This is a genomic window from uncultured Campylobacter sp., assembly GCF_905373215.1.
Classification (GTDB): domain Bacteria; phylum Campylobacterota; class Campylobacteria; order Campylobacterales; family Campylobacteraceae; genus Campylobacter_B.
On record NZ_CAJPRT010000010.1, the window covers coordinates 1 to 57,671 of the forward strand.

Consider the following 57,671-nt stretch of genomic DNA (forward strand, 5'->3'; position numbering starts at 1 on the left):
ATTGGTTGCACTACCGCTAGCTTTTGCACCTTTTACGTCACCGGTAACTTTGCCGTCGTTTAGAGTTATGGTGTTGCTATCTGCATTACCATTTGCCGCTTCACCGCCGTAAGCGTTTCCATTAATAACGGTATCGTTTGTAGTTACGGTATTATCGTGAACGTTTCCGTTTAGGGAGTAGCCTGCGCTAATGTTTCCGTTTACCACCGCACCTTTTGAGCTATCTTCAAAGCTTAGCTCATTGTGGTGAACCTCTTGGGTTCCGCTATCGCCGTAACCTGCATTTACGTTACCAAAATTTGTTCCGCCCTTAACTATGGTTTTATTGTTATAGACGGTATTTGGAGTTACGCTATCTTTGACATCTGCTCTACCGGAGCTTATATTCTTACCGTTTAGATCTCCTGCGCTTTGAGATACGTTTACGGTGTTATTTTTATTACCGAATAGCTTATGAGCACCTGCTTGGGCAGCATTGTTAGCTTGGTTCTTGGTTAGCTCACCGCTATCGAAACCGTTATCTATCCAAGCATCTGTAATGGTGCCCTTTCTATATACAAGCTCTTTGTCGGCGTTTTGTTTACGGAAGGTTTCACCGTCATATTGGTAGTGGTCTTTATCTGTAATGGTATAGACCTGATCTTTTTGGGTGCTTCTATCTTGGAAGTTTATAGTACCGTTATCCTTGCTGATTAACTTATAGTCTTTGTTATCATCAAGGTTATTGGTATTTACATTAACATTTGTCTGGCTAAGATCGGTAATAGTACTTCCGGTAAGCTTAAGTGCAGGATCGTTTCCGTTGTAGTTGTTAGGGAGATTAAAGTCGATCTTCTTAAAGCCTGCGATGTTTTCAGCTTCTATACTACCAGGAGTCATAGAGCCGTCATCTTTACCTATCTTTAAAGTATCGTCGTCATCGCCGGTAATGGTTCCTATATTATTACCCTCTACTAGAGTAACGGTTGCTTTTATAGGTTTAGCAGGATCGGTATTTACCGTATTTATTTTAAGTCCGTTAAAGTTTTTATTCTCGCCTGCTTTACCTACGTTGATTATAGTACCTGCGCTAAGATCCGGATCATATTTTAAGACCTCTTCGCTATCGAAGTTTTTATCGGATGAGATATTGCGTTTGGTATCCTTTACCCCTTGGATAAATATGGAGTGCTTATCCGTGCTCTTTAACATACCCTTTAAAGAGATCTCATAGGTAGAAGCATCGGTGATATTAAATACGTTTGTCTGCTGCTTGGCTTTCTCTTTGAAATTTGAGTAATCGCCTCCGTTTTTAATTAGATAATACTCCTTACCCTCCTCTATATTAAGTGAGCCGTAGCTATCGCTACTTGGATCGTAATCTATTCCGTTTAGTTGGAACTTAGCGTTATTGATATCGGTATTGCCGGTAGCGGTTAAATTTAAAGCTGCAGTTGCAGCGCTACCGTTAGCGTTTGAAATTCCATCGAAGTTTAATACGTTAAGATTTGCTATATCGCCTGCGGTTTTTTGAGTAGAGGCGTTATATACGTTTAGAGCATTATTGGTGCCGCTTGTATTAGATAGACCGTATATCGTTCCTCCTACGCTTCCGCTATGGAAATTTACGCTGTTGCCGCTACCGCTAGTGGCATCTGCAGCGTAGACGTTACCGTCAACTCTAGCGGTACCTTTTAAATTTACAGTGTTATTGGTTGCACTACCGCTAGCTTTTGCACCTTTTACGTCACCGGTAACTTTGCCGCTATCGACATTTACGGTGTTATTGGTTGCGCTGCCGGCTGTCGCCTCTGCGCCCAGTGCGTTGCCCGCTACCAGTGCGCCTCCCTCTACCGTCACGGTGTTTTGTGAGGTGCCGGTGCGACCGTGTCCGCCCCAAACATTCTTTTTAGCTTCGCCGCCGTTTAATTTTACAGTATTTTTATCGGCAGCTTTTTGTGAGCTTAATCCGCCGTAGACTTCATCATTCGCGGTAGTATTTGTTAAATTTACGATATTTTCTTCTGAATTATTGCTTATGCTATATCCGCCGTAAATTTCTTTCGTTACGGCGCTATCGCTTAAGTGTACTTCATTTAATTTAGCAGCTCCGCTTGAAGACTGACCGCCGATAACGGAATTTATTTTTGAGTTATTTTGCGCCGTTACGATATTTTTTGCGGCATCTCCGCTATTAGCTTGGCCGCCACTTACGATGCCGTCCACCTTAGCGCTGTCTAAGGTTATTTTATTATCGTGGGCACTACCGCCGCTCGTATTAACGCCGCCACCGTTGACTTGATTTTTAGCGTGAGTGCGAGTTAAATTTACGGTATTGTTAAATGAGTTTACGCCTCTTCCGCCAAAAATCGTGCCGCCTACTTCGCCGTCTTCTATATCTACGATATTTCTTGAAGCATCGTTAGTAGTGGATATGCCACCGTAAATTTCACCGGTTACGACGTTATTCCCTCTAAGTTTGACGTGGTTATCTTCCGCTTTGCCACCTGCAGCGTTACCGCCGTAAATATTCTCGCCGACTTTGGAGCTAGTCAAAAACACCCTACTGCCGGTTACGGCGCCGTTAGAGCTTTCTCCGCCGGTAACGCTCTTTTTAAAAGTCGTACCGGTAGAGGTTACTTTATTATTTGAAGCGCCTGTTTTGCTCTTGCCGCCTATGGCTTGTTGACCGATCTCGCCGCCGGTCAGATCTAAATAACTATTAGTAACCGTTCCGCCGCGGCTCTCTCCGCCGATCAGTCTTCCGCCTATTTTTGCATTGCCATTAATTTTTGCGTAGTTATTCGCGACATCTTTATTGTTGCTTCTTCCGCCGATCGCATCGCCGGTTATTTGACCGCCGGTTAACTCCAAATAGCTATTATTAACCTTACCGTCGTAGCTAAGCCCACCAAATACTCCGTCATCGCCAGCAACATTTGCACCCACGACTTTACCACCGTTCATATCTACATGAGCCCCATCTATATCGCCGTAATATGTAAAAGCACCATAAATTGCCTTATCTACTTTACCGCCGCTAATGGTAACATAATCGCCTTTGCTATTAGATTTAAGATCATGGGCGTCGTTTCTATAATAACTTCCGTATACGTAGTTAGTTACATGACCACCCTCGATAGTAGAGTGATTTTTTTCGGTTTTGCTAACCATATACGCGCCGTTGATATTTCCGACTGTACCTTTTATCAGCTTGCCATGATTATTTTTAGCTGTTGCTTTACCACCAGGACCGCTAATACCACCACCCGTACCATTAGCGACTAAAACATCGGTAACTACAGCACCATCGTTATTGATAGTGACGATATTATTTTGTAAAGTGGCGGTGCTATTTTCTGCGGCTATTACTCCATTTACGTTTGTTAAATTTACAACACCGGTAATATTTACTTTATTGCCGTCTGCGCCGCCGTTTTGTACTCCAGCACCAGCAATCCTGCCAGCAATGGTAGGCGTACCGCTGATATTTACTTCATTATTATTTGCCTGGCTTGTACCGGTCGCTCTACCGCCCATTACCGCAGTGTATTCAAAATTTGGAAAGCCGCCGTAGAATACTTTAGTAGCACCGCTTATGTTTACGACATTATGGATAGCGTCTCCGCTAGCATTTGTTCTACCGAACCATGTGCCATTACCGCCGAGTACGACATTATTTACTTCTGCATTATTCAAGTTAACCGTGTTGTTTTTGGCACCTTTTCCTTCGCCGCCTACAAGTATCGCTACTGTAGCGCCGTTACTAACGTTGAGCGTATTATTTTCCGCCGAGCTAGTTTGTCTATATTTGAAGTCAGATCCTTCGGGAGTGCCATCGCCATTACCTCCACCATAGATCGTGCGATTCCAGGTAATTTCACCACCCGAGGTAACGCCTCTTATTGTTACGATATTATTATCGTTTTGTCCGTGAACATTTGCTTTACTTTCAAAGCCGCCCGAGTAATTTTCGCCTGATGATTTATATAATTGACTTGGGGTGCCGTCGCTTTTAGTTACCGTTATGACTCCGTTACCGGCTAAAGCTTGTGAAGGAGCAATGGCTAAGCATGCCGCCAAACTTAAACCGGAAATAATCGGTATCTTAATATCTTTCATAGTTGTAATCCTTCGTAAAAAATAAAAACTATCCATTATACTATAAAAATACCTATTTACAATAAATTTAATACAATTTCTAACAAAAAGTAGCTTAATGCGAAAAAATGGGTATTGCGATGCAACGTTTTCGATAATAAAGTAAAATTTCAGCTTATTTTTGTTATCGAAGCTTAAACGAAAAATTACGATTACAAAATGATGGAATTTTAAAATTCCGACCTTAAAATTTAGCCAGCGGGATTCCCAAGAAACGACGCTGCGAGAAAAGCGCTAGAATAAAAAGGCAGCAGTTTCTGATAATGAGAAGTAGGGTAGGACATAGATTTTATAAAATTTGGATTTGTAGAATTTAAAATGAAGTAATATACAAGAGGAATTAAAATTTGAAGTAATTCTAGGTTAGAAGCACATACTTCTGCGGTATGTTGTTAGCAAAGAGATTAAAATTTTAAAGCAGTTCCAGACGAGGCGATAAAAACGATAAAGTAGCGGCGCGGAGGGTTAAATTTTAAAAATTCTAAGTGAAAATAAAAGCAATGGAGGGGGCAAAATTCTAAGAATTTCAAGCGAAATCTAGGCTTTCGGCGGAGGTGCTTTAAAATAACAAAGGGCTTTCGGCGAAGGTGCTTTAAAATAGCAGAGGGCTTTCGGCAGCTTTTATGCTCGCCAAAAGCCCATTTTTATAGTTTATGCATCTTTTGCGCTCGAAAGCTAGAAATTTCGCTTGCTAGAAAGCTCAAAATCTCAAAAGCTTCTGTTTGCTTACTTTCAATGTTCCGCTAATGCTTTGAGCTGGGCTTGTCGCGGTTAAATTTTAACGCTTGCGCGTTTCTCGCCGCTAAAGCCTCGCGAATCGAGCTTAGCGGATCACAAGACCTTGCGGAATTCCGCGTCTGATAACCCAGACTAGGGTCTTTTTGCCCTTATAATCTTTGATATAACGATCAAAGTCGTCTGAGCTTTTGACATCGTTTTGACCGACTTGGATGATCACGTCGCCTACCTCAAAGCCGTAATCATCGGCTTTTGAACCATCTTTGACGCTTAAGACGAGGGCGCCCGAGACATCGTCGTCGAGGTTATATTTGCGGCGTAAGCTGTCATTTAACGTCCTTAGCTTTAGCCCCTCTATCGCGCTTTGTGAGTTTTCGCCGGCTGAGCCTAAGGTGGTGGAGTCGGATTTCATCGCGTCTAGCTTGATAGTCGTGCTCTTGCTTTTGCCGTCGCGTTCAAATTCTACATCCACTGAGCTTCCTGGAGCCATTGAGCCAATTAAATTTTTTAGCTCGTTGGCGTTTTTGATAGATTTGCCGTTTATTTTGGTAATCAAATCGCCGCGCTTGATACCTGCTTTATCGGCTGGCATATCCTTTTCTACGCTTGAGATTAGCGCGCCCTCCTTGCTTTCATAGAGCTCTTTTTGGTCTTTAGACATATCCGAGATCGTAACGCCTATAAAGCCACGCTCGATCTTGCCGTTTGTGATGAGCTTTTCAGCGATCTCTTTTACCATATTTGAAGGGATCGCAAAGCCTACGCCGTTATTTCCGCCGCCGCGACTTAAAATGGCGGAATTTATCCCCAAAAGCGCGCCGCGACTATCCACTAGCGCGCCGCCTGAGTTGCCCGGATTAATCGAAGCGTCGGTTTGGATGAAATTTTCATATTGATTTAACCCGATATTGTTTTTATTTAGCGCCGAGATTATGCCTTGAGTGATGGTGCCGCCCACGCCGAAAGGATTTCCGATAGCAAATACAATGTCGCCCTCCATAGCCTTGGACGAGTCGGCAAATTTAACCGCAGAGAGATTTTTTTCGTCGATTTTGATGATCGCAAGGTCGGTTTTGGGGTCGGTGCCGATTACCTTGGCCTTATACTCTTTATCACCCTCTAGTAGCGTAACTACGATTTCGTCGGCATTTTCTATTACGTGATTATTTGTGACAATATAGCCGTCTTCGGAGATGATGACACCAGAGCCTAGCGAGCTTCCCTCACGCTCCTGCTGCTGCGGAATGTCAAAATCGAAAAATTGCTTAAAAAACGGATCGTCAAACATCTGCGACATCGGGCTATTGCCTGCTTTGATCTTGGTTTTAGTTGCGATATTGACGACGGATTTTTTTACGTCCGCAAGCGAGCTGTGATACGAAAGCACCACGTCTTGATTAAAGCCCGGATTTACGCGCTCATAATTACTTGGAGCCTCTTTAATGTCGATACTAGCGCCCAAAAGCGCACCTGCTAAGGCTATCGATATGATGATCGATTTTTTCATTTTTGCTTCCTTTGTGATAATGAAATTTTGGCGGAATTATAAATTTTGTCCGCTAATATATTCTTAACGCAAAATTAAAATTTATAAATAGAATTTAGCAAACTTGATTGACACTCACTAAAGTTTTATGATATAATCTACATAAATTTTAAGATTTTAAGGATTAAAATGGCAAGCACAAGCAGTTTATACGAAACCTTAGGCGTGGATAAATCAGCAAGCGCCGAGGAGATTAAAAAAGCTTACCGCAGGCTGGCTCGCAAGTATCACCCGGATATCAATAAAGAACCAGGAGCTGAGGATAAATTTAAAGAGATCAACGCCGCGTATGAAATTTTAAGCGACGAGAAAAAGCGGGCGCAGTATGACCGCCACGGCGACGAGATGTTCGGCGGACAGAATTTCCACGATTTCGCGCAGGGCTCGGCGAACATGGGCGATCTAAACGACATCCTAAACAGCATTTTCGGTGGCTCCTTCGGCGCAAAAAGTGCAGGCTCGCGCGGTGGATTTAGTTTCAGCTCTTTCGGTGGCGGCGAAGGTTTTAGTGGCTTTAGCGGCAGTAGTTTCGGTGGCGGCTTTGGCGGCGCGCAGAGCCTAGATACGCACAGCTCGATTGAAATTCCTTTTGAAACCGCGATACAAGGCGGCGAGATGAGCGTGCGCGTGGGCGGCGAGACGGTTAAATTTAAAGTACCTGCGGGCATCAATGCGGGCGAAAAGCTACGCATCAGGGGAAAAGGACAAAAATCAGGCGCTCAAAGCGGCGATCTAATTTTAGAGATAAAAATCGCGCCAAGCGCCGAGTATAGCCGCGAAGGCGACGATCTTTTCAAAAAAATAGATATTCCTTTGAAAACAGCGCTGTTTGGCGGAAAGGTAGAAATTTCGACGCCGAGCAAAAGCGCAACGATAAAGGTCGCAAAAAATACCAAAAACGGGCAGAAATACCGCTTAAAAGGCTACGGCGTACAAAACCGCAAGAGTAAAATTTTAGGCGATCTATACGCGGTGGTAAATGTCGTCTTGCCAGACGTTGATTCGCTGGATGAGGACGTCAAAGCCGCGCTGCAAAAGCTATAAGGAGGCATCAAAATGCATGATTATGATGAGCCGGTTTATCTCATATCGATAGTTTCGAAGGTCCTAGATATCCATCCGCAGACACTGCGGCAATACGAGCGCGAAGGGCTCGTAAGCCCGGGGCGCACTGAGGGTAAGATGCGCCTGTACTCGGCGCATGATATGGACCGCATACGCATGATTTTAAACCTTACAAAGGAGCTTGGCGTCAATCTTGCGGGCGTGGATGTGATCTTTCGCCTGCAAGAAAGGATTGCCGAGTATGAGCGCGAGATCGAGGAGCTGCGGGCTAGAATTTTAGAGCTTGGCGGAGAGACAGATTAAAGTTTGCGAAATAAAAATTTTAAAGCTCAGCAAAAATCGGATCCTGGTGCTACAAGCTGAAATTTTAATGCTATCAAAAAGCAAGATCGCCTCTTAAGCGTAGGTTCAAGCGATAAATTTTGATTTTCAGAGAGGATTTGTGGGCGCGTTAAATTTAAGTTGCGCTAAGCAAACCCGGGCGAATTTGCTTGCGATTAAATTTAAAAACCACCTTGATATAATTTGGTTTTAAAATTTAAAATTCCAAGCCGTGTTAGATTTTAAAATTTTGCCGCGAGCCTCTAAATTTAGCGATAAAGTGCGACATAATTTCTCTATTTTTAAGCGGGATTTTAGTAAAATCACATTATAAAATTTACCCGTAAATTTATATGAAAAGATAAAATTTCATCGATTATCGCCTCCGGTAAATGGTCGCGGATAATGTAAAATTTGACAATAAATTTAGCGCTAAATTTTATGCATAATCTTACAAAAAAGGGAGTTAATGGAGCTTGTTATAGAGCTATTTCTTGCGATCACTGCGCTTGCGATAGTGCTAAATATCGTCTTTAAAATTTTTGAAATTCCCACCATCATCGGCTATATCGTTGCGGGCGTGTGCTTTTCGCAGATCTATAGTCTAAGCAGTGTCGAAAATGCCCATATGTCTGAGCTGGCAGAATTCGGAATTGTTTTTTTGATGTTTACCATCGGGCTTGAGTTTAGTTTCCATCACCTCATGAGTATGAAAAAGGACGTATTTTTTAACGGCATACTCCAAGTGCTCGGCACCGGTATTATCTTAGCGCTCATCATCGATCAAGCTTTCGGCGGAAACATAAAAACTGTGATGATTATCGGGCTTGCGCTCGCGCTTAGCTCTACGGCGATCGTGCTAAAAACGCTCAACGAAACAGGCGAAATCAACCAAAACTACGGGCGCAAGGTGCTTGGCATCCTGCTCTTTCAAGACCTCGCCGTCATCCCCATCTTGCTTATGATTGACATATTCGGCTCGACCGACAATACCCCCGTGAACTATCTAATCTTAAAAACCGCCGTAAGCGCCGCCATAGTGGTAGTGATCCTTTTCGTGCTCGGTAAATTTGCTTTCAACCGCTTCCTCTACTACGTCGTAAGGACAAATTCTAAAGAAATTTTCATCGCGACCATCCTTTTTACCGTCGTGGGGGCTAGCTTTTTGGCGCATGTTTTTGGCTTTTCGTACACGCTGGGCGCGTTCATCGCGGGTATGCTCATCGCAGAAACCGAGTATAAACACGAGATAGAGGCTGATCTGACGCCGTTTCGAGACATACTGCTGGGACTTTTTTTTATCACGATTGGCATGCAGATAAATTTTGAAGTTATCGTCTCGCACTATGGGCTAATCCTGCTCGCTATTATCGTTATAATGGCGCTTAAAACGGTAGTGATTTACGCGATCTTATTTCTCTCGACCGGCAAAAGGATAGCGCTAAAAGCGGCGCTGTCGCTATGCCAGATAGGAGAGTTTGCGCTGGCGATATTTTCGTTGTTGATGAGCCGCGATATGCTAAGTAAGGAAAACGGGCAAATTTTAATTACAGTCGTAACTGCGACGATGATTTTAACGCCGTTTATTCTTAAGAATTTAAACAAAATCGCCAACCGTTTCGAGTCTAAAGTTGAAAAGCTCGAGGATGAGGAGCATAAAACTCAAATCCCGCCGATGAAAAATCACATCATTGTAGCAGGCTATGGCAGGATAGGGCAGGAGGTGGTGCTCCGCCTTAAAGATCAGGGGCTGCTATACGTAGTCGCCGAGAGCGATTTAGAGCTTGTTGATCTGGGCAAATCGCGCGGAGAGAATATATACTTTGTAAATATAATGCAAAAAACCGCGATCGACGAGCTGCATGCGCGCGATGCGTCGGTCATCATCCTGACGATCGCAAATCAGCAAAAGCTCGACATAGTCGCTAAGATGCTAAACGGCTCTAATTTAAAAGCAAATATCATAGTGATGCATACGGGCGCCGATCCGCAAAGCGAGCTGCAGAGCGAATACGGCGAAAATTTTATCTTCGTAAAAAAAGAGAGAGTAGTAGCCAATGCGCTTTTACAAGAGGCGCTGAAATGCAAGCTAACGCAGTAATCTTGAGCGTTTAAGATCAAATTTAAACGCATTTGCTATGCCTAAAATATCCACGCTTCTTTATTCTTACTTCTACATTCAGCTAATTTAAAGCGTTTTAATAAACGCAGATAAAAATGGCGGGCTTGTAAATTTAAAGGTGCAAAGTGCTGCTTTAGATTAATTTAAATTCTAAATTTAAGCTGTCATTCCACAGCAAAAGGATACTCTGACAAGGAGCTGATGAAGTATATTTGAGCGATAAAGTTATTTAAAAATTCGTTTAAATTTTACTAATTTCACTCTTTTATCTCTTTATAAACGCTTAAGTTGCGTGCTAGGCAAACGATGGTCGTTATAAACAATATCGGAGCTATCGGCAAATACAGATACCCAAGAATTAGAGCCATATTATCGTAACTTCGTCCTTGAGAAAAGAGCAATTCCGAGAGTGGGAGATACAAAACTAGCGTCACAATCGCAAAATTTTCTATCGCGAAAATCGTATTGCCTTTTTCGGGATTTTATATGAAAAGTTTGCTGTATCTGCGCTTTGAAAAGAAAATATAATTGTACAAACGCGCTAATTATAAACGCCCAGTGTAATTCGTACGAATCCGATAAAAATAAAATCAAAAAAACCGTTGTCGCAAAACTCGCGAAAGCAAATCTAATCAAACGGTGAAGTTGATATTTTTGCTTTAAATTTTTTGCAATTTGTGCTAGAGCTTTGCCGTACTCCAGCGCTTCCTCTTTGCTTTGGATAGATTCTGCCACAAGGCTCGCGTCATTAAATTTTTGCTCAAATTTAGCGGCTTCATCTTGGGTAGCTTGCACCTCGCCGTTTGTTTTGTTAAAATTTTGCTCGCCGGAAATTTTATCAGCGATGGCTCCGCCGATTTTTGTTTGCGATTTTGGCGCCGGTAGATACACGGTCTCATCGGCGTCAAATTCCGGATTTGCGTTATATGTTATTATCGCCACCGGAATAGCGATAAAAATAGCAGGTATAATCTGACGTGTATCCCAGTCTATGTGATATTTTATCTGTAAATAAAATCCGACCAAAGCATAAAGGACGTAAAATATCGCAGCCACATGTATTCATATAAGCATAAAGGCCTTATCTGCATTGCTAAATAAAAGCAGGGCGTATTTTTTATACTTCAGCCTGTTTAGGCAGACGAGTATATTTATCGCAGATAGCGCGAGCATGCATAAAAACGACATTATGGGCGCATCATTTACAAACGCAAGAAACACGATGATATAAATGAGAAAGGTCAAAAGCGTCCCAAAAAACAGATATCTACAAAAGCGAAATCTATCGTAGCTTTTTAAAATTTCTTGCGGAATTTGGCTGATGTCCGCGGGGATTTTGTCTTTTTGCATTTTTACCGCCTTTCTCGGTTATTTTAGCTCAAATTTTGCTTTTTTTACTCCGTAGCGTTTTAAATTTAATGAAGCAAGCTTTTTTGACTTGCTTCTTTTTTTTGGCAGACAAGCGATCCCGATTTCTCATTAAATTTTTAAAAATGAATACTTACCGGCTATCGCAATTTGATCGATAAAATTTTTAGCAAGCTAAATTTACGCTTCTTTTCTAGCTAAATTTAGCTTCAAAATTTATCCTGCTTCATTCATAAAATAAAGCAACCAAGCTAAAGCTCATCCGTTTTATCCACCCGCACGAACGCCCAGTGCATAAAATCCCGCTTTGGCTCGTATTTGCCGCTGTTAAAATACTCCGCTAGCTGCGCCTCCTCCGTTTCGCTTAGCTCGTCGCCAAGCCCCCAACGCGTCTTTTGCACAAACTCCTCCGCACTCTTTGCTCCGCCGCCGTGGCACGGGGCTTTGATGTAGCTGAGGCTCGGCAAATAGCCCATTTGAAATAAAATATTGATGAGATAGACGAAGTCGGGCCTCTTTTGCACGTCGCGCCCCAGCGCCTGCAAAATCCGCTCATCTACGAAGCTGCCGACCTTAAATGTGATGTAAAGCGATTTTTTGGTCTTTGAAAGAAGCTTGTTAAGCGCAGTTTTTAGATCGTCCACCTCAAGGCAGCGCGAGGCTAAAACCACGTCGCATACAGGCACGTCCAACCAGTCGTCCTCAAAGGCCTTTTGCGCAAATTTCGCGTTTTTCGCACCGTAAATTTGAGCATTCTCGCGGGCAAATTCCAGCATTTTGGGCGAAAAGTCATAGCCGTAAATTTGATCCACCTTTTCCGCCGCCAGCACGCTTAGCGCGCCTGTTCCGCATGCAAAATCAAGCAGCGTTGAAGCGCCCTGTAAAATCGACCTTGTCTATAAACTCGCGCGTAGGCGCTTTTCATCACGCCCTCGTTAAGGCTGGACGCCTTTTTGTCCCAATGCTCGGCCAGTTTTTTGCCGAATGAGCTCTTTGCTTTTTGCGTCTTATAAAGCGCATCAAAGTCGATTTTATCGTAGTTTAAAGCTAAAATCATAACTATCCTTTCTAAAATTTTGCGGGCAGATCGCACCGATTTTTTCGTCATATTTTAGCGTAAATTTATGCGCCGTGCCCAAACCCGCCTAAAATTTCAAACCACCCGGCGAAAAATGCTAAGGCAAGCCCACCTTTGCGTATTTTATCTGCTCTAAATTCTTTAAATTTTCACCGAACGATCGAAGCTAAATTTTAAAAGTCCGCTCATAAATCAAAATTTTTAGTCTGTCGCCCGCGCTTGTTCGCTCCGCATTTAAATCGCCGCTGTGGATTTATTGCAAAGCTCCCAATCTAGCCGCTATCACCTTTTGCATCGCTTGATTTTTCTTGTTTTTGGATAAAATTTACAGTCTCCTTTTGCCGATACGTTTGTCGGCGGCCTTTAGGATATTTGCAAGCCCCCATTCATCGGCACCAAAGTGCTTTGCAAACAGCTCCTCTTTGGGCGTGTCGATATATTCGCGTATAAGCTCACCGATGTCGCTTATGTCGTTACCATACGGATAAATTTTCGCTAGAGCGCCCTGTGCTAGGCTTTTTACGCCGCCGCTTTTTAGTACGAAATCCTTTGGGTAATCAAAAATAATCTCGCCCGCAAGCGTGATAAAATATCGCGGCAAATCCGTGTTGCCGCGCCTGCTTTGCATCCTATAAACCGTGCAGTGGAGCTTAAAATCAATGCTTTCATCCACGAGCTCGTAAAGCCGTTTTTGAAGTTTGCTCCAGCGTTTCATTTTGCCTCCCATTATCTATTTATCGCCTCTTGCGGTTTCGCGCATAGCTTTTGCCGCCCTTTGTGACGATCGCGCCTGAAAGCTCCGCACCTTTTCTATTTTTTTGCAAATCCGCTTTGTAAAATTCTGCCGCGTTAAACGGTCTCCCAAAATCTAGACTCCGTCTTGATCGCTCCTCTGTTTTTCTCGCGTAAAATTTGCAAAAATTCTTTAAAGCTCGGCGTAAAAATCGAAGCAGCGGGCACAAATTTATACTCGCTCGCGCCGTCTTGCTCGGGCTTGTTCGTGCTGCCGCGTTCAAGCTTGCTCGCGCCGCCAGCAAAGCGGATCCGCCAAATCCTAGCATGATTTATCCGTATTTTTGTGGCTTCAAGCGTCAAAATTTGCTCAAATTTATACCTCGCCGCGAGCTTCTGTCCGTCAAAAACGTAGATGAAATCCTGATCGAACCAAAGGCTCTCGCACGAGATAAAAAACCGCTCCAGCCAGAACAAAAACGGTCGCATGGAAAGCCTTTTTACCGCGCTTGCTTCGCTTATCCCATCTATCGCGGCAAGGCAGCTCGGACTAAGCTTGCGAGGGTTGCGGCAAAAAAGCGTCCAAGTAGTCTCGCCCAGGAGCAAGACGCTAAAAATTACGATTAAAATTTGAATTAAAGCTTCAGCCATTTAAAATTCTAAGTCCTTTTACAAATGCAAATTTCGCCTCCGTATCGCTCCAAAACAAACTCCTACTAAAATCCGCCTCTGTGCCGTTTGCAAGCTCTTCATAAAGCTTATAAAATCGCCCTTTGTGCGTGCAATCGCTTAGACAGACGTTAAAAAACGCCTCCGCCGCGTCCCTGCCGCCGAAATAAAAGATAAAGTAGATCGGGCGCAGATCGAAGGCGCTTAGATTTTTGTTAAATTTAGCCCCGCGCTGCATCATAAACTCCACCGCCTTGCGCTTGTCCTCAAAAAGCTCAAAAATAGGCAGCGCGTAGTCCTTGATAGCTGCGCTAATCTCGCGAACGCTGGGCTCGAAGCTGGCACCCGCGAGCTGCCAGTCGCGAAACTGCCTGCGCGGCGCGAGATAGCCAAGGTGCGATACGAAAACAAGGTCGCTCGAGTAGGGCAGCTCCTCTTGCATTAGCTTTTTTAGGCGCTTGCAGTAGATCGCGACCTGCGATAGGATGCTCACGCTACCGGAGTAATTGCGCATGCTGGAGCTAAAATAAATTTCAAACGAAATCTCCTTATCGCTTGCAAGCTTCGTTAGTTTTTGCCCCTTTTGCGAGGGCTTGAAGTCCGTGAAATTCGCCGCGATCTCGGCGCAGCCGTTTAAAAATATCTCGCGCGGAGTCATGATTTTCCTTTTAAATTTATCGTTTAAATTTAGACGTTTTGCTCGCCAGCAATTCGGTTTGCAGCTTACATTGCCGCAGCCGCGACCCACACGGCATTTTATAGGGCGCGCCGTTTTGTCGCCGAAAAGTTATTCTATACGCGCAATTTTATCCCAATTCAGCTAAATTTAACGGTAAAATTTATAATCTATCCTCGTATCTTTTGTAGTTTATGCCGTAGATTTTATCGATATTTTCGGCGTTTATGAGCTGTTCGCTGCGCCCAAAAGCTAAAATTTCGCCGTCTTTTATAAACAGCGTCAAATTTGAAACAAACTTTGCATGCCGCGGGTAGTGCGTCGTCTGCACGAAGGTGTAGCTCTCGTCCCCCAGCGCTTTTATCATCTCGAGTAGCTTGATCTGATTGCCGAAGTCCAGCCCGTTTGTCGGCTCGTCCATAAAGATCGCTTTCGCGCCCTGAACCAGCGTGCGCGCGATATACGCCAGCTGCCGCCACTTGAAATTTCGCCTTTTAAGATTCTGTCTTTATATGGATTGCGCTTAGAATTTTATATTCTCACGTCTTTAAAATTTGCATCGCTGCAAATAAAATTTTATTGAGGTTTAAAATTTGATGCCGTGTTGTTGCGCTGCGTAAAATTTCAATAACGCGCTAAATTTAAGTAGCACGTAAAATCAAGCATTGCGCTAAATTTCAAGTTACGCGCCGAATTTAGCTCGCGCGGCAAATCAAGCGCGCCGCCTAATAAAAGCGGTATAAAATTTGCTTGCGCGCTAAGGCCCGTCCCTCGGGGCTTAGGCGTATAAAATTCTACCGAGGCGGATCATGTTCGAGCCGCATTTGATCGCGAGCTCAAAATCATCGCTCATCCCCATCGAGCAGATCCGCGCGCCGTGCGGCACGAGCGCGTCGAAGATCTCGCGGCTTGCCTCGAAGCTTCGCGCGATCTGCGCGGGCTCGCTCACATGTGCGCCGATGCTCATCACGCCGATTAAATTTAGATTTTTGCACTCCTGCTTGATGCGCAAAAACTCCTCCACCGCGCGGTTTTTATCGAGCCCCGTTTTGGAGCTCTCGCCCGCAGCGTTGATCTCCAGCAGCGTATCTAGCGGATAAGTTAGCCGCTTATTTACGGCAAGCGCGAGCTCGCAACTGTTGCAGCTCTGCCACAGCGTCGGGCGCAGAGCGATGAGCTGATTGATTTTGTTGCTTTGCAGCGTGCCGATGAAGTGCCACTTTAACGGCAGTTCGCGCAAGGCCTCGCTTTTGCGCTTTAGCTCCTGTACTCTGTTTTCGCCGAATGCGATCTGTCCTTGCGAATACAGCTCGCGCACTTCATCCGTGCCTACGTTTTTGCTTACCGCGACTAGCTGCACTTCGCCCTCGCCTGCTTTTGCAGCCTCAATGCGCTTTAAAATTTCATCCAGTCTCATTTGTAAAATCCCAAAATTCTAGCGAAATCATTTAGCACCGTAAATATCATCAAAAGCGCTAAAATCCCCATCCCTACGTAGCTGGCGCCCACGAATACCCGCTTTGGCACCGGGCGGCGGAAGATAAGCTCAAAGAGATTAAACGCGATATGCCCGCCGTCGAGCGCAGGGATCGGAAAGAGGTTGATGAGCCCTAAATTTACCGATATTAGCGCCACGAGCGCGAGTAAGACCGCCGCGCCGTAATCGACCGCCTTTGAGGTGATGTCGGTGATAGCGACGATGCCGCCCATCTCCTTGGGCGAAACGACGCCGCTGGCGAGCTTTTCTAGACCTACCAGGATGAGCTTTGATGCCTCCACCGTCTGATCCCACGCAAAGCTAAGCGAGCTCGCGCCCTTGTGATACAGCGTCACGGTCGCATTGTAATCGGGCGAAATGCCGATGAGCGGCACTCTGATGCTCTCGCGCCAGATGGTTTTTTTCTCGCCGAGCTTTGGCGTGAGCTGCAGGCTCAGCCGCTCGCCGTCGCGCATGATTTCCAAGCTTAGCGGTGCGGCGGTTACCTGCCTTGAGATGTCGTCCCACTCGCGGATCTGCTTGCCGTCGATTGATAAAATTTCATCGTTTAGCATTAGCCCTGAGCTTGCCGCGGCAGAGCCTGGCGAGATTTTGCCGACCTTTGGTGCGAGTTTTTCGACGCCGATGTAGCCCAGCGCGATGTAGATCAAAAACGCAAGCAGCAGGTTAAAAAACGGCCCCGCAAAAAGTATGATTATGCGCGCGATCGGGCCTTTGGAGTTGTAGCTGTCGGGATCCGCGCTTGCTGCGGCGGGATCCAAATCCTCCTGCCCCTTAAGGCTCACGTAGCCCCCCAGAGGGATCGCGCTGATGGCGTACTGCGTCGCGCCGATGCGCTTGGTAAAGACCTTCTCGCCGAAGCCTACGCTAAAGACGTTCACCCCCACGCCCAGCGCCCGCGCCGCCAAAAAATGCCCCAGCTCGTGGAAAAAGATGAGGAAGCTGATCGCCAGCACCGTGACCATAAAATTTATCGAGTAAAAATAAAATCCGACCGCCAGGATCGTCAGCGTTAAAATTATGCTTTTCAAATTTCAAACCTTTGTAAAAAATGGGCTAAGCTTACTATGATTTTGTAAATTTTAAGCTTAGATCGCCGTTTAAAGCCTTAGCTCGCTTTTTTAAACTTGGTTAGCTTTTTGAGCTTAGCCCGCCGCCGTTTCGAGCTATGAATTTAGCTAAATTAAGGCGCGCGGCGGATGGAGGACGAGAGGAATTTAAAATTTAAAAGCGAAATTTTACCGCGAGATTTTGCGGAGTGAGTTATAAAATTTCGCCGCGCGGAGCTTTGCACTTTGAAATGCCGCTATTTTTTGAAAAGCTGTATATTTTGAAATTCCGTTTTACTTTGAAATTCCGCCATGTTTTGAAACACTGCCGCGCCGCTCTGAAATTTTGCACGGCGGTTAGACGGAATTCTGCGCCGTGGAATTTTGCACGGCGGAATTTTATCTTTTAAATTTTATAGGTTTGGCGCACTGCTGTGCGCGTACAGATTAAACATCTATAAAATTTTATCTCACAATTTATAGCGCGAAATTTTAAAATTTTACGTTTGTCGGTATAGGTGAAATTTTACGCTGAAATTTTATCACCAAAACCCGCTTTAAGCGTGCGTTTTGGCGCTCTACGATACCGATTTTGTCTTCAAATATGGAAGCTATATCTAGTCTAAATTTTAAAATTTAGCCTTTTTTCGTAGCCTTAGCATATGCCGCGACGTATTCAAAGCCCGAATATAGCGTCAGTGCGACCGCGATCCAGAGCAGGGCGTTTGCATAGGGCCACTGCATCGTTAGCCAGCCGATAGCGATCATCTGAAAGACTGTCTTCACCTTGCCCGCCATAGACGCGGCGACCTCTACGCCGTCGCCCGCCATCGCCACGCGAAGCCCAGTGATGAAAAACTCGCGGATTAGGATCAGATAGATCGCCCACGGGCTAGCGCGCCCGATAAACATAAGCCCCAAAAAGCCCGCAAGCGTCAGCATCTTATCGGCGAGCGGATCGATGATGGCGCCTAGTTTGGTCTTCTGATTCCAAGAGCGCGCGATGTATCCGTCAAAAAAGTCCGTGACGGAGGCGATTACGAATACTAGCGCGGCGAAATAATCGATCCAGCTGACGTGCACCGAGCCCACCATGCCGCCATTTGCATGGCCTGCTAGTAAGATCAGCCAAAAAAACAGCGGCGCCAGCGCAACGCGAAAGCTCGCTAAAATATTGGGTAAATTTAGCATTATTTAAAGGTCGTTCCGCCGTCGACGATGAAGGTGTGTCCCGTCACCCAGCTAGCCTTACTCGAGCATAGAAATAAACATGCTCCCGCCAAATCCTCCGGCTGTCCCATGCGTCCTAGCGGGCTAAGCTCGGCGGTTTTATCGCGTACCTCTTCGTAGTTCGTAAAGGCTCGTAGCGCGTCCGTCTCGATCGGTCCGCCGCTTACTACGTTTACACGGATATTTTTTTCGCCGAGCTCGGTCGCAGCGTAGCGCGCCATCGCTTCGACGGCGGCTTTTGCCGTGCCGTGACCCGCGTAGTTTTCGATATAGACTAAATTTCCCGTGGAGCTAAGCGAGATGATCGAGCCGCCGCCTACCGCTTCCATGCGTTTTGCGGCTTCTTGCGCGCCTACTACGAAGGCATTTACGGTCGCGGTAAAGATATTGTTGATGCCGCGCGGCTTTAGCCTCATAAATTTAGTGTATCCGCCCGCGACTGCGCGACCCGAGATGATGGCGTTTGAGATGAAAAAATCCACTCGCGCAAAATCCTCGTCGATCTTGGCAAAGAGCTCCTTGTAGGTCTCGGGCTCTAAGATATTGAGCGCATAAGCGCGCGCCTTTATGCCGTAAGCCTTCTCAAGATCGGCTGCTTGCGAAGTCGCTAGCTCCTCGTTGGAATTATACGTAAAAGCGATATTCGCCCCCGCAGCTGCGAATTCTAAAACGATCGCTCTGCCTATGCCTCTCGTACCGCCGCTGATAACTAGCGTTTTTCCTTTAAATTCGTTCGTCAATTAAAATCCTTTGATAGTGTATTGTTTCATTACGTTTTCTATTTTTTTGAGGTTTTCCGCGCTCGGCTCGCAAAGCGGCAAGCGGTACTCCAAGCTAGGCGCGAGGCCCGCGATATACATTGCCGCTTTGATCGGGATCGGATTGCTCTCGCAGAATAAAATTTTATTGATCGCGTAGAGATCGTCGTTGATCTGCTTGGCTTTTAAAAACTCATTTTGCAACGCAAATTTCGTTAGTCTCGCCGTGTAATCGGGCAGTAAATTTGCCGTAACGGAGATCACGCCTTTGCCGCCGTTGCTTAGGATCGGATAGTTGATCGCATCCTCGCCACTAAGCACGCTAAGACGCGGCTCGTGCGCGAGCAGATCGACGCATTTATCGATGCTGCCGCTGGCTTCTTTGACGCCGTAGATATTCTCGCAGTCGTTAAAAAGCTTTATGATCGTATCCGCGGCGATGTCGCAGCCGGTGCGCCCTGGGACATTGTAGAGCAGTACCGGCAGATCTACCGAACTTGCGATCGCCTTGTAGTGCAGATACAACCCCTTTTGGGTGGGTTTATTGTAGTAGGGCGCTACGGATAAAATTCCGTCTGCGCCGTGAGCCTGCGCAAACTGCGCGAGCCCGATCGCTTCGTGAGTTGCATTACTGCCCGCGCCCGCTAGCACCTTGACGTCCGTGCCCTTGCACGCATCTACGGCGATCTCGATACAGACGCGGTGCTCGTCGTGCGTCAGCGTCGCGCTCTCGCCCGTGGTACCGACGGGCACGACCGCGCTTATGCCGTTTGCGATCTGTCTTTTGATGAGCTTGGAGTAGGTCTGCTCGTCCAGTTTGCCCTCTTTAAAAGGCGTGATCAGCGCCGTCATAGAGCCGATTATGACATTTTTATTCATCGTTTTCCTTTCGTAAGATAATGCTTGTGGAGCTTTTAAGGCTTAGATAGGTCTTCATCGCTTTTTTAACCGCGTTTTTATCCAGGCTTTTGATCTCGCGCTCCAGCCTAAATAGCGCGTCCAGATCGCCGCGGACGATGTAGCTGCCGTACATCTGCGCTACCTTGCTAGCGCTGTCGAGAGAGTAGATAAGATCGCTGCTTAGGGTGTTTTTGATCTTTAGCATATCGTCGTCGCTTATTTTAGCTTTTTTGGCTTTTTCGATCAGCGCTAAAATTTCATCTCTCAGCGCCTCGCCGCTTACGCCCTGGTTGCAAACGGCAAAGACTATAAATAAATTCTCGTCCTTGGCACTCATATCGTAGATGTTGATCTGATTGGCGAGCTTTTTCTCATCGACCAGCACGCGCTGTAAAAGCGAGCTCTTACCGCCACTAAGATATATATCCATCGCTTTGATCGCCGCGGCGTCTGGGTGGTTAAACGGCGGAATTTTAAAGGCGACGGCCACGATCTGCGCCTCGCTGTTTTTGTAAATAACGCTAAGCTTCTCGCCGTCTTGCGCGGGCTCGGTGCAGTGAAGGCACGGAATTTCGCCTTTGTTTTTTACGGGCGCGAAGTGTTTTTTAGCCGCATCAAACGCCGCTTTTTCGCCGATGTCGCCGGTGATCAGCAGCACGGCGTTTTGCGGCTGATAAAATTTAGCGTGAAATTCCTTGATATCTTTGATACTCCAGTTTTCGATGTCCTTGCGAAAGCCGATCGGCGTCCAGTGGTACGGGTGGTACAAAAACGCGGCGTTATAGAGCCTGAAAAATAGGTATCCGAACGGATCGTTATCGGTGCGCCACAGCCGCTCCTCAAGCACGACCTTGCGCTCGGGCTGAAATTCTTTGTCTTTGAGGCTTAAATTTTGCATGATGTCGGCGTAAAGATCCAAGCAGACCTCTAAATTTGAGCTCGCGCACTTGATGAAGTAGTGCGTGTAATCAAAGCCCGTACTTGCGTTATTCACGCCGCCAAAGCCCTTTACGATTGCGTCGAACTCGCCCGCCTTGCGATTTTTCGTGGATTTAAAATTTAGATGCTCCAGCATGTGCGCGATGCCGCTTTTGCCCATCACCTCGTCGCGCGAGCCGACGTTGTAAAACACGTCCACGCTGATGACGCCGCTGCCCTTATTCATCGGGATATGGTAAATTTGAAGTCCGTTTTGCAGCGTGATTTTCTTAAATTTTGGAAACATTAATCTTTTTTCGCCTTTCGTTTTTTGCTTGAGTTTTGCTCCGCGTCTTGGGCGCCGTTCGCTTCTTTGGCCTCTTTAAGCTCTTTGGTCTCTTCGGTCTCGGAATTTTTAGTTTTGGCGCTGCTTTGCTTTGCGTTTTTGGCTTTTAAGCTTTTGCTTTCCGCACTATTTTTTGACGCGGCTTTAGTTTTAGAATTTTTGCTTTCTATGTCGTTTTTTGGCGCGGCTTTGCTCGCGGCTTTATTTTTTGGTTCGGTTTTCGTTTTGGCGGTTTTGCTTGCCGCGCTGCTTTGTTTCGCGTTTTTGGCCTCTAAATTCTCGCTCTTTGCGCCGCTTTTCGAGAGATATTTAGCTGCGGCATCTTTCTGCTGCGAGGCGTTATCCTGCACGGCGTCTTTTTGCGTAGCGTCCTTCTGCGGGATATTATCCTGCACGACGTCCTTATGCAAGGCGCCATTCTGTGCGTCATCTTTCTGCGAAGCGTCATTCTGCGAGGCATCCTTTGAAATTTTACCGCGCTTGGAACTTACGCCGCTTTTTGAAATTTGACTTTGTTTTTGCTCTGTGCCGCTTTTAGGCGCGCTTTTTGAAATTTTATCCGACTTTCGATCCGCACCGCTTTGCTTTGCGCTTTTAGCCTCTAAATTTTTGCTTTTTGCGCTGCTTCGTTTTGTATTTTTAACCTCGGAATTTTTGTTATTCGCGCTACTTTTAATCTCTGAATTTTTGTTCTTCGCACCGCTTTGCTCCGCCGAGCTTCGATCCGTCGCGGTATCTGCGCTTGCTAAGACGTTTAAATTTGCCGAAGTGCCGGAATTTTCATCCTCTTCGGAGCTTAAGCCTGTTTGAGTGCTCGAAATTTCATCTGTTTGAACGGCGGGAATTTCATCCGCTTGGGTGCTCGATATTTCGCTTTTGCCGTCGTTAGAATTTTCGTCCGTATCCTTACTTTCGGGCTCGTTTGAAATTTCGCTCGTTTCCTCACCTTCGGTCGCACTCGAAATTTTATCCGTTTTAGTTTCCGCCTCTTTGTCTTCGCAAGCGCGCAAATCCGCGCCGTTGTCGCGATTTTTGGCCTGATCGCTTCTGGTGCCGTATCCTTCGCCCGCGCGATCTTTTAAATTCGCCCCAACCGCCTCGCTTATGTTATTGAAGCCGTCTGCGCGCAAAAGCTCCGCCAGCCCCTCGTTGATCGATTTTGCGACGAACGGACCCTTGAAGATAAAGGCAGTAAAAATTTGAACCAGGCTCGCGCCCGATTTGATACGCTCATAGGCCTCCTGCGCGCTGTCTATGCCGCCGCAGCTGATTAGGATCGTGCGGCCGAAGAGCTCGCGAGCGACCTGTGCGAAAAGCTTTCGCGATTTTTCGGTAATCAGCCTGCCGCTTAAGCCGCCGAAGTCCCTAGCGTTGGGACTTAGCGAATAATCGATGCTCGTGTTATTTATGATGATGCCGCTTGCGCCGCTTTGCACCGCGCACTCGCACAGCGCGATCGCCTGATCCGCGCTCATATCGGGCGCCAGCTTTAAGACGAGCGGCCTGTTCGTGATTTTTTTCATCGCTCCGATTAGCTCGCTTATGAAGCTATTTTCTTGCAAAGCGCGCAGATTCGGGGTGTTCGGCGAGCTTACGTTGATGATGAAAAAATCGCAAAGCCCGTTAAATTTACGACCCAAGGCTTCGTAATCGCTTAGCGCGTCCTCGTTCGAAGTGGCCTTATTTTTGCCGATATTTGCGGCGATCGGGATTACAAAAGGATAAATTTTTCGCACGCGACGCTCGATAACATCAGCACCTTCGTTGTTAAAGCCCATCGCGTTTTGGATGCTCTGCTCGCTAACGAGGCGAAAAAGTCGCGGCTTTTCGTTGCCGCTTTGAGGACGCGGCGTAAAGGTGCCAAAATCGATGTGTCCGAAGCCAAGAGCGGCCAGCGGCGCGATCATCGTGGCGTTTTTGTCGAAGCCGCCCGCGATACCTACGGGGTTATCGAAGCTTAAATTCCATATATTTTGAGTTAAAATTTCATCTTTATAAACGCCGAATTTTGCCAAAGCCTCAAGCCCGCCCGGGGTCGCATAGAGCGCGCGAAGTCCGAATTCTGCGATCTTGTGGGCGGTTTCTGGATCAAATCGAAAAAAGATTTTTTTTAAGGTATCGTAATTCATAATGTTTCCTCAAATTTTGCATAATGGTAGCTAAAATTTAATTAAATATAGATAAGGATTTCGCGCTGAATTGCAATTCGCGGCGGTTAAATTTAATTTTAGAATTACGTGCTTAAATGCTGCGTAGAATTTCTATCGCTCGTCGCGACGATCTGAATTTACGCAGAAGTTTAAAGATGTGCGGCGCAAATTTTATAAATTTAGCCCGCCCGGATGCGTGCCGAAACGCGCGGTGTCCGTGGCACGGCTCGCGGTGGCGGGCGTTGCCGCGATTTTATCCTGCGCCGATCTGCGCTCAATCCCGCTGAAGCTAAATTTTAAAATTTAAAGCGTCTTACTCGCGCTGTTTGAGTTTAGCGCGCGTCTTTGTCAGCGAAAGCAACGATCATCGTGCCCAGAGGAATGATCGTAACGCCCAAGATAATCGCTAGCGGGTTTAGCAAGGACAGCTTGGCAAGCAGGTAGATCGCCGCCACGAGCGCCGCGTAAGACAAAATTTTAAACGGAGAGAAAAACGCCCCAGCAAAGTTGCTCCGAACCTCGCCTCTCTCGCACTCATCGTCCCAATCATCAATGCTGCCGTCCGCGCCTCCGAAATCATCCTTTGATCCGTCGCGCGCACCGCCAATCCCACCCCCAAAATCGCTCGTACCGTAGCTCCGCTCGCTGCTATCTACATCGCCGCCACGATTGCCGCTATCTGTGCCATCGCTATGATTGCTGCTATCTGCACCGCCGCTCCGCTCGCCGCTATCTACGCCGTCGCTCAGATCGCTGCTCGCTGCATTTTTCAAGTCGTCACAGTGCGCGCCTATGCCGCCTTGCGAACTATCGCTAGCTTCGTCGTTTATGCTGCCGTGTGAGTTGCTACAAGTCGCGCTGCCATTCATATTAAATTTATCGGCGGCATGTCCTAAAGCGGTCGCGTCGCAAGCGGAGGTTTTGTCGTCGCTCTTCGTAGAATTTACGTCGCGCTCGCCAGCGGCGGTTATGTCGCGCTCGGCGGTGAAATTTTCGGTATCTTCGTCGTCGGTAGAGCTTGCGGCACACTCGCCGGTGGTCTCATCGTATAGAGCGCAGCTGCCATCGTTTTCGATGTGGGTCTCGCCGCTTGTGAAATTTATTGCGCCTTCGGAATTTTGGGCGTTTGAAATTTCGGCGCCTGAATTTACGCCCTCAAAGCTTTCTCTCTTTAAATTTTTGTCGCCGTAAACTTCGCTGTATGAAATTTTATCGTCGCCGCCTGTGCCGCCTCGGTTTTTGCCGCCATTGCTTGCGGAATTTATATCGTTTGCGGAAGTTTCGCCACTTATAAAACCGGCAGAATTTTTAGAGCTTTGCCGTAAAATTTCATCGTATTTGCCGGCTCTTAGCTCATCTTCTATTTTGTTGCGGTAAGCGCGAAACGAAAAATATACCGCGCCGAATGCGCCCAAAAACCCAGCCTCCAAGCTAAGAAGCCACGCAAGTGCTCGTACGCCGAAAGAGCCCGAGCCGAAAAATGCTGAGCCGCAAAGCGCTAACCCAAGCAGGGCAAACGCCGCGTTTAGTGCACAGTATATGAGCAAAAATCGCCTATTCAATCTCGCTCATCCAATTCGTCATCGAAATTTTTCGGATCCGCCTTGTATTTCGGATCGTCCTCAAGCTCCTTTAGGCTCGAATTTAGCGCCTTGCACGCGCGGTAAACGTTCAAAAACGCCGCCGCGATGCCGATAGCGATGCCGAGCCATAATAAAAGCAGTGAGCCCGTGAGGTGCCGCAGCCCAAGCCCGATCGCTACGCCGATGCCGATCGCTACGACGATCGAGATGCCTAGGCTGATGTCGCAGGCGCCCTTTACGATTTTGTTTAAATTTTTCGTCACTCTCATCTAAAATCCGTAAAATTTTAAAATGCAGCCCTTAAAGCGCCGCCATCGCTTCATCTGCCGCGTTTAGCGCAAAGTCGATCTGCGCTTCGTCCATCGTAGAGCAGATAAAGCCCGTCTCAAACTGACTAGGCGCCAAAAATACGCCGCGCTTAATCATCTCGCCGTGAAATTTCGCAAAGCGCGCGGTGTCTGCCCGCAGGGCGCCGTCGTAGTCGCGTACCTCTTCGTCTGCAAAAAAGTATCCGAACATCGAGCCTACGCAGGCGGTTTGAAGCGCTATGCCGCGACGCTGCGCTATGGCGCAAAGCCCGTCTGTGAGCCTACGCGCCAGCTCGCCGAGCCTTTCGTAAAGGCCGCTGCTAGCGTAAATTTTACTTAGGCTAGCGATGCCTGCAGCCATTGCGACGGGATTTCCGCTTAGCGTGCCCGCTTGATATACCGCTCCTAGCGGACTTACCATATCCATGATTTCGCGCTTGCCCGCAAACGCCGCCACGCCCATGCCGCCGCCGATGACCTTACCGAAGGTTACTAGATCGCCGCGGACGCCGTAGATGCCGTAGCTGCCTAGCTCGCTCGCGCGAAAGCCGCTCATTACCTCGTCGATTATCAGTACGATCTTTTTCTCGTCGCACAGCGCGCGAAGCTCGGTTAAAAATTCGGGATCCGCCGGCACCAAGCCCATATTCCCCGCAATCGGCTCGATGATGATCGTGCCGATGTCGTTTTGCGCTAGGACGTCCTTTACGCTTTGTATGTCGTTGTATCTGGCTAGGTAGGTGTTTTTTGCGACGTCCTGCGGCACGCCCGCGCTGCTTGCGTTACCGAAGGTGCTCGCGCCGCTGCCCGCTTTGACGAGCAGACTGTCACTGTGACCGTGGTAGCAGCCCTCAAATTTTAAAATTTTATCTCGTCCGCTAAAGGCGCGCGCAAGACGGATCGCGCTCATCGTAGCCTCGGTGCCGCTGCTGGTAAAGCGGATCTTATCTAGGAAATCGAAATTTTTTAGCACCAGCGAGGCAAGCTGCGTCTCAAGCGGGCTGGATGCGCCGAAGCTTAGCCCCTTTTTGGCGGTTTGCATGACGGCGCGCTCAATGTCAGCATCGGCGTGACCGAAGATGAGCGGACCCCAGCTCTGCACGAAGTCGAGATATTTTTTGCCCTCGACATCGTATATGTACGAGCCCTCGCCGCGATCTACCATAAAAGGCTCGCCGCCTACGTTACCGAATGCTCGCACCGGCGAATCGACGCCGCCGGGGATAAGTTTTTGTGCTGCTAGAAATTCGTCGTGATTATTCATTTTTTCTCCTTCTTTTTGGGTTGATTTATCGATTTTATATATTTGTAGATGATGATGATCTCGTTTTGCGTCAGGAAGTAGCTAGGCATCACGTCGCGCGAGCTGCTGATCCCGTCGGCGAGCTCCTGAAGCGAGAGATTGTTGATCGGCGGCGCGTTTAGGGCGCGCTCGTAGTAGGCGCCCGCGGTGCGGTTAAATTCTTTATACGTCGCGATCAGCGAGCCCTCTCCCTTTTCGCCGTGGCACTTGTCGCAGCCGATGCCGCGGGGGTTTTTATACAGCATCGCGCCGTATTCTTCGTCGGTGATGAAGCTCTCGGCTTGTGCGCCGCGAGGTAGAAAAAATATGGTCGCGTTTAAAAACAGCGCTAAAAATATGAAATTTCGCATCTTCTCGTTTCGAATTTTTGGCGCAATAATATAAAAAATGTGCTTAAATTTCATAACGCAGCTATCTTTTCGATCCCCTCGAAATAAAAGACGTTTAGCTCATCCTGTCTGCGGTAGAGGAATTTTAGTCCGTGCGCCTTGGCGATATTATCGACGATGTAGAGCCCCAGGCCGAAGCTTTGCTTAGCGTTCGTGCCCTTGACGAAGGCCTCTTTGTAGTAGCTAAAGTCCTTCTGCAGCGGCTCGCCGAGCGTTATGAAGTCCATCGTCTCGGCGTCTAAGCGGATTAAAATTTTACCGTCTGCGGCGTATTTGACGGCGTTGTCGATTAAATTTTTCACCGCGACGCAAAAGAGCTTCAGATCTACGTTTAAGCTCAGGCCTAGCGGATTTTGCAGCGTTACACAGCCGGGCTCGATCATCGCGATACTAAGCGCTTCTTTTAAAATTTCATCCATGGGAAAAATTCCGCATTCGCCTAGTGCCGTGCCCGCAGTCGCGCGCTCGACCGCCGCAAATTCGTTGATTAGGCTCTCCAACCGCTCAAAGACCGAGATGAGGCGCTCTTGATTTTTGCCGTGCTCGATCATCTCAACGGCGATGCGACCCTTTGTGATGGGGGTTTTGAGCTCGTGCATTATGTTTCGCAAAAACAGATGGCGCGATTCGTTAAGCTTGTTTATCTGCGTGACCGCCTCGTAAAATGCGTGCGAAACCTCGGAAATTTCGTCGTTTCCTACGCTTACGTCCTTGATCTGAAGATCGCCTTTAGCAAATTTATCGATCTGGCGTTTGAGCTTGCGAAGGGGGCGAATTTTGCGGATGATGAAGATATACGCAAGCAGGATGATCACCAAAATGACGCCGTAGATCGCCTTGAAAATATCGTAGCGGTAGGGCTGATACTCCTTGTCATTTAAAAGCCGCGTCTCGCCCGCGTGCGTGATTTTTAGATAGTGCTTACGTTTAAAAAGCAGGATATCAGCAGAGCCGATGTCTGCGGAGATACTGTCTAAAATTTCAGCGCCTTTGATGATCTCATCGCGTTTGGCTTCATCGCGGATCGTCGAAAACTCGAAATTCGCGACCTGGCGGTCGTATTCGACATCGCTGATGAGCTTGCTCATCTGATATAGGTTCGCGCGCGCAACGATGGAGTATTTGGAGTTTAGTTCACGGGTGTAGTTTTGCTGATCGTAGCCGATGAGCCAGAGTAGGGCGAGCGAAACGCCCACAGCGGCGAGTGCGAAGATGAACGTGATGGTGTAAAAAATCGATGATCTTACTTTCATTAAATTTATATGATCCTTAAATTTTTAAAATTTCAAAGCTTTTAAGCTGCTGGCTTACTTTGGCTTTGGCGCGCAGACCGGCTTGCCCTGCTTTAAATTTACGGCGCGATTTAAAGGCACGGTGCGTAAATTTTAAAATTTCACCGCAAAGCAGGGCGCTTTTAAGCTTTTGAGCTGCGCCGCTTTAAATTTTAAAATTTACCCTTTCGCTGCCCTGGGCTCTGTTTTTTATGGCTCGTTCTTGCCCGCAGCGCCAAATTTTGCCGAAATTTACAACGATTAAATTTCACGCCCATTTAAAAATCGCACGCCAAATTTATAACTATAAAATTTTATCGTAAAATTTTAACGCTTCAGTTGCGGCGCCTTAAATTTAAACGGCAAGATCGCGCGGAACGGCTTGCGATTTCAGTTTCTCCGCGCAGGCATCTATTAAATTTAGAGCCACGAGCGGCTAAATTCTATCGCACCGCCCGTCCGGCGCAAGTGCGCTCATTGTATCAGCTTATAGCCTACGCCGCGGATAGCATGAATGTAGCTGGGCGCCTTGGACGTTTCGCCAAGCTTTAAGCGGATGCGGCCGATGATGACGTCGATGCTTTTGCTCGAGGATTCCTCGCTTATGGAGCTGCAGTTGTAGATGAGCTCCTCGCGGGTGATCGCGCCGCCTTCCTTTTTGATGAGATACGAAAGCACGTCGTATTCGGCGATGGTGAGCGATAGTGGCTGTCCTTTGAAGCTGATAACGTGGCGGAAATCATCCACTTCGAGGTCTTTTTTTGGCTTTGCGGCGCGCTGAATGGAGTTTATGTCGTAGCGCTCGATGTGGCGCTTGATGCGCGCCAAAAGCTCTTGCGGATTATAAGGCTTTGGCAGATAATCGTCCGCGCCGAAATCAAAAGCGTTGATCTTGTCGGTCAGATCGTGGCGGGCGCTTGAGATTATGATCGGTATATCGGTATTTTTGCGGATCTCTTTGCAGACCTCAAGCCCATCCATCCCAGGAAGCGTGAGATCTAAAATCACGAGGTTGAAATTTTCTAAATTTAGCTTGGAAAGTCCCAAAAACGGATCGTCCGCGACGGTGATATCGATATCGTATTGCTGCAGATATTCGCTTAAAATTTCGGCGAGTTCTAAATCATCCTCTATCATTAAAATTTTAGTCATAAAAAACCTTTGAAATTTTGCGCGGATTATAACAAAATATAGTTTATATATTTTAAAGCGGCGCGCTGGGACGAAATTTTATAAAAATGAGGCGAGAAGGGGTAAAATCTTGAAATTTTTTGAAATCTGGCAAAATTTCAAAAATAAGCTCCAAAAATATGGCGAAATTTTAAAATTTAAAGAAGCAAAATCTGAAAAATTGACGAATTTGGGCTAAATTCGGCTAAATTTTGCCGATTTTTGCGTTTTTTTCTTAAAAAACTATTGTATTTTTTGCGAAACTATTGTAGAATACCGCCCAAACCACTTTATTTTAAAGGATTAGCATGAAAAAAGCTGATTTTATCCAGGTAGTTGCCGATAAGGCAGGTCTTTCTAAAAAAGATACCGTTAAGGTAGTAGATTCTGCACTTGAGGCTATCAAAGAGCTTTTGGTAAAAGGTGATGACATAAGCTTCATCGGCTTCGGATCTTTCGGTATTGCAGAGCGTGCAGCTCGCGAGGGTAAAGTTCCTGGCACAAACAGAACTTACAAATCTCCTGCCACTAAAGTAGTAAAATTTAAAGTCGGCAAACAGCTAAAAGAGGCTGTTGCAGCTGCAAAAGGCAAGAAGAAAAAATAATTTTCTTGCTCCAAGCCCCGTCTTCGGGGCTTATCTTTTTTAAATTTATACAATCAAAACTTTTTTAAAATGCCCGAGTGGTGAAATTGGTAGACGCACCAGACTCAAAATCTGGCGAGGGCGACCTCGTGTCGGTTCGATTCCGACCTCGGGCACCATAAATATTCTTTAAATTTTATCCGTAATTTCAACCGCCTTTTGCAAATTTCAACTTGCTATAAAATTTTTTATACTATTATTACCGCGGTATTTTTTTAAAAGAGGCAATTATTTATGATACGTAAAATTCTTATCGCTAATCGCGGCGAGATCGCGGTTCGCATCATTAGGGCCTGCAGAGATCTGCATATTAAAAGCGTCGCGATCTATACCAAACCCGACATCGATTGCTTGCACGTAAAAATCGCCGATGAGGCCTACGAAGTAAGCGCGGACGCGCTAAAAGGCTATCTGGATGCCAAAAAGATCGTCGAAGTCGCCAAAGAGTGTGGCGCTGATGCGATACATCCTGGATACGGCTTTTTGAGCGAGAATTTTGACTTTGCAAGAGAGGTCGAGGACGCGGGGATCATCTTTATCGGCCCAAAACCCGACGTTATCCGAAAAATGGGCAACAAAAACATCGCTCGCTACTTGATGCGCAAAAACGGCATTCCGATCGTGCCAGGCACCGAAAAGTTAAATCACGAGAGCATGGATACGATCAAAAAATATGCGCGCGAGATCGGCTATCCCGTGATTTTAAAGGCTAGCGGCGGCGGCGGCGGACGCGGTATCCGCGAGGTGTGGGAAGAGAAAGATATGGAAAGCGCCTACGATTCGTGCACGAGGGAAGCGAAAACATTTTTTAACAACGATGAAATTTTTATGGAAAAACTCGTCGTCAAGCCGCGCCACATCGAGTTTCAGATCATCGGCGATAATTACGGCAACATCATTCATCTATGCGAGCGCGATTGTTCTATCCAGCGCCGCCACCAAAAGATTATCGAAATTGCGCCGTGTCCCTCGATAAGCGAACATCTACGTAAAACGATGGGTACGACCGCAGTCGCTGCAGCAAAAGCGGTGAATTATACCAACGTCGGCACGGTGGAATTTTTGCTTGATGATTACAACAACTTCTATTTTATGGAGATGAATACCCGTATCCAGGTCGAGCACGGCATTACTGAGGAGGTCACGGGCGTCGATCTCGTCGTGCGCCAGATCCGCATCGCAAACGGCGAAATTTTAGAGCTTGAGCAAAGCGATATTAAGCCGCACGGCTACGCGATCGAGGCGCGTATTACCTCCGAAAACGTCTGGAAAAATTTCACCCCGGTTCCCGGCACCGTTAGCGATTATTATCCTGCACTAGGTCCCTCCGTGCGCGTCGATAGCCATATCTACAAGGGTTATAAAATTCCGCCGTTTTACGACTCGCTTCTAGCCAAGCTCATCATCAAAACCACCGACTACGACCTGGCCGTCAATAAGCTAGAGCGCGCGCTGAAGGAGTTTCGCATCGAGGGAGTGCGTACGATCATTCCGTTTTTGCTCAGCATCAGCAAGTCGCGCGAGTTCCGACTCGGCTTTTTCGACACGAGTTATGTAGAAAAAAATTTAGACAAAATTTTAGAAAACACTATGGACGATATGCAGCCGAATAAAAACGAAGCGATCGCCGCTATAATCGCTACGATGCGCAAATCGGCGCGGATTTAGGAAAGAGCATGGATTTTTTAGATAGCCTAAAAGATATAAAAAAGGATATGCTTAAGGACAAATCGGCAAGCTCCGCACCCAAAAAGCCTAAAAAGAGGGATTCAAATCGCGACGAGTTTAAAGATATTTTCAGAGATGATGATTCGAGTTCGCAAAGCGAAAGCGGCTTAGACGGCGCCGCGGATGGGGAATTCGACGTAGCCAAAGAGAGTATCGCCGCACGCGAAAATCGCCTCAAAGACGAGTTTTTAAAATACGTGGACGCGGCAAACATCAAAAAGCTGAATGACTGAAATTCCATTTTGCACGCTGGATTTTGCCTGCCCTTATCTGGACGGCAGAGCCGCGCGCAGCGAATATCTCTACATAAAAGACTGCGACTTTGAGTATAATTCAAGCTTAGTGCAGCACGGCTACCGCCGCTTCGGCAGGTATTTTCAAAAGCCCATTTGCGCAGCCTGTGCGGAGTGCAAAAGCCTACGCATCGATGCCGCAAATTTTAAATTTAGCAGATCGCACCGCCGCGTCTATAAAAAAAATCGCACGACCGCCTATGTATGGCAATCTCGCCCGCTTTTAAACGATGCACGTTTAGAGCTTTTCGCGCTTTATCACGACTATATGCATCTAAAAAAGGGCTGGCCTCTGCAAGAGATCGATTTTGAGCGATATGATGAAATTTACGTCCAGGGTCACGGCGACTTCGGTAAAGAAATTTCTTACTACGGCGAGGACGGGCGGCTTATCTGTGTCGATCTCATCGATATCGTGCATGACGGCATCAGCTCGGTGTATTGCTACTACGATCCGTATCTGCCGCATCTAAGTCTGGGTAAATTTTCGCTTTTAAAACAGATCGAGTTCGCCCAAGATCTGGGGCTGCGCTGGATCTATCTAGGCTACGCGGTGAAGCAGTGTCCAAGCCTAGCGTATAAATTTAGCTACGAGCCGTATGAAATTTTAAGCTCATACGTAGAGCTTGACGTCCCCGCCGTGTGGGAGGGGTGCGTAGAGAGGTAGGTTCCACGCGCGGGCGCTCCGAACAGCCTAGACATACGCTCTGCATAAAAAGGTAGATTTCGCACGCCTTTACAGCGACAGCGCGCAGGAGTCAATATCGTGTCGCCCCGTAGAATTCGCTCGCGCGCAGATACGACGAGGTATGTTAAAAGCGCGCCTCGGCGTTAAATCTCGCGCTATGAGTCTTCAAGGCTTTTGAATTGCAGCGGGCGTTAAAATTTACGCTGAAATTTCGCGTTACTCGGCCTACGAAAATATCCGCAGCGATGGAATTTAAAAGGAGGGCAGATGGATTTTCAAATTTTACGGCAGGATCGGCATTTGCGTGTCACAAGACGGCATGTGCGGCTTTTGAGTGCGCGCGAAAAAGGGCGATTAGTTTTGGCATCGTAGCGACTAGCTTCGGTTCTCTAGCGGATACCCGCCGCGCAAGCGGCGGAGCAAAAAAGAGGCTGATTCAAGGCAAATTTATCAGCCCCACCTTGTTTTCCAGCGTTTTTGGGATCAATAAAACTTTGCCGTCGCTTGAGATGTCCGCAGGTCTTTGCATCGCGCCGAGGTTTATTTTGCGTATCTGTCCGTTTGCATCGATACGCCAAATTTTACCGCTTAAAAGGTCCTCGCCCCAGTCGCTGATTAAAATTTCGCCGTTTTTTCCGCGCGCTATGCCGTAGAAAACCCCCTTCATATCGGCAAAGATCGAAATTTCGCGGGATTTCAGATCCATGCTTAGCACGCGCCCCGAAACCTTTCCACTAAGATCGAATGTAGTGATCAAAAGCTTGTCGCCTTTAGCCAAAAGTCCGTTTGGGCTACCTAGCGATGGATTGATGCGTGCGAACTCATCCGCAGTGCGCGAGAGCAAGTCGATGCGCCAGATCGTCCCACGCGCGGGATCGCTTGCGAGTAAAACCTCGCTGCCGAGCGCTACGACGTCGTTTAAGGCCTGTGCTCCCTCGATTTTTAGATTGAAAACCTCCTGGCTTTTGGCAAAACCCCTGATCGTATCGATATCGCAGACATAAAGCACGTCCGCGATCTGCGCCATTCCGCCCGGATTTACCAGATCGTCTATAAAATTTGTCTCAACAACATTGGAATTTTTTACTATGCGGCTGATGAAGCCGTCGCGCTCTTGTGGATCTTCACTGCTGCCGCGATTTGCGATGTAAAAAGCGTCATCGGTAATGAGCGAACCACTAGGTGCGCTAAATCCGTCGATCTCTAGGCCAAAAAGCGCGCCCACCAAGGCGCACAAAAGTAGAACTTTTTTCATAATCTCTCCTTGATCTCGCCAAAATTTTAAGAATTTTAAAATTTTAAGGGAAGCGACGAGTGCCGGGTTAAAATTTTAAAATTCGCAGCGAGCTTTAAGATGAGCGAAATTTAAACCCGCAGAACAAATAAAAGCGCAATTTTAATTAAACAAGGCGGCTTGATCGGCAAAATTCTAGCGGGTTGGAAGGCCTTGCTTCGCGCGTCGCTTTTAATTTGATGCGTCGAAGCCGAAGCGAGTAGGTTTTGTGCGCTTTGGCTTACGCCGCCGCTCGCGGAATTGCGCAGTGAAATTTAAGCCGTATCGCGCAACTGCAGGCGTCTCGCATACGTAATTTATTTAGGCTGTTGCTTTAAAATTTTAATTCTACGAGCGGATATTCTTTTGCAAATTGTGGGCGTGATTTTGGTGCGCAGATGAAAGCGTTACGTTTAAAGACGTCTCACGCTTTAAAATTTGATTTAATTTAAACAAAGTGTGATTAAAATGCGATTTAAATTTTATGTACCACGGGTGTAAAATTTCGGTCGTAAAAGCGAGTCTGTAGCAAAAAATTATTTAAAATTTGCAGTGTACAAAACGCCTTTTGAAATTTAAAAACGAGCCCGAGGCGCACTTCAAAAATTGATGCGTGAGATTTAGATGCCGAGTTTAAATCTCGCCGTCATAACTATTTCAAAATTTAAAGCACAAAATTCAAACCGTACCGAGATGCGCCCCGTGCCGAAGCGCTACGCATCAAAATTTAATATGTAAATTCAAACGGGCGCGAAATTCTTGCGCGCCGAGGCTTTACGGGCTTTAAAATTTTAATGCGCAAAATTTTAGATCAAGCGGCATCTGCGTGACTAGCTGCGGCTGCTCGCTTGAAATTTAAATCGCAGAACTTAAATTATAGAATTTAACCGCGCGCGCCGAGGGGGGGCTAAAAATCTAAAACGCCTTTGCCGGCTTAGATGCTAAAATCCTCGCCGAGGTAGAATTTGCGGACATTAGGATCGTTAGCTATCTCTTTTGCGGTGCCGCCGGCGAACAGCTCGCCGTCTTTGATGACGTAGGCACGGTCGCAGATCGCAAGCGTTTCGCGGACATTGTGATCGGTGATGAGCACGCCGATGCCAAGATCGCTTAAATCGCGCACGATGCTTTGGATATCGTTAACGGCGATCGGATCGACGCCCGCAAACGGCTCATCTAAAAGTAGAAATTTCGGCGTTATCATTAGGCTTCGCGCGATTTCGCAGCGCCTACGCTCGCCGCCGCTTAGGCTCACGCCTTTGCGCAATCTGATCGGCTCGATGTTGAGTAGATTTAGCATCTCATCGACCTTTTGCGAAGCTTCGGCCTTGTTTTTATAGGTGATCTCCGCGGCGAGCATTAAATTTTCTTCAACGCTAAGCTCCTTAAAGATGCTGCTTTCTTGTGGCAGGTAGCCGATGCCGAGCTTAGCGCGCTTATGAAGTGGAACCTTTGCGATGCTATTTTCATTAAGCAAGATATCGCCATCGCTAGCGCTTATCAGCCCGCAGATCATATAAAACGTCGTGGTTTTGCCCGCTCCGTTGGGCCCTAGCAGCCCCACGATCTCGCCATTGTAAAGCTCTAGCGAGATTCCTTTGATGATCGGAGTGCCTTTTATGGTTTTTTTTAGACTCCTGACTTCCAGTTTATGCATAGCTTACCTCGTATTTTCGCCCTTGCGTGTGTGGCGTGATCCTCACTACGCAAAAATCAAGCTCATATTTTTTAAGTAAATTTATCAAATTTTCATCCGCCCATTCAATCAGATGAAGCCCCTCTTCAAATAAATTTTCAAATAGTCCGTTTTTTAAAATCCCCTCACAGCCGCCGTTATAGATGTCGTAATGATAAATTTCGCCGTAGTTTTGCATGATCGAAAATGTCGGCGAGCTCACGTGCTCGTCTAACCCATGCGCCCGCACGATCGCGCGCGCAAGCGTCGTTTTGCCGCTGGCAAGATCGCCGATTAGCAATATTATGCCGCTTTTTGGCAGAGCCTGCACGAGGCGTGAAATTTCATCCTCGCCGCAGATGAGTTCAAAGCTCTTGGACATACTTTGCTTGCTCGCTTTTGGGCGTATTTTTCGCGCTAGGAAAGGCTAGGACCTTAAAGCTTTGCTTCCTATCCAAAAAGCTTATGGTGATTACATCGCCGATTTTAAGCTCTTTGGCGGGCTTTGCCACGACGCCGTTTACGGCTACGACGCCGCTTTTGCACATATCTTCGCTGATGGCGCGCCGCTTGGTGATATTGACTGCGTTTAAAAATTTATCAATTCTCATAAACGTGAGTTTAGCGATATTTGCCTTAAAAGCAACTATTAAACTATTTTTGGTAGAATTTCGCCAAATTTTACGTAAAGGATTTGAGATGGCAAAAGATGTAAAAAAGGTCGTTTTGGCGTATTCGGGAGGACTAGATACGAGCATTATTTTAAAGTGGCTCGGCGATACTTACGGCTGCGATGTGGTGACTTTCACCGCAGATATCGGTCAGAACGAGGATTTGGAGCCGATCAAAAACAAAGCTGTGAAACTAGGCATCAAAAAGGAAAATATCTTCGTAGAGGATCTGCGCGAGGAATTTGTGCGCGATTACGTGTTCCCGATGTTTCGCGCAAATGCCGTTTATGAGGGCGAGTATCTTTTGGGCACATCGATCGCGCGCCCGTTAATTGCTAAAAAACTAGTCGAAATTGCGAAAAAAACCGGCGCGGACGCCGTAAGCCACGGCGCGACCGGTAAGGGAAACGACCAAGTCCGCTTCGAGCTTGGCGCATACGCGCTAAATCCCGATATTAAGGTGATTGCGCCATGGAGGCTGTGGGATCTAAACTCTCGCGAGAAGCTGCTTGCTTACGCTAAGAAAAACGGCATCGATATCGCCTCAAAGCCCGGCAAGTCGCCGTATTCGATGGATGCGAATATCCTTCACATCTCCTACGAGGGCTTGGTGCTGGAAGATCCCGCCCATGCGCCTGAGGAGGATATGTGGCGATGGACCGTAAGCCCTAAAAATGCGCCCGATAAGAGCGAGATTATCGAGATCGAATACGAACGCGGCGATCCCGTAAAGCTAAACGGCAAGGCACTTAAGCCGCACGAGATGCTGGCAGCACTTAACGAGCTCGGCGCTAAAAACGGCATCGGTAGGCTCGATCTAGTAGAAAATCGCTACGTCGGCATGAAGAGCCACGGCTGCTACGAAACTCCGGGCGGCACGATCATGCTAAAGGCTCACCGCGCGATTGAGAGCATCACGCTAGATCGCGGCGCGGCGCATCTAAAAGACGATCTAATGCCGCGCTACGCCGAGCTTATCTACAACGGCTTTTGGTTCAGCCCGGAGCGCTTGCTGCTTCAAGAGCTGATAAACAAATCCCAAGAGCACGTAAACGGCAAGGTTAAGCTAGAGCTTTATAAGGGCAACGTGACCGTGCTGGGCAGGGAAAGCAAGAGCGATAGTTTGTTTAATACCGATTTCGTAACGTTTGAAGAGGACAAGGTTTTCAATCAAAAAGACGGCGACGGATTTATCAAACTAAGCGCGCTAAGATTTATCATCGCGGGCAAGAACGGACGCAAGCTTTAGATGAAATTTTGCCGCAGGGCGGGCAGGCAAATTTCACAAAACGAAATTTTAAAATTTATCGTAAAAATGCAAGCGGCTGCGGGCGAATTTCATAAAATTTCACGAAATTTTAGATCCGTCCGCGCCGCCCATAAAATTTTATAAATTTAAAGCTAAATTTAAAAGGATAATGGATGAAAGTATTACTAATAAAAGACGTTAAGGGGCTCGGAAAGGCGGGCGAGGTAAAGGAGGTCAAGGACGGCTACGGCAATAACTTCCTAATCGGCAAAGGCTACGCCAAAGCCGCTACGACTGAGGTTTTGCGTAAATTTGAAGCGGATAAGAAAAAGCAAGCCGAGCTAGAAAAATACGAGGTTGCAAGCTTGCAAAAACTAGCCGAGGAGCTAGCTAAGATCCGCGTAAAGATCGTAAAGCAGACGGGCGAGAGCGGCGCGCTTTTCGGCTCGGTGACCAAAGATGAGATCGCAACCGCGCTAAAAGAGCAAAAAGGGATCGAAATCGATAAGAAAATTTTAGAGACCGAGGCTATCAAAACGACCGGGATCTACGACGTAAATGCCAAGCTAAAGCACGGCATAAGCGCTAAATTTGAGATAGAGGTGGCTAGTGTTTGAAGCGACTACCATTTTAGCCTACAAAGGCGCGAAGGGTTCCGTAATCGGCGGCGACGGGCAGGTTACGTTCGGAAACACCGTCTTGAAGGGCAATGCGACTAAAATTCGAAAGATCGGCAAAGAGGGTAACGTCTTGGCAGGCTTTGCGGGCAGCACCGCCGATGCGTTTAATCTTTTTGATATGTTTGAGAAGTGCTTAGATGGCGCAAAGGGCGATCTTTTAAGGGCCGTGATAGAATTTAGCAAGCAGTGGCGCAAGGATAAGTATCTGCGAAAGCTCGAAGCGATGATGCTGGTGCTGGACCGCAAAAATATCTTTCTACTTAGCGGCACGGGCGATGTGGTAGAGCCGGACGACGGCAAGATCGTGGCGATCGGAAGCGGCGGAAATTATGCTCTTAGCGCGGCGCGAGCTTTGGATAAATTTGCAAGCTTAGACGAAGAGGAGCTCGTAAAGCAAAGCCTTAAAATCGCGGGCGAGATTTGCATTTACACGAACGAAAATATCAAAACATACGCAATTTGGGACGAAAAGAGATGATGACGCCAAAGCAGATCGTAGAAAAACTAGACGAATATATAATTGGACAAAATAGCGCTAAACGCACGATAGCGGTGGCTTTGCGAAATCGCTACCGCAGAATGGCGCTTGAAGATGAGATGAAAAACGAGGTAATGCCAAAAAACATCCTGATGATCGGATCTACCGGCGTAGGTAAGACCGAGATCGCGCGCAGGCTTTCGAAGATGTTCGGACTTCCTTTTATCAAGGTCGAGGCTAGCAAATACACCGAGGTAGGCTTCGTGGGGCGCGACGTGGAGAGCATGGTGCGCGATCTGGCCGCCGCGTCGGTAAATTTAGTGCGCGGCGAGGAATTTGAAAAGAATAAAGACAAGATCGATGATTATATCAAGCGTAAAATTTTAGAAAAAGTCCTTCCGCCGCTTCCGCGCGGAGCGAGTGAGGAGAAGGTCGCAGATTATGAAAAAAGCTACGAAAAGATGGCGGCCAAGCTCGAGCGCGGCGATCTGGACGATCTTAGTATCGAGATCGAAGTAAGCGAAAATGCGCTTGAATCAAATCCGAATTTGCCGCCCGAGATGGCGAATATGCAGGAAAGCTTCATCAAGGTAATCGGAATTTCGACGCGCAAAAGCAAAAAAGAGATGAAGGTCAAAGACGCCAAAGTTGCCCTTAAAAGCGAGGCTAGCGAGAAGGTTCTCGATATGGAGAGCATCAAAGCCGAAGCCGTTAGGCGCGCACAAAACGAGGGTATCATCTTTATCGATGAGATCGATAAGGTGGCGGTCTCAAGCGGCAATAGCGGCAGGCAGGATCCGAGCAAAGAGGGCGTACAGCGCGATCTGCTTCCGATCGTGGAGGGCAGCAGCGTAAGCACGAAATTCGGTAATATCGACACCGATCACATCCTTTTTATCGCCGCGGGCGCCTTTCATATCAGCAAGCCGAGCGATCTCATACCCGAGCTTCAGGGGCGCTTCCCGCTTCGCGTCGAGCTTGACAGCTTAGACGAGGCGGCGCTGTGCGAAATTTTAACCAAGCCAAAAAATTCGCTTCTTAAGCAGTACTCGGCGCTTTTAAAGACTGAGGGAGTGGAGTTAGAATTTAGCGAGGACGGAGTCAAGGCGATCGCGAAATTTGCGGCTAGCACGAACGAAAAGGTCGAGGATATCGGTGCTAGAAGGCTGCATACGATAATGGAAAAGGTGCTTGAGGATATCAGCTTCGAAGCGGATAAGTTTAAAGGGCAAAAGATCGTCGTGGATGAAAAGCTCGTAAGCGAAAAGCTCGCAGACATCGCAAGCGACGAGGATCTGGCGAAATACATTTTATAAGGCGGCGCGGCAGTTACTCTTAGAAAACTACGGAGCCGCGGAATTTTGCGGATAGCGAAAATTATGCGCTCTTAGAATTTGCAAAGCGCTGGAATTTCGGGCGCAAAATGTAGCGGAATTTTAAAATGCGCAGAATTTCGTCCTTTTAAATTTGGCGATGCTTTAAAATTTTAAGTCTGTAAAATTTCTAGGATGATTGAATTCTGCGCGGCGCGGACTATATATAATATAGTCGTGGGATGAAATTTAAAATTTCGCTGCTAGTTTATGAAGCCGCAAAATTTAGGTCGCGCAGAATTTGAAATAGATAAAATTTTGCGCCTAGGCGAGTAAAATTGAGCGCTACCGTGCGGCTTGAAATTTTAAAATTTCACCTGTTTGTGCGGCTTGGAATTTTAAAATTTCGACGCTCGTGCGGAGCTAGTTTGCACAAAACGAGATTTTAGAATTTACCCGCAAGGGCTTAGCGCTGCGGTTGCAAGATAAAATTTATAAATTTAAGGAAAATATGAAAAGCGGATTTGTAACGCTCATCGGGCGGACCAATGCGGGCAAAAGCTCGCTGTTAAACTATCTCTGCGGCGAGAAAATTTCGCTAGTCTCGCATAAAATTAACGCCACGCGCCGTAAGATTAACGGCATCGCGATGAACGGCGCAGATCAGGTGATTTTCACGGACACGCCGGGGCTGCACGAAAGCGCCAAGCTGATGAATAAACTGATGGTCGAAGTAGCGCTCGGAGCGATTGAGGGCTGCGATTTGGTGCTGTTTTTGGCGCCCGTGCACGACGGTACCGCAGAATATGAAAAATTTTTAAATTTAAACCCCAGCACGAAACACATCGTGATTTTAACCAAAATTGACGAAGCAAACGACGAAAAGATCGTGCAAAAGCTGCTGCAATATCAAAAATTTACCGATAAATTCGAAGCGATAATCCCCGTTAGCATCAAAAAAAAGGTCTATAAAAAGCAGGTTTTGGACGAAATTTGTAAAATTCTGCCCGAGCACGAGTACTTTTATGATCCTGAAATTTTAAGCGCTACCAATGAGCGCGAAATTTACCGCGACTTCATACTCGAGGCGATCTTTGAGAGTATGAGCGACGAGATCCCGTATTGCAGCGACGTCGTCATGGAAAAAGTAGTGGAAAAACCCGGTCTGATCTCGGTATATGCGAGGATCATAACGGACACCAATTCACACAAAGAGATGTTGATCGGCAAAAACGGCGAGGCGATAAAGCGGATCGGAATTCGAGCCAAAAAGTTAATTTCAAATTTTTCTAAGGTCAAAATTTACTTAAAATTAACAGTTTTTGTAAAAAAAAGCTGGAAAAATGACGAATTTATGGTGAAAACCGATTTTATCTATTGACATTTTATTTTATTTCTATTAGTATTAGCAGCGTAGAAAATTTCATTTGAAAGTGGAGTGTTATGGCAAAGAATAGTAAAAATGCTAGTTCGATTGTTGCGATTAACAAAGTCACGCAAACCATATTCGGTCTAAGTGAGAATGAAGTTTTCGAGCACGACTTCTCAAAAGCAAATCGTGCGAAGGAAACTTACGTCTCATATATTCCGTATAAGGATATAATGACTGCGACGGTCGAGATAAGCAGATCGGTAGAGGACGCGGATCTTTTAGATGCGATCGTCGTTAAGGTGTATGAGGAGCTGGGGCTTGACACCGCTTTGGATTACAAAATAACTTATAGTGAGGTAATAGGCTCCGGCGACGATAGAATTTTTAACGTCTTCGTCGTGGATAACGCTAAACTCACTTCGGAATTCGATGCGATCGCCGCTAGGACGAACTACATCGATTACGTGGCAATGGCTCCGTTTTTATACGAGGGCTTGTATAATAGAGGCGTCCTAACTCGCGACGGAATCGACTGCTTCATCTACTTGCAGCGCGACGATGCCTTTTTAGTAGTGTATCAAAACGGCGAATATTTTCAATCCCGCCAAGTAAGATACAACCTAAAATTCTTGCATGAAAAATATGTCGAGCTAGTCGGTAGCAGAGTCGATGAAGAGAGCTTTTATAGACTGCTCTCCAAACAGGGAGTAAATTTAGAAAATCCGACCGAACGCGATTATATGATCCAAATTTTTGACGATATGTTTTACTACATCAACGACGTGTTGAACGGTATTAGTAAAATTTACAACGTCAATATTCAAAACGTTTATATCGGAACGGATATCGGTAAAATTCCTGCGATCGAGGTTTTCGTAGAAAATAATCTAAAGCTAAGATACAAGGATTTTAATTTTAACGTTGCAATCAACGCAAAAGATTATCCGCTCACTCAGCTAGATATTTTGATGTTCTTGGTAGGTCAAGATTATTTGGTTACCAAAGACGATGATCACAACTACTCGCCGTTTATGAGACCTCCGCCTTTGACCCAAAGATCAACCGGCAAGCTGATAGGCTATATGCTGCTAGGCTGCTTACTTGGCGCTGTGTATCCTGCGTATAACTTCGGCTATGGATATTATAATAATATGGTAGCTAATGATAAAACTAGCGAATATCAGGGATTAGAAGATCAGATGGTTCCTGCTAGAGCCGAAAGTGCGCGTTTGGATAAAGAGACTAAAGAGGTAAATGCCCAGGCTGCTAAGAGTGGTAAGGAGCTTAACGACAGGCGCGATCTAATTAATGCCATCTTAGATAAGAAAAATAATTACGCTATGAAGGGTGTTTCTATTTTTGAGCTAACCAATATGGTCGTTAAAAATAAGGGTAATATGGTTAGGATCGGTGATGAGAATAGGACTCTAACTGTTCAGGTGCGCACCAAAAACGACAAGCAAATGACCGAGCTTTTAGAGGATATCAGTAAAAAAGAGGTGTATGGCGTGGATACTAAAACAATCGCGCTGCAAGAGGGCAATAAAACCGTCTTTTACGATAGCAACATCAGTGTGGAGGTTAAATAATGAAAAAGAAAAGTTCATTAGATCAACTTGATCAATGGTTTGCCTCCAAGGGAAATAGTGCAAATAACTATTTTTACATAGCTTTGTTGTTTGTAGGTGTGGTAGCTTACTTTATTTTGAGTGGCTATGCGGATCCGTATTTAGAGGAGAGTGAAACAAATCTAAGTACTGCCACGACGAAGCTTGAAGGCGCACAAAGAGAGTATAACGAGTTTTTTGGCGGTGATCCTAAAGCTTTCGTTGATAATAAGCGCAATATCCTCAATGGTGCTAGGACCAACCTTAACAATATTATTGAAGAGCGTGGGTATCTAGACGGCAAGCTAAAAGAAATTTCAAAGCTTACCTATAATGAAAAGAACTGGGCTAAATTTATGGATAGCCTCTCAACGATCGCAGAGAATAACAATATTAAAATTTATGCTATTCATAGCGATAGAAGAGAGCCTAGCATCAAACAAATTTTTCAGCCTGAGGCTTTGCTGGATATAGATGTAAAATTTGAAGGAGCATTTTCGAACGTCCTTAGGTATATCAACCTTATCGAACAATCGGAGATGATCGTAGATGTAAATAAGATGGATATCAATGCCACTAAAAACGGCAAAATCGGTGGAAGCATCGGTATATCTATCTGGGGAGTAAATTACTAATGAAAAAGTTAATTTTATGCTCTTTGCTACTTTCTACTGCTCTATTTGCTGTAGATAATAATCAGACGGTGGCGCCTAGTAATGGAGCCTATAAAGCTAAATACGATGCGATATTCGATGATCTTAGTAAGCCTAGAGTGGGTCTTAGCGATGAGCAGATAGCTTCTTTGCAAGATCCGTTTTATCCTAAAGAAGCCAATGCGCCTAGAGAAGCTAATCAGCAGGTGGACCTAGGTTATCAGCTAGTAGGTATTATGGGCGATAAGGTTAAGCTAAACGATAAATGGTATGGTTTGGGCGAGTATGTAGGCTCATATAAGATCGTGCAAATAACGGGTAATAGCGTTATTATTACCAACGACGATGAAAATAAAGTCGAACTAACACTAAAACAAGGAAGTCAAAATGTCATTATTACATATAAGTAAAAAGCTTAGCATAGCTGCTATGCTTGCTTTGTCTGTTACGGCTACTAGTCTATATGCCGCTCCCGCAACTGCAGGTAACTGCGATAGGAAGGCGCTAAATATCAAGATTAACGATACCGTTACGCTAAACGAGATGCTAACGCAGCTATCCGATATGTGCCGCTTTTCGGTGGTAGCAAAAGACGCTATCGCTCAAGAGGAGATGAGTAAGCCACTGCAAGGCGTAAGCATCAAAGACCTTTCTTTACGCGAAGTTTTAGATCTACTCATAAAAGAGAATAATCTAAGCTATGAGTATTCTCATGGTATATTAAAAATTTCGGCGCTAGAGACTAGGACTTTTAAGGTGGATTACATCACTTCTATTAGAGAAGGCACTGCTGTTACTAAATCTTCTGTCGATTCCGCACCTACGAAAGTGGATGATAGCGACGATAAAGAAAATAAAGAAGATAATAAGATCACTACCAAAGAGAAATTTGATTTTTGGGAGAAGATTAGCGAGGAAATCACCTCTGTTTTAAATAACGGTACTGAAAAATACGTCGCAGTCGCTCCTATTATAAATCAAAATGCCGGTTTAGTGACCGTTACTGCTATGAAGTCTCAGATAGCTCGCGTCGATAGATATCTAAGCGGTATGCAAAAACGCCTTAGTCGCCAAGTCTTGCTAGACGTAAATATCATATCTGTCGAGCTAAATAACGAATACACTACCGGTATTGATTGGAGTAAATTTCAACTAGGATTTAATACCTATGTAGGCGGGGATCCAAAGAAACTTTCAGGCTATCACATAGATAACGGCAATAGAGGAAAAGCTAGCGATACTCATGGAACTTGGACGATAGGGGCTAATCTAAATTTCAATATCGACGGTTTGATTAACTTCCTAGAGACTAAAGGTAAAACTAAGATTATTTCAAGCCCTAAAGTAACTACGATGAATAATCAGCCTGCTATTATCTCTGTAGGTGATACCATTAACTACGTATTGAAATCTACTACTACAGGTGATTATCAAGGCGGGGATACTCAGTCGGATGATCAGTATTCAATATTTGTAGGTATTCTTTTGAATATCTTGCCTGAAATTTCAGATGATAATAGGATTATGCTACGAATCAATCCATCTTTAAGTTCTCTTAAATATGCTGAAGATAATGTAAGGAGAGAGAATGGCAGAAGAGATATCGCACCTGATACTTTGCAAAAGAAACTCTCGAGTGTAGTTTGGGTAGATGATGGCGATACTGTAATTTTAGGTGGTTTAATCGGCGCAACTAAGTCCAAGAATAACACTAGGGTGCCTGTACTAGCCGAAATTCCGCTAATCGGAAATCTTTTCAAAAGCACTGCCGATGTTTTGAGCACATCGGAGCTAATATTCGTAGTAACTCCACATATCATCGACAATACCGGCGCGCCGCTTGCTACCTCTCTTAAAGAGCTAGGTTACTCAAAATCCATCTACGAAAATGAGTAATAACTATACGGCGATCAAGGAGATCTTTATCGAGGATAACGAAGTCTCAGACTTCGTTAATCTCGATAAATCGACCCTTGCCTATCATAAAATTTTAAATGCTTTGCAAAAGCCGTTAAAACTTATACTTTTTTACGGCAAACCGGGTTGTGGCAAGACATTTTTGCTTAATAAGATCAAGGTCGATCTTGAAAAAAAGGTAAGAGTTGTATTTGTGCCGCAGCCGTTTTTTGATGAGAAAGAATTTTTCTTAGAGCTTTATTCGCAGATTTTTCATTCTACTCCTAGCGAGCCGATTGATAATTATGAAAATTTTATGCGGGTTTACAGAGAGAGATTTGGAATTTCTACGAATGTGGGAGCGGTAGAGCAGGTCGTTATTTTGCTTGACGAAGCTCAGCTGTATCCGGGAAATTTGATAGAAAAAATTCGTCTTATGGCAGATACTAGACTATTTAAATTTTTATTTACAGTGCATAAGACTGACGAGGAAGATCGCCTCGCAAAGGATTATTTTAAAACTAGAATTTGGGAGAGCATCGAGCTTCCTAATTCAAATTTAGGCGAAGTCAAGCTGTATATTGAAAAGAAGCTTGTGCTTCATGGCTTTCAACAATACTATTTTATGTTTAGCGACGATAATTTCGATTTGATTTTAAATTTAACGGACGGCAATATGAGGAACATCAACAAGCTTATGTATAAGATGTATGAGCTTTTTGAGTATTACGAAGTAAATAAACCTACGGAAATTAGTTTTTCGCAGATTAATAATAAAATCATAGAGATGGCAGCGATAGGCTCGGGGATAATAAATGCTTGAATTTTACGAAGTAAACGAACTTGAAAAAAAATGGGAAGAGTATAACAAAAACAGAAAGCAGTTTTCTTTCCTGAAATCTAAGCCGAATTTTGTGTTGAGATTCGACAAGACGATTTTGGGGCTTTTGATATTGATCTCGGTTGCGATCGGAGCGATATTTTGGCTGCTTAAAGATAGCGATAGCGTTAGCATGGCAAGCATCAATCAAAATATTGAAGACAAAGGTGGTGCTGTAAATTCTACTAATGATGCCGAGCAGCAGGCGGCAGATCTTGCAGTGCAAAATAATATTTCCAAAGAGGATTATAATATCAGCGCGCCGAAAGTTACCCGCGCCTCTAAACACGAAAAGGAACGCCCAAGTTTAAATTTAAACGATGTGGGTGTGCTATCCAGCGAGGATTCCGGTGGATTTAAGATAACCAATAATTACGAAAATGGCGGAAACTATGGCGGGCAGGCTCAGGCGCAAAATTTCGGCGGTCAAAATTTTGGCGGACAGAATTTTGGTAATCAAAATGCTCCTACATTTAACGTACCTAATACCAATAACGCAGCTTTTGCAAATCAGCCGCCTAAAAACGAGGTTATAGATTTTGGACGCGCTCCATTGCCACCTAAATCAAATTTCGCTGGAGGTTCTACAAATACTGCAAGTAGCGCTCCGCTAAGTTCCAGGATTGAGATAAAAACTTCAAATTTAAGCGAAGATAAGCAGAGCTTGGAGAGCAAATTTTACGCGACGAATAAGATTGAGTATTCGCTATCGCTAGCCGAAGAAGCGTATAATAAGAAAGACTACGATAATGCGATCAAATGGGCTCTTACGTCAAATGAGCTTGATAAGGACAACGTCGCTAGCTGGATAATTTTTGCTAAAGCCAATTATAAAAAGGGTCGTAAGGAAGACGCGCTTTACGCTCTTGAGACCTTTAACGCAAAGGCGAAAAATAGCGAAATTTCTAACCTCATTTCAAAGATAAGAAGCGACAAACTATGAAAATTTTATATATTTTAGCTTTTGCGATCGCGTCGTTATTTGCAGTTAGCGCCGATGACGTGCGCAACTGGGATCAGATCGGTCAGTACAACCGTATCTGCCAAGAAAGCGTGCGAAATTTATTCATCGAGGAGCAGAGCGAGGCACTTGCAAATATGTATGCTAAAGCGTGCCTCAAGATGGATAAAGTAAATGAGCTCGTCGTGCCTACGGTGATGCTTTATAAAACCAAAGAGGCTCGCGAGAATGCTTCTCTTTATTCGACTATAATTTTTCAAAAAAAGATGCTTTATTTGGCGCTTTGCGATGGCGTAGATATTAGCTATATACGCACGCCTAAGATCAATTATATTTTGTCTGAAATTTTTGATAAATTTACGGAGAGAGCATACGTAAAAAAGAGTGATACGTATGTCTTTACCCTAGAAAACGGCGAGCGTGCCGAGCTTTTTATCAAAGAAGAGGAAGAGGTAAAAAAGATGGTAATTGCAATTTATGCTGGCGATAAGCTTAGCTCGATTAAAATTTATTGGTGATTGCGATGACGAAGATTGAAGAGCAGATCGTTGCGATTTTAATACGAAACAATATCCTTACTAGCACCGTTGTTCCGGAAATCAAGGACAAGATGGATATCGGTTTGACGCTAGGCGAGGTTTTAGTCGGAGATAACTATCTAAGTCAGGATGATTTTTGCTCGATTTTAGTTGAGTTATACAAGCGTCGTCAGATAGAATTTGACGATATAAGCGAAAAATTTTCGATGGATCCGAAGGAATTTTTGCAAATTCTAGCCAAGAAGATGAATCTGTCGTATATGAATTTGGACGATATCGACATAGACTTCAGGCTATCGGAACGCACTCCTACCGCACAGCTTAAAAGATACGGCGTGATACCGGTTAAAGCGGATGATCTGAATATTTACGTTGCTTTTTCTGATCCGTTTAATCTTGAGTCGCAAGATAAAGCGCAGGCTATGTTTAGCAAACAGCTGCTTAAAATCGTAGTAGCCGATCCAAATCAGGTAAATAAATATCTATCTAAGCTTGAGCTTTCAGAGAGCATTAAAGGGCTCGTAGCAGAGATCCGCAAAGAGCTTGCCAACACCGGCGGTAGCGGAAGCAGCGATGATACCTCGGCGATTTTAAAGCTCATTGAGATGATAATCAGCCAGTCTATTAAGATGCGCGGTAGCGATATTCACATCGAGCCTACCGAGAATAACTGCGTCGTGCGTACCAGAATCGACGGAATGCTCGCTGAAATTTTTATCTTTGATAAGGATATCTATCCGCCGCTAGTAAGCCGATTGAAGCTACTTTCGAATATGGATATCGCCGAGCGCCGCAAGCCGCAGGACGGCAGGTTTAGTATGAAAATTTCAAGTCGCGAATATGACTTTCGTATCTCGACGCTGCCTATTATCAACGGCGAATCTACCGTTATGCGTATCCTAGATAAATCCAAGGTTATCATCAGCCTGGAAAAGCTCGGTATGCACCCTGATAGCTTTAAGAAATTTAATAACGCTATGAAGGCTCCATATGGTATTATCTTGGTTACCGGACCTACAGGAAGCGGTAAATCTACGACGCTATATGCGGCGCTAAACGATATTAAAAATATCGATACAAAGGTCATTACCGTAGAAGATCCGGTAGAGTATCAAGTAAATTTAATCCAACAAGTCCAAGTTAACGAAAAAGCGGGTCTTACCTTCGCTTCAGCACTGCGCTCAATCTTAAGACAAGACCCCGACATCATAATGATCGGTGAGATACGTGATCAAGAGACCCTTAGAATTGCGATCCAAGCCGCTCTTACGGGACACTTGGTTTTCTCGACCCTACACACCAACGACGCTGTTAGTGCGATCCCGCGAATAGTGGATATGGGTATCGAAGCCTATCTCATAAGTGGTGCACTGATTGCGGTAGAGGCGCAGCGTCTCGTGCGAAAGCTTTGCCCGCACTGCAAGCAGCCTACGAATCTGCCTAAATCGATGCTTGATCAGCTGAAAGAATTCTTACCTGAAAAATACACGTTTTTTAAGGCTGTGGGTTGTGATCAATGCGGTCAGACGGGCTACATGGGGCGTGAGATGATTAGTGAAATTTTACCTATTACCGATAAAATGCAGAGCTTGATCGCTAACGGTGGCTCAAAGGACGATATGAGAGCCTTAGCGAAGGAGGAGGGATTTATAGATATGTTTGAAGACGGTGTTATACGTGCTGCGCGCGGAGTAACTAGTATAGAAGAAATTTATAGGGTGGCTAAACAATGAAAAAGCAATTAGAAGTTGAATACAACGCCAAGGGCGCAAGAAGAAAGATGTTTTTGCAAGCCAGCGATAAGGTGCAAGCAAACAACCTCATGAAGCAGCGCGTAGGCGGGACAATCGTAAAAAGGGGTGAAACCCAAGTCGTAGCCAATACGGGCGGCGATTTTAAGGCGCAGATTTCGCGTATGCTGGGTGGAAGCGGAAGAGTTAGAACGCTGCCGTTAGTAGCGTCGATCCGTCAGCTTTCGGTTATGACAAATGCCGGAATTTCAATTCACGACTCGATCAAAGAGGTCGCGAGGGCGGCAGAGGATAAGACTCTAAAAGAAATTTTTAGTGCTATGAACGATGATCTTAATGCAGGTCTTAGCTTGACAGAGTCTACGGAGAAATTTAGAGGTCAGCTCGGTGATGTCGTCGTTGCGATGGTAAGTCTGGGCGAAGCTACCGGTAATATGGCAGAATCTCTAGCCAAGCTTGCTGCTATGCTTCAAGAGCTTTGGGAAAACCAGCGTAAATTTAAAAAGGCGATGCGTTATCCGATGATACTTATGATCGTTATGGCGATTGCATTTTCGGTTTTGATGATGTATGTCGTGCCGAAATTCCGCGAGATTTTTGAGGATTTGGGCGCGGATCTGCCGCTGCCTACTAGAATTTTGCTCGGTATCGAAAGCACTCTTAATAATTATGGAATTTTTGTTTTAGCGGGCATCATAGGCACTATCATAGCTCTTAGATGGGCATATCGTAATAATCCTGAGTTTAAAAAGGGCTTTGACAAGACGATTTTAAAGGTCTATCTATTCGGTAAGATCATATTTTTCTCGACGATGTCGCGATTTATGCTTATTTTTACAGAGCTCGTGCGAGCGGGTATTCCTATTGCAGATGCGCTGGATACATCTGTTTTAATGGTGGATAATCATACTTTAAAAGAGAAACTCTCTACCGTTAAAATTGCCGTGCAGCAGGGCGTGAGCCTAACAGAGGCGTTTAACAATACCGGGCTTTATGAGAGTATGCTTATTCAGATGATCAGCGCGGGCGAGCAAGCCGGTAACCTCGATAAGATGCTTGGCAACGTCACGGATTATTATAAAGAGAAATTTGATGATATCATCGATAATATCTCAAGCTACGTAGAGCCGATCATGCTATTTTTTATGGCGGGCATGGTTCTTCTTTTGGCTCTGGGTATCTTCATGCCTATGTGGGATCTTGGCAAAGCCGTCAAGAGCTAACCTTTTTAATTCCGCGCCTGCGAGGGCGCGGAATTTTATCAAAGCATTAAAATTTCATCCTTCAAATAAAATTTTAACCTTCGTTTGGCTAAAATACCCCTTTAAATTTAAGGATCAATCATAGTTAAAGAAGTATATTTTATCGTCATATCGGCTATCATAATATTTTTTGGGCTTGCTACTATTGCGCCCGATTCCGCGCTTGTAGGCAGCGCAGGCAATGCCATCCGCTCGTTTAATACCCAGCTATTCGGCTATTTTGCATACATCTATCCGCTATTTTTGCTCGCCTTAGCATACGTAGCCTATAAGCATTTTCGCGGTTTTGACTTTAGATTTTTTGAGTTTAGCATCGGAGCCATTTTGCTATTTTTTACCATTTTGATGGTGCAGTCGAGTCTCTTTGGCGCTAGCGGCGGAGCAGTCGGTAGCTTCGCGGTGGACGGGCTTAGGCGAATGATTGGAAGCGTCGGCGTGTGGATTTTTAATATTACGATTTTTGTGCTTTCGCTAGTGCTCTTATTTGAAGACCGTTTTACCGACATTATCAAAAACTGCTTTATTGGCTCAAGAGATGAAAGCTCGCAGGATGAAATTAGAGACGATTTTGCTAGCGATGCGGATGCGGCGCAAAGAGGCGGGCTTGCAAGGTATTCGTCTGCGAAAGGCTTGAGAGATGCGGAAAATTTTAACGCTTCGAATGACGCTTTGAGCGCAGAGGACAATTCGGCGAAACAGAGTAATTTTATGGAGCAGGGCGCAAGCGGACGCGGTTTTGAAGGTGAGCGAAATTTACAAAATTTAAACGATACTTGCGAGTCTGAGCATAAGCAGAATTTTGGTGACGCGGAGGGTCCGCAGGCTTCCGCTGAACGCGAGCTTAAAATGCCGCAAAAGGGAAAGCCGAGCAGGCTAAAAAGGGTCGAGCGCCTAAGCGAGGTTGCCGAAAACAAAAGGCTTTTGGATCAGCTCGATAAGGGTAGAGTGGCTAAGCCCAAGGATTTTAAGCTGCCGCCGCTTGATTTTTTAAACTTGCCGCCGAAAAAGAAAAGTAGCATCGACGAGAGCGAGATCGATCGTAAAATTTACGATCTGCTCGATAAGCTGCGTAAATTTAAGATCGACGGCGACGTAGTGCGGACCTACTCGGGCCCTGTCGTTACGACCTTTGAGTTTCGCCCCGCCGCGCACATCAAGGTAAGTAAAATTCTAACGCTGCAAGATGATCTGGCGATGGCGCTTCGGGCGCAGACCATCCGCATCCAGGCGCCGGTTCCGGGCAAAGATGTCGTAGGTATCGAGATTCCTAATCAAAATATCGACACGATCTATCTTCGCGAAATTTTAGAAAGCGACGTGTTTAAAAGCGCTTCCAGCTCGCTTACCATCGTGCTTGGCAAGGACATCGTGGGCCAGCCTTTCGTCACCGATCTTAAGAAGCTGCCGCACCTTCTCATCGCAGGCACCACCGGAAGCGGCAAGAGCGTGGGCATTAACGCCATGCTGCTTAGCCTTTTGTATCGCAACTCGCCCAAGAGCCTGCGTCTCATAATGATCGATCCGAAGATGCTTGAGTTTAGTATCTACAACGATATCCCGCACCTGCTGACGCCCGTCATCACGCAGCCTAAGCAGGCGATCATCGCGCTAAGCAACCTTGTCGCCGAGATGGAGCAGCGCTACTCGCTCATGGCGCAAAACAGGACGAAAAACATCGACAACTACAACGAAAAGATGCTGCGCGAGGGAGGTGAAATTTTGCCTTACATCGTCGTTATCATCGACGAGCTCGCGGATCTAATGATGACGAGCGGCAAGGACGTGGAGCACTACATCGCGCGTCTGGCGCAGATGGCGCGCGCCAGCGGCATCCATCTCATCGTGGCGACGCAGCGCCCAAGCGTGGATGTCGTCACGGGGCTGATAAAGGCAAATCTGCCTAGCCGTATCAGCTTCCGAGTGGGCTCAAAGGTCGATAGCAAGGTGATTTTGGATCAGATGGGCGCGGACAGCCTGCTCGGGCGGGGTGATATGCTCTTTACGCCGCCTACCGCGCCGGGGCTCATCCGCCTGCACGCACCGTTTACGACCGAGAATGAGATCAACAAGATCGCGGAATTTTTAAAGGCGCAAGAAAGCGTCGTTTATGACGAGCGATTTTTGATCGAAAACGAGGGCACCAAGCAAGAAGGCGGCATAATCAATCCGCAAAATATCGTGCTTGACGAGCTTTACGACGAGGCGAAGGCGATTGTTTTGGAGGAGGAGAAGACCTCGATCAGCTACCTGCAGCGCCGCTTGCGTATCGGATACAATCGCGCCGCGACGATCATCGAGCAGCTCGAGCAGATGGGTGTTTTAAGCGAGATCAACACCAAAGGCCAGCGCGACATAATCAAGTAAATTTAAAATTTCGATGAAATTTAAGCGGCGAAATTTTAAAATTTATTAGACTTACGGCGTCGGAATTTTAAAATTTAATCGATCTGCGTTGGTGAAATTTTAAAATTTATCGGATATGAAGCGGTGGAGTTTTAAAATTTTTTGATCTACATGGCGGATTTTAAATTTTAAAATTTGCGCGTTCTACAGTTCGCGCTGTGCCTCTGTGGCTGCGGAAAGGCGGATGGTTTTATACGGATGCGAGGATGTGATCAAAGTTTTGCGGTATGGCAGGCACTTCAAGTAGTGCTCGGTGGATGTGAACAGCGTGTTTTGCAGCTTGCGTTTGTGGCGTGCTCGCTGTCTAAATTTATAAGGTGTAGTTTAATTGCGCGCTGTGTTCTTGGCGCCAAATTTTAATCGCGGCGTGAAATTTTAGAGCGCAAGCGGAAAAAGTTGTTGCAGACTTGGCTTGCGGCGCGCGAGTACATGAGTAAAAAGTTCGTTGTGTGCTGAAGGTTAGTAGCGAAGTATTGCGGTTGTGCGTGGCGACCGACGTGCGGCACGAGTGCTCGCGCTGCACACTAAAAGTCGTTGTGTCGCAATCCGCTCGACCAAAAGCTGTTTGGCGCGCAGTGTTTTGTCGGGCGTGTTTCGTAGTGCGGCTGCATATGGCATGTTTTGCGAGCGAGTGCTTACATGCTCTGCGGCGTAAAATTTTAGAACGGAAAATTTATCGCCGTACGCATAAATTTAATAAAATTTGCGACGTAGCGGCGAATAAATTTAAAACGAAATTTCGTACCGCCTGCGGTACAAGCGCGTTTTACGGCGAAGTCGCTTATTGTAAGATGCGGTGCGTTTTACGTTGTCCGTGCGCTGAAAATCGATCGGCATGCGAGCGTGTTTGTAACGATGTTACAGCGTAAAATTTTGCAGCTACCGCGCGCTATTCGTGCACGATTTTGCACGGTTGCGGTTTGTGACCGTGCTATCGCGTGCCGAAAGCCGCCGCGATACGCCTGCCAGAGTAGAATGTACCCGCCTGTGTATTAAAAGATAGTGCGAGGTTGCGCTCTACGGCGTGGTAGCGTGTCGAAAGGCTGCGCGATACGCGAGAGCAAAATGCACACTTAAAAAGCGGCGTAGATTGCGCTTCGCGGCGCTCTATCCGTAGCGTGCGTCAAAAGTCGCCGCGATACGCTAGAATAGAATGTGTGCAATGCACACTTGCGGGATAACGAGCGATCGTACCTTATGGCGTGCTACTCCGCAGCGTGCGCCGCAAAGCCGCCTTATGTGCGAGAATAAAATTCGCGCCGCGCGTCAAAGACGCACGATCGTGCTGCGTGCCAAAAGACAATGCGCGATCGCGCCGTACACCAAAAGACGATGCGCGATCGGCGCCGTGCGCCGCGGGCGCGATGCGAGGTTTGAGCCTTGCGCGGCAGACGAAGCATGCACGGCGCACGTAAATGCGAATAAATTTTAAAACGGAGAGATGATTGAAAACCGATAAATGGCTATATTACTTCACCTGCGCGCTCATTACGATTGGCATGATATTTTCGCTGTCACTGAGCTCATATACGGTGCTTCTGCTGGGTGCTACGCCACTGCATTTTTTTTATCGTCAGTGCGCGGTGGGGATCGCCTGCATCGCGGTGATGTGGATCGTCTCGCGCGCCGATCCCGATAAATGCCTAACGCCAGTGTGCATGTCGCTTTTTGCGATAATGGGGATTTTGATGCTCGCGATGGGCTTTTTGCCCAAATCCCTGGTCGCCGACGTAAACGGCGCAGCGCGCTGGATCAGACTGCCGTTTTTTAACCTCGCGCCGGTGGAATTTTTCAAGGTGGGCTTCATCTACTTTTTGGCGTGGAGCTTCTCGCGCAAGCTCGATCACTCCAAAAAAAGCATCGGGCGCGAGATCGCGACGCTGCTTCCATACGTAGCGCTTTTCGGCTTTGTGGTGATCCTAGTCGCCATCGTGCAAAACGATCTGGGGCAGGTCGCGGTACTGGGGCTTACGATGATTTTTATGTCGCTTTTTGCGGGCACGAGCTTCAAGCTCATCGGCTTTAGCTTTATGGGGATTTTGGGGCTTGCTTACGTTTTTATCGTCACGAGCGCGCACAGGGTCGATCGCGTGCGCTCGTGGTGGGGCGGCGTGCAGGATTTCGTGCTGTCGTTTATGTCGCCGGAGACTGCCGCGGGGCTGCGTATAGAGGATGCTAGCGCGCCGTATCAGGTCGGACACTCGCTAAATGCGATAAACAATGGCGAGTTTTTCGGGCAGGGGCTTGGGCTGGGAAGCTTTAAGCTCGGCTATCTGAGCGAGGTACATACCGACTTCGTGCTCGCAGGTATCGCCGAGGAGTGGGGATTTATCGGGATTTTGCTCATCGTGGCGCTATTTTATGCGATGCTCTTTCGCATCTTTCAGACCGCGAGCAAGTCGCCGAATAACGTAAATTTCCTCTTTTGCCTGGGTATCGGCTTTATGTTTTTCTTTTCGTTCATTATCAATTCCTACGGCATCACGTCGATCTCGCCGGTAAAGGGCATCGCCGTGCCGTTTCTAAGTTACGGCGGCAGCCATCTGCTCGCGGCGTCGTTTGCGGTGGGGCTCGTTTTGATGGCGTCGAAAAGGGCGAAATTTTAAAGCTTTTGCGGGCTTTAGGAGAGCGCGATTTAAATTTAGGCGTAAATTTAGAGCCGAATTGCGCTTAAAATTCTACGCCGAAGCGCGCCGAAGCTTAAATTTAAGCGCGAAATTTTATAAATTTAAAGGAAAAGTATGGTCATAGCAATCAGCGGCGGCGGTACCGGCGGCCATCTGATAATCGCTAAAAATTTAGCCGCCCATCTTGCGAAGCAGGGCATCAGGGCGATCTTCATTGGCTCAAACCGCGGGCAGGATCGCGCGTGGTTTGAGGGTAGCGAGCTTTTCGCGCGCACCTATTTTCTGCAAAGCTCGGGCGTCATCGATAAAAAGGGATTTGCCAAGCTAGCCTCGCTGCTAAATATCCTGCGCCTTTCGCTTACGGCGCGTAAAATTTTAAAGCAAAACGGCGTCCGCGCGCTCATCAGTGTGGGCGGATACAGCTCGGCGCCCGCATCCATCGCGGCGATCCTTTCTGGCGTGCCGTTTTTTATCCATGAGCAAAACGCCGTTTGCGGACGGCTCAACCGCCTGCTAAGGCCCTTTGCGCGCGCGTTTTACAGCTCCTATGAAAAGCCCGCGTTCGCTTATCCGATCGCGGATATTTTTTTCGAGACGGCGCGGCCGCGCACGGCGCTTAAGAGGGTCATCTTTTTGGGCGGCTCGCAGGGAGCGAGCTTTATCAACTCGCTTGCCGTGGAGCTTGCACCTAAGCTCTTGAGCCTCGGCTACGGCGTGATCCATCAGTGCGGCGAGCGCGAGTTTGAGCGCATCTCGCAGATCTACGCGCAGCAGGGCCTTGACGTGCAACTCGTGGGCTTTTGCAAAAACATGCACGAGCTCATCGCAAGCGCCGATCTTTGTGTCGGACGCAGCGGCGCCAGCACGCTGTGGGAGCTCTGTGCAAACGGTCTGCCTGCGATATTCGTGCCGTTTCCGTTCGCGGCGGCGGATCATCAGTTTTACAATGCGAAATTTCTTAAAGAGCGCGGACTTTGCGAAATCGTGCGTCAGCAGGACGCAAGCGGCGAGCGGATATTAGGCTTGATTGAGAGCTTCGACGTGGCGCGCGCGAGCAAAGGGCTGCTTGAGCTTGCGGATCGAAACGGCGCACAAGCGATAATTGACGACGTAATGAGTAAAATTTAAAAGCGCGCCGGACAGTATGAGCTCGCGTAAATTTAAGGCGATCTCTGCGCGAGGCTTTAAATTTATTAAACCGATTAAATTTTACTTTTTATGTTTGTGTAAATTTGGCGCGGCGCTTGGGTTTGAGCAAAAATTTAAAATTTGTATGCTTGCTGAGCAAAGGACATCTTTTGATTTGCGCAAATTTAAACCCGCAAGCGCAATGCGCAAAAGTGCATTTGAGCCGTAAAATTATCTGCGCCTAAAGCTGATTATCGCATCGTCGTTTTCTTGTTGATATTTTTCAAACAGAGCCTGATATCTTTGCGATTTTGCCGGATCATTTGAATAAATTCCCACTAGAAAATAGCACGCCTCCGCAAATCGCAACTCGCACGATCGCTCAAAGTATCGCGTACCCGCTTCTTTGTCGTCATCATCAAAATACGCGACGTAACCGAACATAAAGCAGCCTTGGCCGTTACCGAGCTTGCATGCTTTTTTATACAGTTTTCTGCTCTCTTGCGAATCTCTATCTTCGTAGCCTGCGAGTCTCGTGCAGCTTTCGCCGCCGTTAAGCTCGTAGCAGCCTT

53 protein-coding genes, 1 tRNA gene and 1 pseudogene (1 of these 55 running past the window's edge) are annotated in these 57,671 nt (G+C 46.4%); 27 read left to right on the forward strand and 28 right to left on the reverse strand.

Features of this window, described 5'->3' with window-relative positions:
• Together QZ176_RS06175 and QZ176_RS06180 are read right to left on the reverse strand one after the other, a co-directional pair.
• Positions 1 to 4,101: hypothetical protein (locus QZ176_RS06175; RefSeq protein ID WP_295152021.1), on the reverse strand; the 4,101-nt coding region annotated here is incomplete at its 3' end.
• An 862-nt stretch (positions 4,102 to 4,963) separates the two neighbouring features.
• A complete protein-coding gene (locus QZ176_RS06180; RefSeq protein ID WP_295152023.1) occupies positions 4,964 to 6,385 on the reverse strand; it encodes a Do family serine endopeptidase in 1,422 nt (473 codons plus the stop codon).
• A gap of 168 nt (positions 6,386 to 6,553) precedes the next feature.
• Between QZ176_RS06180 and QZ176_RS06185 the strand changes: the two genes are divergently transcribed.
• The 3 genes from QZ176_RS06185 (at position 6,554) to QZ176_RS06195 (ending at position 9,911) form a co-directional block, all read left to right on the forward strand.
• Positions 6,554 to 7,468, forward strand: a complete 915-nt coding sequence (locus tag QZ176_RS06185) for a DnaJ C-terminal domain-containing protein (protein WP_295152025.1) — start codon at positions 6,554 to 6,556, stop codon at positions 7,466 to 7,468.
• Between the two features lie 12 nt (positions 7,469 to 7,480).
• The gene (locus QZ176_RS06190; RefSeq protein WP_005870178.1) at positions 7,481 to 7,792 is read left to right on the forward strand and encodes a helix-turn-helix transcriptional regulator; all 312 of its coding nucleotides are present in this window, start codon (positions 7,481 to 7,483) and stop codon (positions 7,790 to 7,792) included.
• A 487-nt stretch (positions 7,793 to 8,279) separates the two neighbouring features.
• Complete coding sequence (locus QZ176_RS06195; protein ID WP_295152028.1) at positions 8,280 to 9,911, forward strand: cation:proton antiporter; 1,632 nt, start codon at positions 8,280 to 8,282, stop codon at positions 9,909 to 9,911.
• A gap of 390 nt (positions 9,912 to 10,301) precedes the next feature.
• On the opposite strand, the gene QZ176_RS06200 is transcribed toward QZ176_RS06195, so the two are convergent.
• The 21 genes and pseudogenes from QZ176_RS06200 to QZ176_RS06300 form a co-directional block, all read right to left on the reverse strand.
• Positions 10,302 to 10,988, reverse strand: a complete 687-nt coding sequence (locus QZ176_RS06200; RefSeq protein ID WP_295152030.1) for a hypothetical protein — start codon at positions 10,986 to 10,988, stop codon at positions 10,302 to 10,304.
• A 6-nt stretch (positions 10,989 to 10,994) separates the two neighbouring features.
• The gene (locus QZ176_RS06205; RefSeq protein ID WP_295152032.1) at positions 10,995 to 11,282 is read right to left on the reverse strand and encodes a hypothetical protein; all 288 of its coding nucleotides are present in this window, start codon (positions 11,280 to 11,282) and stop codon (positions 10,995 to 10,997) included.
• A 269-nt stretch (positions 11,283 to 11,551) separates the two neighbouring features.
• Entirely contained in the window at positions 11,552 to 12,130 is a 579-nt protein-coding gene (locus QZ176_RS06210) for a class I SAM-dependent methyltransferase (RefSeq protein ID WP_295152034.1), read from the reverse strand.
• Positions 12,131 to 12,132: 2 nt separating this feature from the next.
• Positions 12,133 to 12,357, reverse strand: coding sequence for a hypothetical protein (locus tag QZ176_RS06215; RefSeq protein WP_295152036.1), 225 nt, complete (start codon positions 12,355 to 12,357; stop codon positions 12,133 to 12,135).
• Between the two features lie 346 nt (positions 12,358 to 12,703).
• Complete coding sequence (locus tag QZ176_RS06220; RefSeq protein WP_295152038.1) at positions 12,704 to 13,093, reverse strand: hypothetical protein; 390 nt, start codon at positions 13,091 to 13,093, stop codon at positions 12,704 to 12,706.
• Between the two features lie 134 nt (positions 13,094 to 13,227).
• Positions 13,228 to 13,761, reverse strand: a complete 534-nt coding sequence (locus tag QZ176_RS06225) for a hypothetical protein (protein WP_295152040.1) — start codon at positions 13,759 to 13,761, stop codon at positions 13,228 to 13,230.
• Positions 13,754 to 14,437 carry a hypothetical protein gene (locus tag QZ176_RS06230; RefSeq protein WP_295152042.1) on the reverse strand — a complete coding sequence of 228 codons (684 nt, stop codon included), beginning with the start codon at positions 14,435 to 14,437 and terminating at the stop codon, positions 13,754 to 13,756. Before QZ176_RS06230 ends, QZ176_RS06225 begins: the two co-directional genes overlap by 8 nt.
• Positions 14,438 to 14,618: 181 nt before the next feature.
• Positions 14,619 to 14,876 carry an ABC transporter ATP-binding protein gene (locus tag QZ176_RS06235; protein WP_295152044.1) on the reverse strand — a complete coding sequence of 86 codons (258 nt, stop codon included), beginning with the start codon at positions 14,874 to 14,876 and terminating at the stop codon, positions 14,619 to 14,621.
• A gap of 357 nt (positions 14,877 to 15,233) precedes the next feature.
• Complete coding sequence (locus QZ176_RS06240; protein ID WP_295152046.1) at positions 15,234 to 15,872, reverse strand: YggS family pyridoxal phosphate-dependent enzyme; 639 nt, start codon at positions 15,870 to 15,872, stop codon at positions 15,234 to 15,236.
• A complete protein-coding gene (rseP, locus tag QZ176_RS06245; RefSeq protein ID WP_295152048.1) occupies positions 15,869 to 16,984 on the reverse strand; it encodes an RIP metalloprotease RseP in 1,116 nt (371 codons plus the stop codon). Before rseP ends, QZ176_RS06240 begins: the two co-directional genes overlap by 4 nt.
• Positions 16,985 to 17,638: 654 nt before the next feature.
• Positions 17,639 to 18,196, reverse strand: a complete 558-nt coding sequence (pgsA, locus tag QZ176_RS06250) for a CDP-diacylglycerol--glycerol-3-phosphate 3-phosphatidyltransferase (RefSeq protein WP_295152120.1) — start codon at positions 18,194 to 18,196, stop codon at positions 17,639 to 17,641.
• Positions 18,193 to 18,972, reverse strand: coding sequence for an enoyl-ACP reductase (locus QZ176_RS06255; RefSeq protein WP_291937459.1), 780 nt, complete (start codon positions 18,970 to 18,972; stop codon positions 18,193 to 18,195). The genes pgsA and QZ176_RS06255 overlap by 4 nt, the downstream gene beginning before the upstream one ends.
• Complete coding sequence (gene dapA / locus QZ176_RS06260; protein ID WP_295152050.1) at positions 18,973 to 19,869, reverse strand: 4-hydroxy-tetrahydrodipicolinate synthase; 897 nt, start codon at positions 19,867 to 19,869, stop codon at positions 18,973 to 18,975.
• Complete coding sequence (locus QZ176_RS06265) at positions 19,862 to 21,115, reverse strand: pitrilysin family protein (RefSeq protein WP_295152052.1); 1,254 nt, start codon at positions 21,113 to 21,115, stop codon at positions 19,862 to 19,864. The genes dapA and QZ176_RS06265 overlap by 8 nt, the downstream gene beginning before the upstream one ends.
• 1,115 nt (positions 21,116 to 22,230) lie before the next feature.
• Positions 22,231 to 23,283: pseudogene (locus QZ176_RS06270) on the reverse strand (quinone-dependent dihydroorotate dehydrogenase); the annotation flags it as partial.
• 353 nt (positions 23,284 to 23,636) lie between these two features.
• Positions 23,637 to 24,851: a hypothetical protein gene (locus QZ176_RS06275; RefSeq protein WP_295152054.1), complete on the reverse strand. Its 1,215-nt coding sequence runs from the start codon at positions 24,849 to 24,851 to the stop codon at positions 23,637 to 23,639.
• A gap of 11 nt (positions 24,852 to 24,862) precedes the next feature.
• The gene (locus QZ176_RS06280; RefSeq protein ID WP_295152056.1) at positions 24,863 to 25,156 is read right to left on the reverse strand and encodes an AtpZ/AtpI family protein; all 294 of its coding nucleotides are present in this window, start codon (positions 25,154 to 25,156) and stop codon (positions 24,863 to 24,865) included.
• Positions 25,157 to 25,187: 31 nt separating this feature from the next.
• Positions 25,188 to 26,459 (reverse strand): glutamate-1-semialdehyde 2,1-aminomutase, encoded by a 1,272-nt coding sequence (gene hemL, locus QZ176_RS06285; RefSeq protein WP_295152058.1) that lies wholly within the window; start codon positions 26,457 to 26,459, stop codon positions 25,188 to 25,190.
• Positions 26,456 to 26,848, reverse strand: a complete 393-nt coding sequence (locus tag QZ176_RS06290; protein ID WP_295152060.1) for a cytochrome C oxidase subunit III — start codon at positions 26,846 to 26,848, stop codon at positions 26,456 to 26,458. The genes hemL and QZ176_RS06290 overlap by 4 nt, the downstream gene beginning before the upstream one ends.
• A 50-nt stretch (positions 26,849 to 26,898) precedes the next feature.
• Positions 26,899 to 28,140: an ArsS family sensor histidine kinase gene (locus QZ176_RS06295; protein WP_295152062.1), complete on the reverse strand. Its 1,242-nt coding sequence runs from the start codon at positions 28,138 to 28,140 to the stop codon at positions 26,899 to 26,901.
• 492 nt (positions 28,141 to 28,632) lie between these two features.
• Entirely contained in the window at positions 28,633 to 29,310 is a 678-nt protein-coding gene (locus QZ176_RS06300; RefSeq protein WP_005870247.1) for a response regulator transcription factor, read from the reverse strand.
• A 326-nt stretch (positions 29,311 to 29,636) separates the two neighbouring features.
• On the opposite strand from QZ176_RS06300, the gene QZ176_RS06305 reads away from it, so the two are divergent.
• The 5 genes from QZ176_RS06305 (at position 29,637) to QZ176_RS06325 (ending at position 32,660) form a co-directional block, all read left to right on the forward strand.
• Positions 29,637 to 29,933: an HU family DNA-binding protein gene (locus QZ176_RS06305; RefSeq protein ID WP_291937435.1), complete on the forward strand. Its 297-nt coding sequence runs from the start codon at positions 29,637 to 29,639 to the stop codon at positions 29,931 to 29,933.
• A gap of 71 nt (positions 29,934 to 30,004) precedes the next feature.
• Positions 30,005 to 30,091 (forward strand) — tRNA-Leu (locus tag QZ176_RS06310).
• Between the two features lie 115 nt (positions 30,092 to 30,206).
• Positions 30,207 to 31,640: an acetyl-CoA carboxylase subunit A gene (locus QZ176_RS06315; protein ID WP_295152064.1), complete on the forward strand. Its 1,434-nt coding sequence runs from the start codon at positions 30,207 to 30,209 to the stop codon at positions 31,638 to 31,640.
• An 8-nt stretch (positions 31,641 to 31,648) separates the two neighbouring features.
• Complete coding sequence (locus QZ176_RS06320; protein ID WP_295152066.1) at positions 31,649 to 31,933, forward strand: hypothetical protein; 285 nt, start codon at positions 31,649 to 31,651, stop codon at positions 31,931 to 31,933.
• On the forward strand, positions 31,926 to 32,660 hold the full coding sequence (locus QZ176_RS06325; protein WP_295152068.1) for an arginyltransferase: 735 nt from the start codon (positions 31,926 to 31,928) through the stop codon (positions 32,658 to 32,660). The genes QZ176_RS06320 and QZ176_RS06325 overlap by 8 nt, the downstream gene beginning before the upstream one ends.
• Before the next feature lie 457 nt (positions 32,661 to 33,117).
• Here the strand turns inward: QZ176_RS06325 and QZ176_RS06330 are convergent, their stop codons facing one another.
• From QZ176_RS06330 to QZ176_RS06345, 4 genes are all read right to left on the reverse strand, one after another.
• Complete coding sequence (locus tag QZ176_RS06330) at positions 33,118 to 33,936, reverse strand: ATP-binding protein (protein WP_295152070.1); 819 nt, start codon at positions 33,934 to 33,936, stop codon at positions 33,118 to 33,120.
• Between the two features lie 952 nt (positions 33,937 to 34,888).
• Positions 34,889 to 35,611, reverse strand: coding sequence for an LPS export ABC transporter ATP-binding protein (gene lptB / locus QZ176_RS06335; protein WP_295152072.1), 723 nt, complete (start codon positions 35,609 to 35,611; stop codon positions 34,889 to 34,891).
• On the reverse strand, positions 35,604 to 36,011 hold the full coding sequence (gene tsaE, locus QZ176_RS06340; RefSeq protein WP_295152074.1) for a tRNA (adenosine(37)-N6)-threonylcarbamoyltransferase complex ATPase subunit type 1 TsaE: 408 nt from the start codon (positions 36,009 to 36,011) through the stop codon (positions 35,604 to 35,606). Before tsaE ends, lptB begins: the two co-directional genes overlap by 8 nt.
• Positions 35,995 to 36,240 (reverse strand): S4 domain-containing protein, encoded by a 246-nt coding sequence (locus tag QZ176_RS06345; RefSeq protein ID WP_295152076.1) that lies wholly within the window; start codon positions 36,238 to 36,240, stop codon positions 35,995 to 35,997. The genes tsaE and QZ176_RS06345 overlap by 17 nt, the downstream gene beginning before the upstream one ends.
• A gap of 88 nt (positions 36,241 to 36,328) precedes the next feature.
• Here QZ176_RS06345 and QZ176_RS06350 point away from each other — a divergent pair, with 88 nt between their 5' ends.
• The 19 genes from QZ176_RS06350 to QZ176_RS06440 all read left to right on the forward strand — a co-directional run bounded on the left by QZ176_RS06350 (position 36,329) and on the right by QZ176_RS06440 (position 57,099).
• Positions 36,329 to 37,549: an argininosuccinate synthase gene (locus QZ176_RS06350; protein ID WP_295152078.1), complete on the forward strand. Its 1,221-nt coding sequence runs from the start codon at positions 36,329 to 36,331 to the stop codon at positions 37,547 to 37,549.
• Positions 37,550 to 37,693 (forward strand): hypothetical protein, encoded by a 144-nt coding sequence (locus tag QZ176_RS06355; protein ID WP_295152080.1) that lies wholly within the window; start codon positions 37,550 to 37,552, stop codon positions 37,691 to 37,693.
• Between the two features lie 29 nt (positions 37,694 to 37,722).
• The gene (rplI, locus tag QZ176_RS06360) at positions 37,723 to 38,166 is read left to right on the forward strand and encodes a 50S ribosomal protein L9 (RefSeq protein WP_295152082.1); all 444 of its coding nucleotides are present in this window, start codon (positions 37,723 to 37,725) and stop codon (positions 38,164 to 38,166) included.
• Positions 38,159 to 38,707: an ATP-dependent protease subunit HslV gene (hslV, locus tag QZ176_RS06365; protein WP_295152083.1), complete on the forward strand. Its 549-nt coding sequence runs from the start codon at positions 38,159 to 38,161 to the stop codon at positions 38,705 to 38,707. Before rplI ends, hslV begins: the two co-directional genes overlap by 8 nt.
• Positions 38,704 to 40,023, forward strand: coding sequence for an HslU--HslV peptidase ATPase subunit (gene hslU, locus QZ176_RS06370; protein ID WP_295152085.1), 1,320 nt, complete (start codon positions 38,704 to 38,706; stop codon positions 40,021 to 40,023). The genes hslV and hslU overlap by 4 nt, the downstream gene beginning before the upstream one ends.
• A 508-nt stretch (positions 40,024 to 40,531) precedes the next feature.
• A complete protein-coding gene (gene era / locus QZ176_RS06375) occupies positions 40,532 to 41,401 on the forward strand; it encodes a GTPase Era (RefSeq protein WP_295152087.1) in 870 nt (289 codons plus the stop codon).
• Between the two features lie 62 nt (positions 41,402 to 41,463).
• A complete protein-coding gene (locus QZ176_RS06380; RefSeq protein WP_295152089.1) occupies positions 41,464 to 42,981 on the forward strand; it encodes a hypothetical protein in 1,518 nt (505 codons plus the stop codon).
• Positions 42,981 to 43,634 carry a hypothetical protein gene (locus QZ176_RS06385; protein WP_295152091.1) on the forward strand — a complete coding sequence of 218 codons (654 nt, stop codon included), beginning with the start codon at positions 42,981 to 42,983 and terminating at the stop codon, positions 43,632 to 43,634. The genes QZ176_RS06380 and QZ176_RS06385 overlap by 1 nt, the downstream gene beginning before the upstream one ends.
• Positions 43,635 to 43,657: 23 nt before the next feature.
• Positions 43,658 to 44,062, forward strand: coding sequence for a hypothetical protein (locus QZ176_RS06390; RefSeq protein WP_291937386.1), 405 nt, complete (start codon positions 43,658 to 43,660; stop codon positions 44,060 to 44,062).
• Entirely contained in the window at positions 44,040 to 45,548 is a 1,509-nt protein-coding gene (gene mshL / locus QZ176_RS06395) for a pilus (MSHA type) biogenesis protein MshL (RefSeq protein ID WP_295152093.1), read from the forward strand. Before QZ176_RS06390 ends, mshL begins: the two co-directional genes overlap by 23 nt.
• A complete protein-coding gene (locus QZ176_RS06400) occupies positions 45,541 to 46,371 on the forward strand; it encodes an ATP-binding protein (RefSeq protein ID WP_005870282.1) in 831 nt (276 codons plus the stop codon). The genes mshL and QZ176_RS06400 overlap by 8 nt, the downstream gene beginning before the upstream one ends.
• Complete coding sequence (locus tag QZ176_RS06405) at positions 46,364 to 47,371, forward strand: hypothetical protein (RefSeq protein WP_295152095.1); 1,008 nt, start codon at positions 46,364 to 46,366, stop codon at positions 47,369 to 47,371. Before QZ176_RS06400 ends, QZ176_RS06405 begins: the two co-directional genes overlap by 8 nt.
• Positions 47,368 to 47,907, forward strand: coding sequence for a hypothetical protein (locus tag QZ176_RS06410; RefSeq protein ID WP_177389145.1), 540 nt, complete (start codon positions 47,368 to 47,370; stop codon positions 47,905 to 47,907). Before QZ176_RS06405 ends, QZ176_RS06410 begins: the two co-directional genes overlap by 4 nt.
• Positions 47,908 to 47,912: 5 nt before the next feature.
• On the forward strand, positions 47,913 to 49,661 hold the full coding sequence (locus tag QZ176_RS06415; protein ID WP_295152097.1) for a GspE/PulE family protein: 1,749 nt from the start codon (positions 47,913 to 47,915) through the stop codon (positions 49,659 to 49,661).
• Entirely contained in the window at positions 49,658 to 50,902 is a 1,245-nt protein-coding gene (locus QZ176_RS06420; RefSeq protein WP_295152099.1) for a type II secretion system F family protein, read from the forward strand. The genes QZ176_RS06415 and QZ176_RS06420 overlap by 4 nt, the downstream gene beginning before the upstream one ends.
• 159 nt (positions 50,903 to 51,061) lie before the next feature.
• Complete coding sequence (locus tag QZ176_RS06425) at positions 51,062 to 53,305, forward strand: DNA translocase FtsK (protein ID WP_295152122.1); 2,244 nt, start codon at positions 51,062 to 51,064, stop codon at positions 53,303 to 53,305.
• 1,276 nt (positions 53,306 to 54,581) lie between these two features.
• Complete coding sequence (locus tag QZ176_RS06430) at positions 54,582 to 54,776, forward strand: hypothetical protein (RefSeq protein ID WP_295152101.1); 195 nt, start codon at positions 54,582 to 54,584, stop codon at positions 54,774 to 54,776.
• Positions 54,777 to 54,789: 13 nt separating this feature from the next.
• Positions 54,790 to 55,950, forward strand: a complete 1,161-nt coding sequence (locus tag QZ176_RS06435; RefSeq protein ID WP_295152103.1) for an FtsW/RodA/SpoVE family cell cycle protein — start codon at positions 54,790 to 54,792, stop codon at positions 55,948 to 55,950.
• Positions 55,951 to 56,085: 135 nt separating this feature from the next.
• The gene (locus QZ176_RS06440; RefSeq protein WP_295152105.1) at positions 56,086 to 57,099 is read left to right on the forward strand and encodes a UDP-N-acetylglucosamine--N-acetylmuramyl-(pentapeptide) pyrophosphoryl-undecaprenol N-acetylglucosamine transferase; all 1,014 of its coding nucleotides are present in this window, start codon (positions 56,086 to 56,088) and stop codon (positions 57,097 to 57,099) included.
• Between the two features lie 231 nt (positions 57,100 to 57,330).
• On the opposite strand, the gene QZ176_RS06445 is transcribed toward QZ176_RS06440, so the two are convergent.
• Positions 57,331 to 57,671: the final stretch of a hypothetical protein gene (locus QZ176_RS06445; protein ID WP_295152107.1), read on the reverse strand. 571 nt of this gene lie beyond the right edge of the window; the window shows 341 of its 912 coding nt (coding positions 572-912); its start codon lies beyond the right edge, outside the window; the stop codon is at positions 57,331 to 57,333.

Bases quoted from the DNA above. Each gene is read 5' to 3' on its own strand.
- QZ176_RS06225 (WP_295152040.1), bottom strand. From the start codon at position 13,761: ATGGCTGAAGCTTTAATTCAAATTTTAATCGTAATTTTTAGCGTCTTG.
- QZ176_RS06400 (WP_005870282.1), top strand. From the start codon at position 45,541: ATGAGTAATAACTATACGGCGATCAAGGAGATCTTTATCGAGGATAAC.
- QZ176_RS06415 (WP_295152097.1), top strand. From the start codon at position 47,913: ATGACGAAGATTGAAGAGCAGATCGTTGCGATTTTAATACGAAACAAT.
- lptB (WP_295152072.1), bottom strand. From the start codon at position 35,611: ATGCATAAACTGGAAGTCAGGAGTCTAAAAAAAACCATAAAAGGCACT.
- QZ176_RS06420 (WP_295152099.1), top strand. From the start codon at position 49,658: ATGAAAAAGCAATTAGAAGTTGAATACAACGCCAAGGGCGCAAGAAGA.
- mshL (WP_295152093.1), top strand. From the start codon at position 44,040: ATGTCATTATTACATATAAGTAAAAAGCTTAGCATAGCTGCTATGCTT.
- QZ176_RS06405 (WP_295152095.1), top strand. From the start codon at position 46,364: ATGCTTGAATTTTACGAAGTAAACGAACTTGAAAAAAAATGGGAAGAG.
- QZ176_RS06410 (WP_177389145.1), top strand. From the start codon at position 47,368: ATGAAAATTTTATATATTTTAGCTTTTGCGATCGCGTCGTTATTTGCA.
- QZ176_RS06325 (WP_295152068.1), top strand. From the start codon at position 31,926: ATGACTGAAATTCCATTTTGCACGCTGGATTTTGCCTGCCCTTATCTG.
- era (WP_295152087.1), top strand. From the start codon at position 40,532: ATGAAAAGCGGATTTGTAACGCTCATCGGGCGGACCAATGCGGGCAAA.
- hemL (WP_295152058.1), bottom strand. From the start codon at position 26,459: ATGAATAATCACGACGAATTTCTAGCAGCACAAAAACTTATCCCCGGC.
- QZ176_RS06355 (WP_295152080.1), top strand. From the start codon at position 37,550: ATGAAATTTTGCCGCAGGGCGGGCAGGCAAATTTCACAAAACGAAATT.
- QZ176_RS06315 (WP_295152064.1), top strand. From the start codon at position 30,207: ATGATACGTAAAATTCTTATCGCTAATCGCGGCGAGATCGCGGTTCGC.
- QZ176_RS06230 (WP_295152042.1), bottom strand. From the start codon at position 14,437: ATGACTCCGCGCGAGATATTTTTAAACGGCTGCGCCGAGATCGCGGCG.
- QZ176_RS06350 (WP_295152078.1), top strand. From the start codon at position 36,329: ATGGCAAAAGATGTAAAAAAGGTCGTTTTGGCGTATTCGGGAGGACTA.
- QZ176_RS06180 (WP_295152023.1), bottom strand. From the start codon at position 6,385: ATGAAAAAATCGATCATCATATCGATAGCCTTAGCAGGTGCGCTTTTG.
- QZ176_RS06380 (WP_295152089.1), top strand. From the start codon at position 41,464: ATGGCAAAGAATAGTAAAAATGCTAGTTCGATTGTTGCGATTAACAAA.
- QZ176_RS06215 (WP_295152036.1), bottom strand. From the start codon at position 12,357: ATGATTTTAGCTTTAAACTACGATAAAATCGACTTTGATGCGCTTTAT.
- QZ176_RS06320 (WP_295152066.1), top strand. From the start codon at position 31,649: ATGGATTTTTTAGATAGCCTAAAAGATATAAAAAAGGATATGCTTAAG.
- QZ176_RS06235 (WP_295152044.1), bottom strand. From the start codon at position 14,876: ATGGACGAGCCGACAAACGGGCTGGACTTCGGCAATCAGATCAAGCTA.
- QZ176_RS06280 (WP_295152056.1), bottom strand. From the start codon at position 25,156: ATGAGAGTGACGAAAAATTTAAACAAAATCGTAAAGGGCGCCTGCGAC.
- QZ176_RS06220 (WP_295152038.1), bottom strand. From the start codon at position 13,093: ATGAAACGCTGGAGCAAACTTCAAAAACGGCTTTACGAGCTCGTGGAT.
- QZ176_RS06345 (WP_295152076.1), bottom strand. From the start codon at position 36,240: ATGAGAATTGATAAATTTTTAAACGCAGTCAATATCACCAAGCGGCGC.
- hslU (WP_295152085.1), top strand. From the start codon at position 38,704: ATGATGACGCCAAAGCAGATCGTAGAAAAACTAGACGAATATATAATT.
- QZ176_RS06290 (WP_295152060.1), bottom strand. From the start codon at position 26,848: ATGCGAAATTTCATATTTTTAGCGCTGTTTTTAAACGCGACCATATTT.
- QZ176_RS06195 (WP_295152028.1), top strand. From the start codon at position 8,280: ATGGAGCTTGTTATAGAGCTATTTCTTGCGATCACTGCGCTTGCGATA.
- QZ176_RS06205 (WP_295152032.1), bottom strand. From the start codon at position 11,282: ATGCAAAAAGACAAAATCCCCGCGGACATCAGCCAAATTCCGCAAGAA.
- dapA (WP_295152050.1), bottom strand. From the start codon at position 19,869: ATGAATAAAAATGTCATAATCGGCTCTATGACGGCGCTGATCACGCCT.
- QZ176_RS06305 (WP_291937435.1), top strand. From the start codon at position 29,637: ATGAAAAAAGCTGATTTTATCCAGGTAGTTGCCGATAAGGCAGGTCTT.
- QZ176_RS06440 (WP_295152105.1), top strand. From the start codon at position 56,086: ATGGTCATAGCAATCAGCGGCGGCGGTACCGGCGGCCATCTGATAATC.
- QZ176_RS06385 (WP_295152091.1), top strand. From the start codon at position 42,981: ATGAAAAAGAAAAGTTCATTAGATCAACTTGATCAATGGTTTGCCTCC.
- rplI (WP_295152082.1), top strand. From the start codon at position 37,723: ATGAAAGTATTACTAATAAAAGACGTTAAGGGGCTCGGAAAGGCGGGC.
- QZ176_RS06430 (WP_295152101.1), top strand. From the start codon at position 54,582: ATGTGCGAGAATAAAATTCGCGCCGCGCGTCAAAGACGCACGATCGTG.
- QZ176_RS06265 (WP_295152052.1), bottom strand. From the start codon at position 21,115: ATGTTTCCAAAATTTAAGAAAATCACGCTGCAAAACGGACTTCAAATT.
- QZ176_RS06300 (WP_005870247.1), bottom strand. From the start codon at position 29,310: ATGACTAAAATTTTAATGATAGAGGATGATTTAGAACTCGCCGAAATT.
- QZ176_RS06295 (WP_295152062.1), bottom strand. From the start codon at position 28,140: ATGAAAGTAAGATCATCGATTTTTTACACCATCACGTTCATCTTCGCA.
- QZ176_RS06190 (WP_005870178.1), top strand. From the start codon at position 7,481: ATGCATGATTATGATGAGCCGGTTTATCTCATATCGATAGTTTCGAAG.
- tsaE (WP_295152074.1), bottom strand. From the start codon at position 36,011: ATGTCCAAGAGCTTTGAACTCATCTGCGGCGAGGATGAAATTTCACGC.
- QZ176_RS06330 (WP_295152070.1), bottom strand. From the start codon at position 33,936: ATGAAAAAAGTTCTACTTTTGTGCGCCTTGGTGGGCGCGCTTTTTGGC.
- QZ176_RS06185 (WP_295152025.1), top strand. From the start codon at position 6,554: ATGGCAAGCACAAGCAGTTTATACGAAACCTTAGGCGTGGATAAATCA.
- QZ176_RS06240 (WP_295152046.1), bottom strand. From the start codon at position 15,872: ATGAGACTGGATGAAATTTTAAAGCGCATTGAGGCTGCAAAAGCAGGC.